This window comes from Nocardia aurea, from assembly GCF_003123685.1.
Lineage (GTDB): Bacteria > Actinomycetota > Actinomycetes > Mycobacteriales > Mycobacteriaceae > Nocardia > Nocardia aurea.
In genome coordinates this window covers 1-56628 of record NZ_QCYJ01000085.1, presented here as the reverse complement: position 1 = coordinate 56628, position 56628 = coordinate 1, and the positions used below count along the sequence as shown (strand labels likewise).

Here is a 56628-nt window from a genome sequence, read left to right as displayed (position 1 = left end):
GCTCGGCGCCCAAGCGCTGCAAACCCACCTCGACGAGCGCGTCGAGCAGCGCCGCCTTGTCCTCGAAATGCCGCCGCGGAGAGCCGTAGCTGACGCCGACCTCGCGGGCGAGCTCGCGTAGCGACAACCCGTCGACCCCCGAGGTTCGCAGTGTCGTCTCGGCCTGCGCGAGCAGAGCGGCGCGAAGGTTGCCGTGGTGGTAGCGACGCTCGGACATGCTTGGCGATCCTACAATGTTGTCATTGACAGCATTGCCCGGCGCTGCCTATATTTCCCCGTGTGATCCGAGTCATAGGGCATGGGAAGTCCCCCGCCGGGGGCTCCGAGCCGTCCGAAGCCACGCGCACGGTGCGCAGCTTCTGCCGGATCTGCACGTCGGTGTGCGGCATCCTCGTCGAGGTCGAGGGTGATGCGGTGACGCGGGTGCGCGGTGACCGCGAACATCCCCTGTCGAAGGGCTATACGTGTCCCAAGGGCCGCGCGCTGCCGCAGATGCATCACCATCCCGAGCGGATCGAGCGCCCGCAACTCCGCGTCGACGGCAGCCTGCGCGACGCGACCTGGGAAGCCTGTCTCGACGATCTCGGCACTCGCCTGAAGGACATCATCGACCGACACGGCCCCGAGTCGGTCGGCATCTTCTTCGGCACCGGCGTCGGCATGGACGCCACCGGAACCCGTGTGGCCGAGGCATTGCGGGCGGCGATAGGCACACCGGCCAAGTTCAGCCCGCTGACCATCGACGGCACGGCCAAGCCGTTCATCGCCGATCTGGTGGGCGGATTCGTCGGCCTGTCGGGTCGGCCCGACTACGACAACGTCGATTTCCTGCTTCTCATCGGCACCAACCCGATGATCTCCCACGGGCACGCGATCGCCGTGCCCAACCCCACCGGCACCATCCGCGATATCGCCGCGCGCGGCCAGGTGTGGGTCATCGACCCACGACGAACCGAAACGGCCCGATCGGCCACCGGCCACCTCGCTCCGCTCCCCGGCACCGACCACGCGCTGCTGGCCTATCTGGTGCGCGAAACTTTGTGCGACGGTATCGATCCCAGCGTGCCGGTACAGGGCCTCGACGAGCTCACCGCCGCCGTCGCACCGTTCACACTCGAACACACGGCGACCTCGACCGACCTCGCGCCCGAGGATTTGGCCCGTCTGCGTGACGCGGTCCGCGCCACGGGCCACCTCGCCGTCGAGACCGGCACCGGCGTGACCATGACGGCGGACAAGGGCAATGTGACCCAGTGGCTGGCCTGGGTCCTGATGATCCTGACCGGATCGATGAACCGTCGCGGCGGACTCTGGTTCCACCCGGGTTTCGCCTACCAACTCGAATCCTTCGAGTTGCCCATCTCGTCACCGGACGGGTCGTTCGGCCCCGGTCCGCGCAGTCGCCCCGAAACTCGCTCGTTCATGGGTGAATGGCCCTGCGCCACACTGGCAGACGAAATCGAAGCGGGCAATATCCGGGCGGTCCTCAACCTCGGCGGAAGCCTGCTGACCTCGTTCCCGGACACCGCGGCCATGCGGTCCGCGCTGGGCAGACTCGAGGTGCTCGCGACGACCGAGATCATCGCCAACGACACGACGGCGCTGTCCACGCACGTGCTGCCGACGAAGGATCAGCTCGAACGATCCGACGTCACCATCTGGGACGCCCTCAGCTCCCGGGTGTCGGCCCAGCACACACCGGCCGTGGTCGCCCCAGTCGGAGACCGGCGATCGATGTGGTGGTTCCTGGCCGAACTCGGTCGACGGCTCGGTCACGACGTGGCCGATCCCGATCAGTCCGACGACGCTGTGCTGGCGGGCGTGACGCTCGGCGGGCGATGCTCGTTCGACGAATTGACACGCACCGGCTGGGTCGACGCCGGTCACGAATTGCCCGCCCCCTGGGTGACGCGCCATATCGAAGGAATGGGCGGGTGGCGTTTGGCGCCGTCCCCGCTTGTCGACCAGTTGGCCGCGCTGCGCCGGACCGCGCCGATGGTGCTGATCCCACGACGCCAACCGCGACGGCTCAACGCCCAACTCGACTTCCTCGGCGATCGCCCGGACGTGCTGATCAATCCCGCCGACGCCGCCGAGGTCGGCGTCACCGACGGCGCCACGGTCACGGTTCGTGGCGCCCACGGCGCGCTCACCGGCGTCGCGAAACTCGATCCGGCGATCCGCCCCGGCGCGATATCGGTGCCGCACGGCTACCCCGAATGCAACGTCAACATGCTGACCAACAAGGAGGACATCGACGTGATGACAGGTATGGTGCGCTATTCCGGCGTTCCGGTGAGTGTGGAACCGGCATGACGAACACGAATCACCGGGTGGTGCAGTGGGCCACCGGCAATATCGGACTCAAAGCACTGCGCGGAATCATCGAACACCCTTCGATGACGTTGGCGGGAGTGCACGTCTACGACCCGAACAAGGTCGGACGCGACGCCGGTGAACTCTGCGGACTCGACACCGTCGGTGTCGCCGCCACCGGGAAACTGGAGGACGTGCTGACCACGGGCGCCGACTGCGTGCTCTACATGCCGCGGGTGTTCGATCTCGACGACGTGTGCCGACTGCTCGAGTCCGGCGCGAACGTCGTGGCGACCTGCGGTGTATTCCACCATCCGCCGAGCATGGACCCGGCGGTGCGCGACCGCGTCGAGGCTGCCTGCCGGGCCGGCGGCACATCGGTGCACAGCACCGGAAGCAGCCCCGGCTTCATCTCCGAAGCCGTGCCCTTGGTGCTGACCTCCATCCAGCGCCGGTTGGACAAGATCATCATCGACGAGTACGCGGATCTGTCTCGACGGAATTCGCCCGAGATGCTGTTCGACCTCATGGGTTTCGGTCGCGACCTCGCCCCGTTCGAGCAATTCCGGGCCGACTATCTCGGCGCCAGTTTCGGCCCCTCGCTCCGGCTGATCGCCGACGCCGTCGGCCTGCCGTTGGACGAGGTGGTCGCCAGCGGCGAACTCGCGACCACACCGCGCGAACTCACGATCGCCGCGGGAACCCAGAAGGCCGGATCCGTTGCCGGACAACGCATCACCATCACCGGCCTGCGCGGCGGCCGCGAGCTGATCACCTTCCGCGCCACCTGGTACACCACCACCGATCTCGATGCGACATGGGAACTCGGCGACACCGGCTGGCATATCGACGTCCAAGGCGACGCCCCCCTCGACGTCACGCTGCGGATGCCCATATCCCTGGAACAGATGGCCGAGACCACCCCCGCCTACACCGCCAACCGCGCGGTGAACCTCGTCGAAGCCGTCTGCGCCGCGCCCCCCGGCATCCGATCGGTGCTCGAACTGCCCCTGTCCACCCCGACATTCAGCTGACGGCGACAGTCGACGCGCTTCGCGCGCCCGGTGAATGCGGGGCCGTGCGACCACGGCTCCGCATGCTCCGAGGTCGACGCCGTCAGGTCAGCGCGAAGGTCAGCAGCAGCGTCGGCGGGGCGGTGTCGCGCCGCCAGGAATAGCCGAACCACAGCCCCGGCGTGATCTCCCTGATCTCGTCGTAGATCTGCGGGATCGGCGACGAGTCGTAGTCCAACACCCACGTCGGCCTGCCGTCTGTGATCGCGGGACCGGTGTACACATCCGCGCGGAATCCCTCTAAACCGGCCGACGTCACCTGGTTCATCAGATACCCGCCGTCACCTCCGGTGTAGAAGGTCTTGCCGGTCCAGAAGGCCGGAGCGATCGGGTGAATCGCGGCCGGGCTCACGACCCACCCGTTCGTTACTCCCCTCGGCACCGATCCGGCGCTGGCGTCGGAGAAGATGGCCGTCTGTTGTTCCAGCGAGCACCACGACCGCAGGGAATCGATGGTGACCGACCTGTCGGCCGGATCGATGACGCAGCCGTCGCCGTAGTCCGTCGCGGGAACGATTCCGGAATCTGCTGACGCCATCTGTGCTTCGATGGCGAAAGTCGTGGTGAAAGCCGCTGTGAGGGCGATCAGAAAGCGTGCTCGGTTCGTGCTCATATCTCGCATGTCGTGGTCGAGGTCGGTCATCGATGACATCTCCGGGTATGCCGGGGATCGACCGCCGCACGCAGGGATAGCCTGCGAAGTTGATCTTAAACCCGTACCACCACGGCCTACACGTGCACGCCGATAGGAAAAATTCCTACGAGCAGCAGCGTTTGAGATCGTTTTCGCAGGATAACCGGGCGTGAAACGGAAGTCGTTCCCGGCAAGCGTGCGGAGAAGATCTCGATGACCGAACACCCGAACACGACATCCTCATCGCCCCACGGCAGTGGCGATTCCTACGACAACATCGAGCCGTGGTTCGACGAACTCGGCGCCCTCGACGAATCGGACCCCCGGCGCCGGGTGATCCGCGAAGAGATCATGCGGCTGTGTCTGCCCTTGGCGCAGAATATCGCCCGCAAGTTCCGGGGCCGCGGAATCGATGACGACGATCTGCGCCAGGTCGCCTACCTCGGGCTGGTCGGGGCGGTCGACCGTTTCGACCCCTCGCACGGTTCGAGTTTCCTGTCGTTCGCGGTCCCGACGATCATGGGTGAGGTTCGTCGTCACTTCCGCGACCAGTCCTGGTCGGTGCGAGTGCCGCGCGGCACCAAGGAAGTCCACGCCAAGATCGGCCCCGCGACCGAGATGCTGGCACAGCGACTGGGCCGGATGCCGCGGCCGTCGGAGATCGCCGCCGAACTCGACCTCGACCGCGGCGAGGTCACCCACGCGCTGGTCGCGGCCAACGCCTACCGCGCCGATTCCCTCGACACGACCTTCCACGACGAGAACGGCGAAGGGTACAACCCCGTCGTGGCCCGTATGGGAGCCGAGGACACCTCCTATCGGCAACTCGAAGACGCGATGGCCGTCCGGCCACTGCTGGAAGCCCTTCCCGCCGAACAACGCCAACTGCTGGAATGGCGGTTCTCGGAGAATCTGTCCCAATCGGAGATCGCCGAACGTCTCGGTGTCTCCCAGATGCAGGTCTCGCGAAAGCTCACACGCCTGTTCACACAACTGCGCGAGCAAGCCCTCGCCGACCCCGACACCGAGCGGAAACCGGCCACAGTCACCCAAATCCGCCGCCGTGTGGCCTGACATCGCGGTCCCGGATCGTGTCGCGCGAGGAGTTCAGATGATCGACAGCACCGAGATCAACGAGATCGCCGCCAAGGCCGCCGTTCTCACCGAAGAAGAGGGCACGATATCGGGCGATCTCGATGTCACCGTCGACGACACCGGCAAAGGACTGGTCCGCTATCGCGCGACCGAATCCTGGTACACCATCGGCAATTTCGATGCGGAACCGCCACGCACCTGGAAGACCGTCGCCGAACTCGCCACCGCCGTCGAAGCCGAGGCGAACACGCGCGACGCCGCCGGAAACACCGTGCCCTTCCAGGCGTGAGCCGCACGTGTTTGCCGGACCGACCCGCGGGTAGCCACCTGAACAGGACCGCGTGCAGTCGGCGCGCCGGTTGCACGCGGCGGAAAAGAGGCTGTCCATGAGGTTTATCGGCGCGATTCTCTGCTCGACCGCCGCGGTGGGCGCTTCTCTGACCGTCCCCGCCGCGGTAGCCACCTCCGCGGTGCACTGCACCGCCGAATTCGGCGCCGACGACACCATCGTCGACGGTGACACCGGATGCCGCGCCGTCGGCGACGAAGCAGGACAGGCCCATTCGGCCGGATACGGCGGAGTCGGCTATGCCCGCGCCACGCTGGGCGCGTCGTCACTCGGGGTCGGCATAGCCGGTGGTGTCGGAGCCAGCGAGGGGGTCGGCGGCGTCCCGCTCGCGTTGGGCTTCGGTCCCGACGCGATGGCCTCGAGTTCGGTGACCGACGACGACCCGACCGACGGAGCGGCCAGAGCGGTGGCGATCGCGTTCTTCGGTTCCCGCGCCCACGTCGGCGCGGTCGACGGCTCGGTGCAGTGCTTGGGTGCGGGCGCGATCGCCTGGGACGAGGGCACCGGGGCCACCTGTGTGGGGACACCGTTCGGAACTTGGGCGTCACTGCCGCGATAACGTCACCGCGCGCTGCGGGAGCCTGGGTGAGCGCCGCCGCTCGTGGTCGGCCACGAAATCCGACGGCCGGGCGGCACGGACGTAGGTCTGGCCGCTGATCCGGGTGTGCCGCCACAGGCAGGCGTTTAGTGCGGCAAATCATCAGTGACATTCATCGCTACTGCGAGGAAGATCGACTGATAGCCACCTGTCCGCGATAAGTACCGGATCGGACGGCACAACAGCCACGAACCGCTGTTGCCCCGAAGTCTCCACAGGAGGTTGCGGTGACAAACGGTGCCGCGTCAGCCGAGACGCCCGTTCAAGTGGAGCATTGCGACCTCTGCATCGTCGGAGCCGGTATCACCGGGATCAATGCCCTGTTCGTCGCCAGTCGGTACATGTCTCGCTCGCAGAAGGTCATCCTGCTCGATCGCCGCGATCGGTCCGGCGGTATGTGGGTCGACACCTACGACTATGTGCGGCTCCACCAACCGCACGGCCTGTTCACCGCGGGCAACATCAGATGGACTCTCGGCCGAGATCGCTCGTACCTGGCAACGAAGGACGAGGTGCTCGCCCACTTCGACCATTGCCTCGAGGTCGCGAAGCAGCGAGTGCGGGTGGATCCGTACTTCGGCTGGGCGCTGGAGTCACATCACGAGACCGACGGGATCGTGCGGCTGCACTGCACGTCGTCCGACGGCCGACTCATGGTCGTTGAAGCGAAGCGACTGATCAAAGCCGGCGGATTCGGGGTCGTGCCCAACGACCCGCTCCAGATCGCCAGCTCACGTGTCGTGTCGGTCTCACCCGACTGCTGCGACATGCGTGGGGACCGGATGCGGTCGAGCGACACTCCCGTATGGATCGTCGGCGGCGGAAAGACCGCGATGGATACCGCCCACGCGCTGATCACCGAGTACCCCGGTCGGGAAGTGAACCTCGTCGCAGGTTCGGGCACGTTCTTTTCGAGCCGCGACCGCCTGTTCCCCGCCGGCGGCCGACGATGGTGGAGCGGCAGGCTGACTTCCGGAATCTTCACGGAACTGGGTCGGCGCTTCGACGGGACCAACGAGACCGAGGTCGCGACCTGGCTGCGCACCGCCTACGGCACCTGGCTGACCCCCACCACGGGCAACTTCTTGCTGGGCATACTGTCCGAATCGGAGAACGAGACCATCGCCGCGGGCCTCAACGACGTGATCATGGATCACGTCGTCGACGCCGTCGACCGCAACGGCGATACCGACCTGGTATTCCGTAGCGGATCGACGAAGACGATTCAGCCAGGCAGCTGGATAGTGAACTGCACCGGATACATCCTGCGTCACGATCTCCCCTACGAACCCTACGTTTCCGACAGCGGCGCGGTCGTCTCGGTGCAGCCGCGCTCCGCCACACACCACCTGACGTCGTACATGGGCTACTTCCTGACCCACCTGCTGTTCCTGGACAAACTCGGGGAGATCCCCCTGTACGAACTCGACGCGGCGGCCCTGAAGAAGAAATCGAACGCGGCATTGCCGTACACGCTCGGATCACTGACCATGCACAACCTCAGCCTGATCGCCGACAGCGTCCCGAACAAAGTATTGCTCGACTGCGGACTCGACCTCGATCACTGGTACCCGTTGCCGCGCCGCATGATCGGCACAACGCGGTTCCTGCTCACTCACCGTCGCGAACGCGCGCACCTCCGTCAGACCCTGGACACCGTGCGCGAACGATTCGATATTCGCTGCGGCCCCCTTCCTCGTGGGGCAACCGTCGGCTCCTGAATCCGGGTCGCCGCGCCGGGTTCCAGCCCGTAGTGCAGGATTGCTCGCGAGCCGGTGACATTGTCCGGCAGCCGATCCGGGGAGTGGAATGCGCATGCCCACAGTCGAGAGCCTGCATCAGCGGCTGTCCGAGGCCTTGGCCGAATATCTGGCAGAGACTCGTGAGGATTCGTCGGAAACCATGCTCGTCTTTCACGGCGGCGGTGAGATCCGTCTGTGGTCCGAGGACGACACCGTCCGGGCGGAGATCGACACGTCTCAGGGCGGCCCGGAGATCTGGGACTTCGGACCGGGCCGTGACGAAGTGGAGGACTTCGTCGAAACCGCCCTGTGGGTAGTAGCCCCGGAGGAATGATCTCGCGGACCCGCCCTCAGGTCCGGGCTCCTCACAGGGTGAGCCAATCGAGAGTTCGGCCGTGCGGTCCGGTGAATGCCACTGGTATTCGGTCGACCGCCAGGACGAAGCGGTCGGCGGGACCATCGGCGTCGGAAGGCTTTTGCGAAGCGGTCACACCATCGCCGGTGCATACTTCGTTGGATGGCTGCTCTCACCCTCTTCGACACACCGCTGCTGCATCGCCTGAGAAACTGCGAGCGAGTGTTGATCGTCGGCGCCGGTGGCGGGTTCGACCTGCTCAGTGGCCTGCCGTTGGCGTTCGCACTGCACGAACGTCACAAAACGATCTTCCTGGCGAACCTTACCTTCACGGCTGTCACCCGCATCGGTGCGCAACCGGTGGCTGCGGGGGTCTTCGACATCGATGCCGAAACCAGCGGTCCGATGTCCTACTTCCCGGAAAAGCATCTCGCGGTCTGACTACGAGACCACGCCTACCCCGACCGGATCTTCCTGATCCGCAAGGGCGGGCCCGCCGACATTCGCGCCGCCTACGCGTGGCTGGCCCGCGAGCTGCGCGTGGACGCCATAGTTCTGGTCGACGGCGGCACCGACCTGCTCATGACTGGTGACGAGGCCGGACTCGGAACACCGGTCGAGGACATCACCAGTCTTCTGGCGGCCCAGGCGCTCGATCTACCGGTCAAACTCGCGGTCTGTGTCGGATTCGGTGTGGACGCCTTCCACGGCGTGTGCCACGCACACTTTCTCGAAAACGTCGCTGCCCTCGCCAAACTCGGGTCATATCACGGCGTGTTCGCCCTACTACCCGGCCTCTCTTGCACCGATGCATGGCTCGAGGCCGTCGACTGGGTCCAGCAACACACCCCCGGTCGCGAGAGCATCGTCTGCGCCTCGATTACCGACGCTGCCCGCGGTGAATACGGCGACCACCATTCGCTGGCCCGCACCCGCGCGAAGGGTGCCGAACTGTTCATCTCTCCGCTGATGTCGATGGTCTGGGGGTTCGATCTCGATGCCGTCGCGAACAGAGTCCTCTACCGCGATGCCATCGCCGACGCGACAACACCCTTCGAAGTCGCCGCCGCGATAGAAGCGTTCCGCGACCACACGCCGCTGCGACCTCGTCGAACCATCCCGGCTTGAACGCGCGTCGACACACGCTTGCTGGAGAGTCGGATCCCACCGTTCACCGACAGCCGTGCCCGCACAGACACCCGCTCGGGTGTCAGCCCTTCGTCACCATGCCCTGCGCGACCATCCAGTCCCTGGCCACATCGGCCGGTTCCCGGCCTTCCACGTCGACCTGACGGTTCAACTCGGTGATCGTCTCGTTGGTCAGCAGCCGCGAGATCGGCGTCATGATCTCGGCGACGGCCGGGTGCGCCTCGGCGAAATCCGCGCTCATCACCAGGGCGGCATTGTATTTCGGGAAGAACGCGCGGTCGTCGCGCAGTAGTACCAGGTCCAGACCGGGGATGCGGCCGTCGGTCGCGGCGACCGAGCCGAAACGGCACTGTGTGGCGTCGGCGGTGGCCTGGTAGACGACCGCGTCCTGCACGATCTGCTTGCGCACCTTGCCGGTGTCGATGCCGTATTTGCGCGCCATTCCGGGATATCCGTCCTGGCGCACGTTGAATTCGGTGCCGACGCAGGTGGTCGCGGCCGCCGGATCGGTGTCGACCAGGCGCGCGTAGTCGGACAGGGTGCGCACACCGGTTTCGTCGGAGACTCGGCGGCTGACCGCGACAGCGTAGGTGTTGTTCATCGGGGCCATCGCCGTCCAGACCATGTGGTGGGCGGCGAGGTCGGCCGCGCGCAGGGCTTCGAACTGTTCGTGTTCGTCCGCGATCGGGGTCTCGTTGCCGAGGTAGTTGATCCAGCCGGTGCCGGTGTAGTCGTAGGCGAGGTCGATCTGGCCGTGCAGTTGGGCGTCGCGCAGGCTGTTCGAGCCTTGGATATTGGTCAGATCGCGGACGTCGGCACCTGCTGCCACCAGGGCGAATTCGATGAGGTAGCCCAGGATGTTCTGTTCGGTGAAATCCTTGGAGCCCACCGTGATCGCGACGCCGCCGAGTTCGGGGACCGGGCCGATTCCCGCCGGTCCGACCCGCAGCGGGACCGCGCCGCCCGATTGCAGCCCGCATGCCGCGAGCAGCACTGTTCCCAGCAGCGCGGCCAGCGCATGCGCCGCCCTCACCGCAGTCCCTTCGGTCCGAGGAACTGTTCGGCCAGCGCGCCGAGCCAGTCGACGAGCAGAGCCAGCGCGACGGCGAGTACCGCTCCGACGACCAGGGTCACGTTGTCGCGCAACTTGTATCCGGTGTCGATGAGTATGCCGAGTCCGCCCGCGCTCACCAGGAACGACAGGGTCGCGGTGCCGACGGCGAGCACCAGCGAGGTGCGCAGACCCGCGAGGATGTAGGGCACGGCGAGCGGGAACTCGATGCGGCGCAGGATCGTCGGCGCCGACATGCCCTGTCCGCGGCCCGCGTCGATGAGCACCGGATCGACCTGCTGGTAGCCGAGAATCGTGTTCCGCAGGACCGGGAGTAGCGAGTAGAAGGCGATCGGTGCGACGCCGATCCAGAATCCGGTGGTGCGGGTCGCGAGGTAGCACAGCACGATCAGGCCGATGGCGGGCGCGGCGGCCCCCACATTCGCGACTCCGACGAAAATCGGTGTCAGACGGCGGTATCCGGGCCGGGTCAGCAGGGTGCCCAGGGGGACGGCGATCACCACCACGATGACCACGACCGTCGCGGTGATCAGGATGTGCTGCCAGGTGACGGTCACGATATTGCTCGTGTTGAGGCTGGCCTGCTGGGTGACGGTGAGGTCGCGGCGCAATGCCCAGGTCAGCACTGCGACGGTCAGCAGCAGCACCAGCACCGGCTGGACGAGCAACCGCAGGTATTCCGCCCTGCCCTCGGTGGCGGGCCGAGACCCGCGCGGGCGTGCGGTGGACTCGACGGCCGCGGTCACGTCGTCGGCTCCGAGGTCTCACCCGTCGCGGCACGCAGCGCCGACAGATGGCCGACGAGGGTGTCGATGGTGACCAGTCCCGCGTATTCGCCGCCGGGCGCGGTGACCACGGCACTCGCGGACTCCTCGGCCAGCAGCGCCGCGAGCGCGTCCTGGAGGGTCGAGCGTACCGAGACCGTCTCCCCCACCGATGTCCCCGCCTCGCGCAGCGAGGACGCGGTCGCGAGTTGGGCGGCGGTGACCCGTCGCAGCGGGCGGCGATTCTCGTCCAGGACGACCGCCAATGGACGGTCTCCGATGGCGGCGCGCAAGGTCTCGATCGGTTCGGATTCGACGGCGGACGGGCATTCGTCGAGGCGGACGTCTTCGATCCGGGTCAGGGTCAGTTGTTTAAGGGAGGCGTCCGCGCCGACGAATCCGGCGACGGTGTCGTCGGCGGGATCGGCGAGTACGGCGGCGGGGGTGTCGTATTGGAGGATGCGGGATCGCTCGCCCAGCACGGCGATCCGGTCGCCCAGTTTCACCGCCTCGGCGAAATCGTGGGTGACGAACACGATGGTCTTGCCCAATTCGGTTTGCAGCCGCAGCAATTCGTCCTGTAACGACGCCCGGGTGATCGGGTCGACCGCGCCGAAGGGCTCGTCCATCAACAGGACGGGCGGATCCGCGGCCAGCGCCCGCGCCACCCCCACCCGCTGTTGCTGCCCGCCGGACAGTTGCCGCGGATAGCGGTTGCGGTAGGTGCCGGGATCGAGGCCGACCAGATCGAGCATCTCGTCCACGCGCGCCGAGGTCCGGCGGCGGTCCCAGCCCAGCAGCCCGGGCACGGTCGCGATATTCTTGGCGACCGTCATATGCGGGAAGAGTCCGGCCTGCTGGATCGAATACCCTACCCCGCGCCGCAATTGATCGGGATCCATGCCGGTGACGTCGCGGCCGCCGATGGTGATGGTGCCCGAACTCGGTTCGATGAGCCGGTTGATCATCCGCATGGTGGTGGTCTTGCCGCACCCCGACGGGCCGACCAGCACGACGATCTTCCCGGCCGGAATCGTCATCGACACCCTGTCGACGGCGGGATCGGTTTGTCCCGGATAGTGTTTGGTGACGGCGTCGAGCACGATCTCGACCCCGGATACTCCGTCCACGGCGGGTCCGGACCCGCCGGTGCGGGTTTCAGTCTCGGTCACGGATACCCCTCGAGGTGGTGAGACGCCCGACGAGCAGCAGGATCCCGTCGAGCGCCAGTGCGAGCACGATGATGAGGACGGTGCCGGTCAACGCCTGCGGCACGGCATTCGGGCTGCCCAGCCGCGACAGCCCGGAGAAGATCAGATTGCCCAGTCCCGGTCCCTTGGCGTAGGCGGCGAGCGCCAGGATGCCCATGATCATCTGGGTGCTCACCCGCATACCCGCTAGGATCGACGGCCAGGCCAGCGGTAGTTCCACCACCGCGAGTACGCGCAGCCGGTTCATACCGACACCGCGGGCGGCGTCGGTCACCGCCGGATCGACCGACGCGAGCCCGATGATGGTGTTGCGCAGGATCGGCAAGAGCGCGTACACGACCAGGGCGACGATGGTCGGCCCGACACCGAGCCCGAACAACGGGATCAGCAGGCCGAGCAGCGCGAAGGACGGCACCGTGAGGACCGCGCTGGCCGTGGCGGTCGCCGCCGACGAACCCAGTGGACTGCGGTACACCACGATCCCGATCAGCACCGCGACGACGGTGGCGATGATCAGCGACTGCACCACCGCCGAGACATGCAGATACGAGTCGACGAGTAGTTGATGCCGCCGCGCGACGACGAAATCCCACAGCGTGTCCAGGACCGCACCTCCCCGTCGTCCGTTTCCCGGAGACTATCTCGCGGAGAATGCCCGCCGCACGGCAAACGGAAACAACGACTTTCCGCGCCGGGTAGGGCGGAGCCGTTGTGCGAGTGCCTCCTTCGAGACCGAACAGCTCCGCTACGACCGCGTTTGTCGCGGAGTTCGCAACACGACGCTGCTCTCATACGGTCTGACACCGCCCCGGTGGCGTCCTCTGCGCCATGTCCAAAAGCCGTCGGCCCTGCCGAAATTCGCTGGCTCCAGCATCACCGTCATGCCACCATGACACCGCCGAGTCGATGACGATCTGCGCCAGGAGGACATCGTTGACCGTCGATCTGCGCCTACGTTTCGCTGTCGACGACGCCGCTCTCTCGCGGCTGCACGCCGACGCATTCGGCGGTGATCGCACGCCGACCCCTGGAAAGCACGGCTGGAACAGCACAGCAGGTCATGGGTCGGCGCGTTCGTCCATGATCGGCTCGTCGGATTCGTACACGCGATATGGGACGGCGGAAGCGACCGTCGGGGCGGGCGCGAGCTGACACCACAGAGCGATCTCACTCGCCGAGTGATGCGACGACCACGCGGTAGCCGATGTCGAACTCGTCGCGGGCCAACAGATCCGCGTTGTGCCGGTGCCAGGCCCGAGAGTGCAGGTCGTGGCTCAGATTGCGAAGCCCGTCCTCGAGGAGCGGGTGTGGGGTCAGGGCCAGCATCGACATCCCGGCCCTGACTCGCGGATCGAGGTAGGCGTGGGGGCGACGCCAGAACGCGGCACCGAATCCGTCGGCGCAGTCGGCGGGCACCGCGACCGGATGCACCTCGACGGTGCCGGGCAGTAGGTCTACGAGCTGGTCGAGCGGCACGGCCAGCCGGGCGTCGGTGGCGGCGGCCACGGGGAGATAGTCGCGGAGCAGCCAGAATTCGCGCATCACCAGGTGGTCCCAGGTGAAGACGACGATCCGTCGGCGCGCGATCCGTGACATCTCACGCAGCCCCTGTTCGAGATCGCTCCAGTGATGCACCGTCAAAGCCGCCGAGGCGACATCGACGGCTTTATCGCGAATCGGGAGATGTTCGGCGACCGCGCGGACGGCCGGGCCCGCTTTCGCCGGGCGTTGGCCGATCATCACCGCGCTCGGTTCCACCGCCACCACGGTTCGGCCGAGTTGGTAGCCACCCGCACCTGCCCCGATATCGGCTACCGACCAGGTCTCGGGCACATGTCGGCGCATCTGTGCCTCGATCCTCGGATCGGGCCGGCGCGTGGAGGCGTAGGTCCGTCCGGTCCGGTCGTAGAGCATCATCGTCTCCCTCGAACCACCGCACCGTCCTCGGCCGGACCGATTAACGACTTCACATTCTAGATTCTCTATTCTAATATCGGTGTCATGGGTCGGTCAGCCAAATACGACAAGGACGCGATCCTCGACGCAGCGCTGGATCTCATCGCCCGCGAGGGGCCGACCGCTGCCACCGTGGCCGCCATCGCGGCGCGTCTGGGCGCACCGACCGGTTCGATCTATCACCGCTTCGCCTCGCGCGATCTGATCGTCGCCGAGCTCTGGATCCGCGGAATCCGCCGTTTCCAAACCGGTTTCGTACAGGCGCTGCGCGCAGGCGACATCGAATCGGCCGCCCTGCACGGCGTGCGCTGGTGCCGCGCTCACCCCATCGAGGCGGCGGTACTGCTGATGCACCGCCGCGAGGATCTCGCCCGTCGCTGGCCGACAGAACTCGGAGCGGCGCTGACCACCTTGAACGACGACGCGGCCGCCGCCTACCGCGCGCTACTGAAGCAGCACCCCGACCTCGATCCCCACCGGGTCGGCTTCGCGGTCTTCGACCTCCCCGCGGGAGCGGTACGTCGCCACATCGCCGAACTCCAACCCCCACCACCCTGGGTCGACGACCTCGTGCGCACGGCAGTCCGGGCCGTCCTGGAGACACCATTGCCGAGATGACCAGCTGATAGAACATCCGGGAGGAACCATGATCAGTTCGACAGGGCAACAACATCGGTTGTCCGTACCTCCGAACACCGCCTTGCGTTGGGTCACAGTCGTATTCGCGATCGCCCTCACCGTGCACGGCGCCGACCACCTCCGACGTGGCATGGACACCGTGTCGATGCTGGTCATGGCTCTCGGCACGATTCAAATGGTCCTCGCGATCGCGACGATCGTCCTGGTGTTCACCCGCCACCGCTGGGCACCGACCGCGGCCATCTCCATCGGGTTCGCGAGCGCGGCGGGCTTCACCGTCGTGCACCTGCTCCCGGACTGGTTCGGACCACTGAGCGACAGCTTCATCGCCGCGCCGCCGTCGGCGCGAGTGATCGGATTCTCCTGGTTCGCAGCCATATTCGAGATCGTGGCCGACCTCGCCATCGCCGTCGCGGGCCTACGCGCCCGCAAAACCTGGCCCTGAGCCGGGCACCGCCCGAAGACGGCGCCGAGTCGGCGGCATGCACGTCAGAGGGAACGCTTCGGGTCGACCACCAGCCGTACCCGCCGTGCGACTCCCCCACATTTCGCGTGCAGAACGTCGCGGCTGTTCATGTCATTCCTCGGGAAGGACCGAACCGGTGCCGAAGTACTTCTCCGAAATCGCGTGTAACGCGCAGTCGGCACGGATTTCGATCAACGCCCGGTCGACCTCGTCCATCACAGGGTCGTTCTTGCGAGTGACGAAGGTCTGCGGCAGCGAGAACGGGGGCGTGATCCCTGTGGCCACGAGGTTGTCGTCGGCGGTGCGGGTGAGGTAGTCGGCGACCGCCATGCTGTCGGTGACGGTGGCATCGATGTGGCCGTCCTTCGTCAGTCGCACGGCATGGTCGAGGCTCTCGACCGTCACCTTCGCAGTTCCCTGCGACGCGTCGATTCCGTCGCTCCAGTTGCCGCAGTCCCAGTAAGCGGCGTTTCTTCCGCTCATCTCGGTCACCGAGGCATTCAGGTCCTCGCCCGGACGGGTCAGGATCACCGGGCGGGCTTCCGCGTAGTACCGCGACAGCTCGTATTGCTCACTGAGAGGCAGGGTCGGCGCGACATGGTTGCCGACCAGGTCCACTCGGCGCGACCGCAGCCCGCTGAACAGCGCGGGGCGGTTCAGGGCCGGCCGATACTCGACCCGCATGCCCAGCCTTTCACCGATCGCTTCGATCACTTCGATGTCGTAGCCGGTGACCTCACCGTCGGCCCCGCGGAAACTGAAGGGTGCACAGGTTCCCTCGGTACCGACCCGCAACGTATTCGGGTCCGCACCGTCAGCGTCGCATCCGACGAGTGCGGCAGCGACCGTGAGAGTCGACACCGCGATGGCGGCGTTCCTACCACGCACTCTCTGCCCCTTCTGGCACGACCTCCCAGGCTACCGCCCGTAGACCGGCGAACAAGTCTCGGCTATCGGGGGACGGCGCCTATGCGGACGCGTTCAGCGGCGAGGGGTTGCCGACCGAGGTGCAGGCAAGTGCGCGCATGGGGCGCTCGAAACGGACGTCGGGCCGCGTTGGTGAAACTCACACCGCGGCAAGCGATTGTTGTGAGTGGCCAAGAACCCTGGGTCGGATTCGGATTCCGGTACCGGATAGTCGATACCCTCGGCGACGTCGGTCCGATCGAGAGTGAGATCCGTGAAGTCGTCTCTGGCAGTTGTGATTACAGCGCTCATCGGCGCTGCGTTGCTCGGCGGGCAAACCTCTCGCGCCCTGGCGGATCAACCCGGCACCCAGGCGGAGCCGTCGGCACCGGCGACTGCCGGACCTTCCCCGCTACAGCAATGGATCGACAGCGTGATACCGGCGCCGCCACGGGCTTCTCCACCGGATTCCGCGTCCGAGCCTGCCGAATCGACGCTGTGGCGGCAGGTGTTGTCCCCGCCGACCGGCGACCCGATCTTCGACGTCCGGCCCGCCGACCTCGAATCCCTGATGCCAGGGCAGGTCATCGAAACACGGGACGTGACGGCCACGACGGCCCTGCGGATGGCGACGCCGATCTCCCGGGCGACGTTGGTGAAGTTCCGATCCACGTCGGCGACCGGCGCCCCGTCCTTCGGCACGGCGACACTGATCGTTCCCGCGACGCCGTGGTCCGGAACCGGGTCACGACCGGTCGAGGTGAACGCGATGCCGATCAATTCGCTCGGGGCGCACTGCACGCCGGGTTTCCAGCTCTCCCACGGCCTCCTCGTTCGGCCCAACACCGATCTCCCGATCTTCGTGCCCGCCCTCTGGTCGGCCCTCGCCAAAGGACACGCGGTCCTGGTGCCGGATCACGAAGGTCCGCTGATGGCCTACGCCGAACCGAATATCGCCGCGCACGTGATGCTCGATTCCATCCGCGCGCTGCGGTCCTATCTGCCGGGCGAATACGGTGACAGTCGATATGTGACCGTCGGCTACTCGGGTGGGGCGATCGCCGCGTACGCGGCGGCCATGCTGCTCGACGAGTACGCACCGGAACTGTCGGGCGTTCTCGTCGGCGCGGCGGCCGGCGGATTGGTCACCGACTACGCGAACGTGGCCCACCAGTTCAACGGCAACATCTCCTCCGGAATCCTGTTGACGGTATCGCTGGCCATCGCGCGCGAACATCCCGAGCTGCTGCGACACATGAATCATCTCGCGCAGTGGGTGGCGACCTCACCGCTGCGTGACATCTGTGGCGACTCCTCCGGACCGCTCGGCGTAGTCGGGCTCCCGATCGACGTCGCGGCCGATACCGCCGCCCCGCTCGACAGCCCGTTCGCCGCGAAGATGTTCGAGCGGTTGGACCTGACCGGACGCACATCCACCGTGCCGCTGTATATCTACCACGGCGCCCACGACCCCTGGATCCCCATCGACGACGCCCGGCGCATGTACCTGCAACAGTGCGGTCGCGGTGTGCCCGCGGTGTTCCGCAGCGTGCCGGGAGAGCATCTGATCGGCTACATCACCGGCTCGCCGGATCTGGACCGGTGGACCGATGCGCGGTTGCGCGGCGAACCCGCCCCCAGCGAATGCTGAGGTCCCGCATCCGGTTTGCCCCGTGTTCCACGGGTACAGAGAGGGCGAGGTGCCCACGGCTCGGAGGCCTTCGCGCTCAATGTGATTCGTCGTGACCGTAGTCAGCCCATCTGCCCCGCCGGGCGCAGCAGGATCTCGTTGATCAGGAACTGACCGACCGAGCCCGAGCCGAACACGGCTTGGCACCAATCCCTCTTCGGGAGAGGTGATGTCGGGGTTCAGCGTCTTGGATCGCGAACAAGGCATACACCGACCAGGTCTTCGGCGCTCGGGACGAAACCGTGCCGCTCCTACAGTCTTCGACGCTCCTCGCTAGTGGCCGAGTGGCCCGCACGGCCCGGGGCCGTCGTAATTGCTGCCGTACTCGAACAAACACAGGAGCGAGCGAAAGTGGCGGGCGAGGTCTTCGCTGCTGCCCGAGGACGAGCCCGTCGCCGCGCTCGCCCCGGGCGCCGACAGGATCAGCGTTGCCGCCGCTGCCACGCCGACGGCAGCCGCGGTCAATCTATCTCTCAACATGTATGCCCTCCGGGATCAGTGTGAATCGAGAGGAACGGTAGCTGCGTATTCAACGGCGTCACAGCCGACGTTTCCGCTGCCCCGATCTTCCAGGGCAGCGGGATTATTTGGGCAGCAACGCAATTCATGGCCTGCCCGCAGTGTCCTGGCTGGAAGGGCGGTTGCCTGGAGTTCGATGTGGCCGCTCAAACCTGCGTACACACCAGCTGAGGACATCGACGCCCGCACATGCCGCTGATCGCTCGTCCTGCGTCGGTCACTGGGAGTGCAGAGTCCGCATTACTCACCGGAGTGAGATATCGGATACACACTCCTCGAATGCCCGCGTACGTGCTGTCGACCTGGCGAGCTGGCCGGATCGAATTCAGCGTCTGCTACGTGATTGTCTGCGTGCGCACCCACACGAGGCCGAGCGCTGCGCCGAGCTGAAACGGCAGATCGTGGCGGCAGGTATCCCGTCGAACGACTACGCGCGAGAAAAGACCGGCTTCATACGGGAGCGGGCCGACCGAGCTGAGCCGAACACGGCTTGGCACCAGTCCCTGTTCGCCCACGATCGTTACGGTGGTGTCGTGACCTTGCTTGCGCGCATCGATCGGTTCAACGGCCGGCATCCGTGGAGTCACAACGACTTCTACGGCGGGTGGGTTGTCCAGAGTGTGAGGTCCAGCGAAGCCCGGGATGTGCTCGATGTCGGCTGTGGCACAGGGAATCTGATCGATCGGTTGCGGGCACATATCGATCGGGTGACTGGGATCGAGCCCGACTCTGCGACCGCGCGCGTTGCGGCTGCGCGTTTCGCCGGGAACGATTCTGTCGTGATCGAGCAGGTCCGATTCGATCAGTTCCGGTCGCCTCGCCAATGGGATGCCATCACGCTGGTCGCTACCCTGCACCACCTTCCGTTGGTCGATACTCTGCGTGAGTTGGACCGGCTTCTGTCCCCCGGCGGCCGACTGGTCGTTATCGGGTGCTTCCGTAATGCAGGCCTGATCGACTACGCGACCGGCTTCGTCGCCTCGGTAGCGAATCTGATTATGGGCAAGATCAAGCACCCTCAGCCGAGCGACCAACTCCCGATCGAGATGACAGCGCCGACCGCGGCGCCGCGCGAAACGATTGCCGAGATCCGCTGTGCGGCAGCTGAGTATCTGCCTGGAGCGCGCATCCGTCGACGCCTGTTCTGGCGGTATTCGCTGGTCTACGACAAAGCAGCGAGTGCCGCCGACCAGCGCGGGACCACCCCGGTCCCGTCCGACCAGCAGAAGCGTCACCGGTAGCATCAGGACCGACAGGGTCCGGTCGCATCCCGACCACAGCGCCTACCCGACCAGCCCGTCGCTCGTCGTTCGAACCTCGCACTCGATGAAGGATTGCCCGCTCGGTTGTCGGCTCGCGCACCGCTACCACCGTCACTGGAGGAACCGATGCAATCGTTGCTGTCGGTGAACGTCGGAATGCCGAAGGACCACTGCTGGCAGGGCAGGACTGTTCACACCGGCGTGTGGAAGTACCCACAGGACGGCCCGGTGATGGTCCGTCGCCTCAACATCGACGGCGACGGCCAGGGCGACACCGCGGGCCACGGTGGTGAGCAGCGGGCCGTGCTCGTCTACCAGATCCAGTCCTACCGGTACTGGCAGCGGCATTTCGGACGCGACGACTTCGAGTACGGCCAGTTCGGCGAGAACCTCACCGTCGACGGACTCGCCGACGACGAGGTCTGCATCGGCGACCGGTACCGCATCGGCGAGGCCGAATTCGAAGTCACCCAGCCGCGGGTCACCTGCTACCGCGTCGGCCTGCGCCTCGACGAACCCGAAATGCCCGCGCTGCTGGTCAGCCACCACCGGCCGGGCTTCTACATGCGCGTCATCCGAGAAGGACACATACGGGCGGGCGACCCGATAGTCCGCACCAGGATCGGCCCCGGCGCCATGAGCGTGGCCGATATCGACGCGTTGCTCTACCTGTCCGAACGCGACACCGCCACGCTGCGCCGGGCCACGAGTCTGACCGCCCTCAGTCCCGGATGGCAGGGCTCGTTCCGTGAACTGCTCGCGACCGCCGAGGCGTCGGGCACCACCGTCGGTCCGGCCTGGCCCGGCTTCCGCGCGCTGCGCGTGACGAAAGTGGTCCCGGAGAGCGCGACGGTCTCCTCCATCCACCTGACCACTCCGGATGGTGTACCGCTCCCGAATGTGCCTGCGGGCCAGTACCTTACGCTACGACTCCCCGGTGCGGGCACACCCGCCCCCGTGCGCAGCTACTCGCTGTCCACGGTGTCGGACAACGGTGGCTACCGGATCAGCGTCAAACACGAGCCGCACGGCAGCGTCAGCACCTACCTCACGACGAGGATTCGGCCGGGCGATACCGTCGACGCCGCGGCACCGCGCGGCGACTTCGTGCTCGACGACGACACCGGCCCCGTCCTGCTGGTCTCCGCCGGCATCGGCCTCACACCCGTGCTGGCCATGCTGCACGAACTCGCCGTCCGCGACAGCGACCGCGAGATCTGGTGGATTCACGGCGCACGCCGCCCGCGGGAACATCCGTTGGCCGCCGAAGCCCACGCCCTGCTCGCCTCGCTTCCGCACGGTCACGAGCACGTGTTCTACAGCGCCGAGACACCCGCAGAATCGGGCGACACCCCCACCGCCTCCGGACGCCTCACCGCGGACAAACTGATCGCGCTGTCGATTCCCGCCGCCGCGACGGCCTACGTCTGCGGCCCTACCTCGTTCATGTCCGACATGCGGCAGGCCCTCACCGCCTCCGGTCTCGACCCGGCTCGCATCCACAGCGAACTGTTCGGAACCCTCGCTCCCGTCAATCCCGGCATCGACGAACAGGCCGCGCTACCACCGCACCAGCCATCCGGGCCGCCGGGCACCGGCCCGCTGGTGACCTTCGCCCGCAGCGGCCTCTCGGTGCCCTACCCGGACGACGAGCACAGTGTGCTCGACCTCGCCGACGCCTGCGACGTCCCGTCGCGGTGGAGCTGCCGCACCGGCGTATGCCACACCTGCACCACCACCCTGCTTGCGGGCGCGATCACCTACCGTCCCGCCCCACTCGAAGCCCCACCCGACGGCGAAGTCCTGATCTGCTGCGCCCGTCCCGACACCGATATCGTCCTGGACATGTAGAAAGCCGGGGCAGCGGTCTGCGGTATTCCGGTTCCGTGATTGCGCAGCGGTCGGACGAACACCGAGATGACGAATTGCCCACGGCGAGCAAACAACCCGCGTAGGCTTTTCATCCGGGCAGCCACATCGGAATATTGGGGGATCTTCAGATAGCGAGAACATGGTGACCACAGCCCGTCGACAGCAGTCCTTTTCCCAGCCGCAGGCGACCGAAGTTGCCGGGCATCCCCGATTGCCGACATTGCCGGAATGGCCGCGTGACACGATCGGGGTACTCGCGACAGCCGACGACAGCCTGCACGCCATCCCGGTCTCCTGGCCCGTCCGCGCCGGCGATCGTCGAATCCTGTTGAGTCTCATGAACCATCGCGGATCACTGACACGCCTGCGCGCACGTCCCGAGGTGGTGCTGATGATCCTCGCCGGTGGCAATGTGGCCGTGAGCGCCGGTGGGTTCGCGCGGGTGGTCGCCGACCCGATGCCCGACGCACCCGACTACGTGGCCGTCGCCCTCGAGATCGATACGATCGAGGACCACCGCCAGGGCGCGTTCCTGGTCGAAACCGGCATCCAGCGAACCGTCGTCGACAGCACAGAACTCGCCTACCTCGAAGCACGTTTCGCGACATTGCACGAGATCGCCGGGCGAATCGCGTAATTCACAGGGACTGTCACGAATCTTCACGTGCCCGGATATCGGTCAGACCCCACACATCGGACAGTGTGATTCGGCGATCAACGAAACAGTAGATCGCTCAACGCGCGCGTCAGCCACTGCTCGTAACGTCGGGTGCTCCAACCGAGTCGACGGGTCAGCTTGTCGTAATTCTCGATGGAAACCAGCAGCCACAGGCTCACGGCGAGTTCGTCGGGTTCGATATCGGATCGCAGCCAGCCGCGAGCAGACAGCATGTCGACCGCACTGCCGACATTCGCCCTGACCGATGCCTGAACCTGCGACAGTTCGGCATCCACCTGCGGGTCGTCGGCGGCCGCCGACACGAAAGCCCGCCACACCCCCACCGTGCGCGAGGCAAGTCCGGTCAGTAATCGGGCCGCCTCCACCGCGAACTCGTCGGGGGTCGAGGCTTTCCGGAGGTCGTCGGCTTCGGGAGCCGCGAGCACGGGCTCGTCGACGTCACGGCCGAAACTGAGAACTCGCACCGACGACGCCAGCAGACTGCGCTTTCGACCCTGGGCCCGCACGGTCTCGAGCGAAACCCCCGCCGTTTGCGCGATCTGGCGCAACGACGTAGGCCCGTAGCCCTGGGTGGCGAACAGTCGCGCGGCCGTATCGATGACCATCCGGCGCGTGGCCGCCGCCTGTCGCGCACGCAGCGGTGAAACGTAAAGCGGCTCGGACACCATATTCCTTCGACAACATTCACCGGTACGTCGTACAGGTGAATGTTATCGCATACCAGCCGACCGCCACCGAAGGACGATCATGGCCCACTACCTCATCGCCAGCGTGCCGATACACGGGCACGTCACTCCCCTGCTCGGAATCGCCACCGAACTCACCCGGCGCGGGGACCAGGTCGAATTCCTGACCGGCGCGCGGTTCGCCGACGCGGTCACGCGGACCGGGAGCCGATTCATCGGGCTACCGGCCGAGGCCGACTACGATGACCGACTCCTCGGCACGGGCCCCGACAGTGACCGTCCCACCGGGATCGCCGGGTTGCGCCACGACGTCGCCCAGAATTTCCTGCGGCCTGCCCGCGCCCAGTACGACGCGCTCCTGGCGCACACACTGGCCGCCGAAACCCCACCCGACGCGGTGGTGGTCGACCCGACCTTCGTCGGCGCCATGCTGCTCAGCGGTCATCCGCGAGACCGGCGACCACCGGTGATCGTCGCGGGCATGCTTCCCCTACCCCTCAGCTCCGCGGTGGTGCCGCCGTTCGGACTCGGGCTCCAGCCGTGGCGCGGCCCCCTCAACCGCCCGCGCAACGCCATCCTGCGCACCCTGGTCGAGAAGTGGATCTTCGCCCCGGTGCAAGCCGACGTCGACGCGCTGTACCGTTCCGTCCACGGTCGCGATGCCGGAGCTTTCGTCATCGACTGGATGAGCGAGGCGGACGCGATAGTCCAATTGTCTGTGCCGGGTTTCGAATATCCGCGCCCCGATCTCGCGGTGCCCGTGCGCTTCGCCGGTCCGGTCATCGCTTCCACCGACGGACCCCTTCCGTCCTGGTGGGACGAACTCGACACCTCCCGACCGGTCGTACTGGTCACCCAGGGAACCATCGCCAACCAGAACTTCGACGAACTCGTGCGTCCCACCCTCGACGCACTCGCGACCGAGGATGTCCTCGTCGTGGTCACCACGGGTGGCCGACCGATCGAGCAACTCGGAATACTGCCGGCCAATGTCCTGGCCGCGCGGTTCCTCCCCTACGACCGACTCTTCCCCCGGCTGAACCTGCTGGTGACCAACGGCGGATACGGCGGCGTCCAATACGCGCTCGCGCACGGCGTGCCGATCGTCATCGCCGGAGACACCGAGGACAAACCCGAGGTCGCCGCCCGAGTCGCCTGGTCGGGCAGCGGAATCGATCTGCGCACCGGGCGCCCGAGCGCCACCGCGGTGCGCCGAGCCGCGCGCACAGCGCTCGCCTCGCCCCGATATCGGGAGGCAGCCGCCGTGCTGGCCGAGCAGATCGCCGCCGCGCGGGGTATCGACGAACTCGTCGACACCGTGGCCGCCGTCTCGGTCGCGTCGATCCGGTAGGCGGATCGAATCACCAGGGCGCACAACCTGATGACGTCGAAGGACACCGTCGCGAGCCGAGATATTTCGAGTCTCAGTTGCGGCGGGCGGCCCACACGGTGCGTTCGGTGCGGAGCGCGAGGTCGGTGCGGTGCAGGAGGCTGTGCGGGCTGTCGGTGTCGAGCAGTCGGTCGAGTGCGGCGAGGTCTTCGGGTGCGAGCGTGTCGGCGACGGCGTGGCGGAGGCGTCGTAGCGTGCCGAGTGCGTAGCGGCCGATGGCGGCATTGCTCGCGCCGTCGACGTCGACTGCGAGGGTGCGGACTCCTTCGACGGTGAATCCGGCGGCGGTCAGCATCGGACCCCAGTCGGCGCCGCGATGGGGCATGTGTTGCGCGTGGAGATCATCGGCCGCGGCGTGACACCGGTTCTCCAGGCCGGGCCGGTCGTCCGGGGCGGTCTCGGGCAGGAACCTGGGCATTCCCGCCAGCTCCACGACCGCGAACAGTCCACCGGGCGCGAGCACGTCGCGCACCTTCCGCAACACGCGGTCGGGGTGGGCCATGTGATGCATCGAGGCCGAGGCCCAGACCAGGTCCGGCGTGCCGGGGTCGGGCCATTCGGTCGCGTCGAGGTCTGCTCGAATCGTGCGCACGCGCTCCTGCACTCCGTCGGCGCACGCCTTGCGATGAAGGCGGTGGAGGTGTTCGACCGAGGAGTCGACGGCGGTGACCCGCGACGTCGGAAAGCGCGCGAGGAGGGCGAAGGTGCCCGCGCCGGTGCCGCAGCCCAGGTCGAGGATCTCGCGCGGAGCCGCCGCGATCGGCAGCCACGAGATGACAGCGACAGTGTGGTCGGCGAGGATCTCCGCGTCCAGGTCCAGGATCTCGGCGTGGACGGCGGAGTCTGCGACGTGCGCGGCGGAGTGGTGCGGGTGTGCGGAGGTCATGACCACCACGCTAGAGCGTCATGCGCGCATCGCATAAGCAGTTGCCGAATAGGCAAGAATGGAGCCACTGAGGCTGCCGTATCCGCAAGCACGGCGACAGTTCAATCCTCCAGGCCCCGATCCACGAAGTCGAGGTACATGTCCACGGAGAAGCCCTCGACCGCCAGCGGTTCACCGGAAACCACGATGTCCAACATGTCGTCGGCCATTCCGAGGTGGTGCAGGACAACTACGGTGGCGGTGGCGGCCACTCGGGCCTGTCCGGGTGCCGTCGACCACCGACGCAGCATGTAGCCGTCGGCGTTGTCGACGAACCCGCGCGCGCTCAGGTAGTCCTCGGCGAGTTCGGTTCGTCCCACCCGCAACCGGATCTCCTCGCTGTCCAACTCGAGAACCGGACGTGGCTGCAATCCGCCGGCGAAGGCGAGGCGAAGAGCCTCGGTCCCAACGCCGACCGCGCGCATCGCCAGATGTACGCCGTCGAGCAATTCGGTGAGCACCCCGCGGAGCTGTTTGGGTGTCTCGATCCGCCATTTCTGATATCCGGGACTGCCGCCGGCGGACCACAGGTGCGAGAACTCGTATCCGTCCGCTACCGAGGGGGCCACATCGTTCTCGTCGGTGAGATCCATGTCGTCCTCGCCGATGGATTCGAGATACTCGTGAGGGTTCTCGTACCAGTGCATCCGCCGGTGATTGTCGCCTTCGACAGAACAGACGGTCAGATCCGATGTTCCGTAGTCGGACAGGGCGAATGTGCGCAGCACTCCAGCGTCGACCCACGCCACTTCGAGATCACTCAGGCCGCAGTACCACGACGGCGGACCCCACGTCGAGGTCATCAGAGCGTGGAGGTGGCGAAACCGTTCGGGCGTGATCTTGCCGAGCGGGACGGTGAACTGCGCGGTCCACGGGCTGTGCATCGGCCCCGGCGCGGGCTCGATGCGGCCGCGGAAATCGGTGCCCGGGACCAGCACCGACGAGGAATCGCCTCGCTGCCACCCCAAACGTTCCCATTCCCCTTCGATCTCGCGTGCCGCGTAACCGCTGACCCGCACAGGCCGCACTTCGGTGAGCAGACGGGTGAACTGGGCATCGGTGATCGCATCCATGCCCGTCGACGGTAGTGGCAGGCACCGACAGCGAACGCGTCCACTCCCGGAACATCTTGTCGCACTTCCTCGCACGTCACATTTCGGTCGCCGTCGCCTCGCGGTCGCCACCCTCGGGCCGATGGCCGCGTTGGGCGTCGCGGTCGAAGATGCCGAGGATCTCGCAGGGGCCCGCCTCGGCTCCGATGGCGTGCGGCAGCATGGTGGGGAACTCGGCGGCCTGGTTCGTCTCGACGCGGAAACGCTTGTGGCCCAGCATGAGGATCGCGGTACCCGAGAGCACGACGAGCCACTCCCGACCCGGGTGCGCGCGCATGCGGGCGGGATTGTCCGGCGGCGGTTCGGTCACTCGCTTGCGCACGACGCTCATGCCCGGTTCGCCCTTCATCGACCAGCGCATCACCCCGTGCGCCGCGTCGATCATCGGACCGATGACGACATTGTCGTCGGCGGTGGTCTCGACCAGTTGATCCAGGGACGTATCCAAGGCGCGGGCAAGGGTGACCAACTGATCCAGGGCGAGTCGGCGCTGACCGTTCTCGATGCGCGAGAGCGTGGACTGACTCAGGTGGGCGCGAGTGGCGAGTTCCTCCAGCGACCAGCCCTGCGCGACCCGCAGCGCCCGGATACGTTTGCGCACCAGGCCGTCCAAGTCGCCGTCTGTTTGCGTCATACGCAAGATCATATGCCATATACGCAAGATTGCTATGGTCGCCTCCAGTAGCCCCGCGGCTCTGTCGGGGTTCGCCGGATTCTCCGGCACTTCGCCGAGTCGTTCACGAAATCGACGAGTTTCTCGTTAGAGCCCGCAGCTACCGGGTAGCGCCCACCCATGGAACTTCTCGTGATTCTCGTCCTCGTCCTCTTGGTCGCGGCAGTGGTGGGTTACCGCAAGATCAAGGGAACCGACAAAGATCTCGACATGTCGACGGGCAATCCTCCAGCGAACGATGACAAAGACTGAGACGACGTGTCGACCGTCGCCGACGACATCGCCGCGCTCGCGACGCACACCGGCCTGACGATCGCCGTGGCGGAATCGCTGACCGCCGGACACCTCGCCGCGGCACTCGGCGCGGCTCCCGACGCGGCCGGCTGGTTCCGTGGTGGTGTCGTCGCCTACTCACGTCACGTCAAGCACCGCGTACTCGGCGTTCCGGAGGGACCCGTCGTCTGCGAGACGTCCGCCGCGGCGATGGCGGTCGGCGTCGCGGCACTGATGGAGGCCGACCTCGCCGTGGCGGTCACCGGTGCGGGCGGGCCCGATCCTCAGGACGGGCACCCGCCGGGGTCGGTGTGGTTCGCCGTCGCCGCGCGCGGCACCCGCTCGGCGGTCCATCACCGGTTCGACGGCGGTCCCGAACAGGTCATCGACCGAACAGTGGAGTACGCACTCCGACTCCTGCTCACCGCCGCCGAGAAGATCGCCGCGGTCGACCGTACGGCGGGCACGGACTGACCCGCTCACTACGCGCGAACCGGCGACCCGGTCCACCTGCGTTGATTGCCGGACGGTGGCCCGGGTATCCGCGCAGCGAGGAGGTAGCGTATGTCGAAGGAATGCCACGCGAGCGGATCGACGGCGCACACGTCGATCACGAAACGCCGGTCTCGGCACGATCCGAATCGGCCGGGGTGAGCTGACCGTGGACTCGCGGATTCCGACCGTCGGTGTCGAAGAGGAATTCCTGCTGACCGACCCCGAAACCGGCGCGCCGACACCCAGGAACATCGATGTCGCCGCCACAGCGAAAGCCGCGGGGATCGACCTGCAACTGGAACTGACCAGCTGCCAGGTCGAAACCAGCACCGGCGTGCACACCGACATCGCCGAACTGCGCGGGGAACTGCGCACTCTGCGCGGCACCGTCGCCGAATGCGCGGCCGAGAACGACACCCGATTGCTGGCGGTGGGGGTGCCGCCCACGGTGCCCGACCGGTTCCCCGTCACCGACACCCCCCGCTACCAGAAGATCGCGCACACCTACGGGATGATCGCCCATGAACAGGGGCTGTGCGGCTGCCACGTCCATGTCGCCGTGCCCGATCGCGAGACCGCGATCATGGTCAGCAATCATCTGCGGCCGTGGCTGCCGGTTTTCCTGGCGTTGTCGGCCAACTCCGCGATCTACCGCGGCAGTGAGACCGGTTACGCGAGCTGGCGCAGCATCCTGTGGCGGCGCTGGCCCAGCGCGGGACCGCCGCCGTATTTCACCTCCGTGGAGGACTACGACTCGATCGTGGCGATGATGCGCGCGAGCGGCAGCATCCTCGACAACAAGATGGTGTATTGGGATGTCCGGCCCTCGGAATCGTTTCCCACCATCGAGACCCGGGTCACCGACGTTCCCGCCACCATCGAAGAGGCCGCACTGCTGGCCGCTCTCGTCCGGGGCACCGTCGCGACCGGTCTGCGGGCGATCGAACGCGGAACGCCCGCTCCGCACGTGCCCGCGGAGGTGCTGGGGGCCGCCTACTGGAACGCCGCGCACTCCGGTCTCGACGGCGACGGGCTCGATCCTGTCCGGGGCGACGTCGTCCCCCACCGCCGAATGGTGGCCCGGCTCGTCGACCACGTCGAACCGGTTCTTCGCGACTTCGGCGACCACGCCTTCGTCACCGAGGCCCTCGCCGCCGTGGACGACCGCGGCAACGGCGCGCGACGCCAGCTCCGCGCGCTGCGCGCCAACCGCGATATCGGCGACGTCGTGACCGAGGTCGCGCACGCGACCCTGCAGTGATCCGGCGACCGGCCGCCCGGCACGGTCGGGCGGCCGGTTGTTTGCCGCGAGCGCTACCGGGCACACGGCCTGTGCCCATGACACGAGACCGAGAGGACCGGCCATGAATTCCGGACCACGCACCGACGCCGCCCAGAACTCCGACACCGACCGTGACGACGTCGATCATCTGCCGGACTCGGACGAACAGACCCCGACCGACGAGCAAGACCAAGCCGCCGAAATGGACTACGAGGGCGACACCCCCAATTGACCTGCGGCCGTGCCGATTCGACTCAGCCCTGCCGAGCCGATCGCACGGCTTCGGCGGCCTTCTTGCCCGCCGGGTCGAGTTTGCGGGTGTCGCGCGGTTCGGCGAACGGCTGCGCGTCCTCGGGCAATCCCGCCGCGATCGCCTTGCCGTGGTCGAGTTCGGCGTTGATCTCGGCGCCCAGCAGTAGCGCGATATTGGTCAGCCACAACCACACCAGGAAGATCACCACGCCCGCGAGCGATCCGTAGGTCCTGTCGTAGGAGGAGAAGTTGGCGACGTAGACGGCGAACAGCACCGAGATGACCAGCCAGATCAACACCGCCACGACCCCGCCCGGACTGATCCATTTCACGCCGCCCTGCTTGGCGTTCGGGCTGGCCCAGAACAAGATCGCCAGTAGCACCGACACGAGTACGAACAGCACCGGCCATTTGACGATGTTCCACATCAGCACGGTGGTGTCGCCGAGGCCGAGGAAGTCGCCGATCTGCTGGGCGACGGGACCGCTTGCCACCACGATGACCGTGCTGATCACCAGCAGGATCACCGCGATGATGGTGACGCCCAACCGGATCGGCGCGGTCTTCCATATCGGGCGGCCCTCCCCGATGCCGTAGATGACGTTCGACGCACGCATGAACGCCGCCACATACCCCGACGCCGACCACAACGCCAGGCCCAAGCCGATCAACGCGCCGATGCCCGCACCGCGTTTGTTGGACTGCGCCTGGGTGATGAGCGTGTGCGCGAAATCGGCGCTCGAGCCCGGCGCGAGCTGCTCCACCTGGTTCATGAGCTCGTCGGCCGCGTCGGGGCCCAACAGGCCGAGCAGCGAGACCAGCACGATCAGCCCCGGCACGATCGCCAGAATCGCGTAGTAGGTGAGCGCGGCGGCCAGATCCGTCAAATTGTCGCGCTGGAACTCCTTGGCCGCGCGTTTGACCACCGCGACCAATGACGGCCTCGATAATTCGGTCGGACTGCTCGGCTCGTTCGGGTCGAGGTCCGGTCTGGCCCCGGAATCCGTCGCCGGGTCGCCGGCCTCGGCACCGTCATCGGTGCCCACGGATTTCCCGGCCTCATCACCGTGCCGGGCCGCGCCGCCGCGATGTGTCACCATATCGGTCCGCCTCGTTCGAGTGCATTTCCTCGGTCAGGTGTGCGATGAGAAGCAAATTCGCACTGATCGAGCTGTGCCCGCGGCGGCGGTGCTCAAACACTCGGGCCGTGTCGCACAGGTCGAGAGCCGGGCTATCTCGAACCGGGCCGAACCGTGAGGCAGAAGGGATGGCCGGAGGGATCGATGAGCACCCGCCAACGATCGGGCGCGGGCTGGAATTCGGCCTTGACCGCGCCGCACTCGATCGCGGCGGCCTCCGCGGTGTCGAGATCGGTGACGAACAGATCCAGATGTATCTGCTTGGGCACCCGGTTTCCGGGCCAGTCCGGGGGGATGTGATCCGCTACTCGCTCGATCGTCAGCATCACCCCATCACCTTGCAGCACAACCAGATCGTCGGATTCGTACCGGACGTCGAAGTCCAGCAGCACCGCGTAGAACCGGCCGAGATGGTGCGGATTCCCGCTGTCGAGCGAGATCGCACCGAGTGTGGCTATCGCTGTCATCGTGCCCCCAACCGAGTCCCCGGTGATTCGCGAGTAACGCCGTCACGGCGACCACCACCGAAGTTGCCTCTTCGGTCCGGAATCGGAACAGCCACCCGGAGACCGTGGGCCTCTCACTCGCTATTCGGCTACGGATGCGGGCAAGTCCGTGGTGCGCGGCATCCGGAGACGGTAATGGACGTCTGCCACAGTCCGACGATCGCATCGGTGAGTTCATCGGCGGCATCCGTCCAGGTCCACTCCGATCGGGGCCCCCACTGCGCGAGTTCACCCTCGAGTTCGGCACAACTGTGTATCAACAGGTTTCGTGCCATCATCATGCGGCGCGAACGCACCGCCTCGGGCAGATCCGGCAGGCAGCGGGCGATTCCCGCCAATGTCAGAACCAGCGGAGGCGAAACCAACGCGTCGGCCGACACCACGTCGCGGTATGCCGGATCGGCGATCGCCTGCGCGGCGAAACGCGCGTACCAGCTCGGGACGCCCAGATCGTCGAGGTGCTCGGTGAACGGGCGCACGAAGGCATCGACCCAATCGCGCAGGTCGGCCGAATCGGCGATCCGGGTGAGCATGCGTCGGCGCAGTGCTTCGATGGGCTCTCGATGCTTGCTCTCGATCGCGCGCAGCAGATCCGCTCGCGTGCCGAAGTGATAGCACACCGCCGCGTTGTTCCGTTGCCCCGCAGCGTCACTGATCTGCCGGTTCGACACCGCGTACATTCCGGATTCGGCCAACAGACGCTCCGCGGCCCGCAGCAGCGCATCGCGGGTCGCACCGGCCCGATCGTTGCGCAACTCCGCCGAGGCTGTCACTCCATCAGTGAAACATCGACTCTTGATTAAATCAACCAGTTTATTTAATCTCGACGCCGGGCCACGTGTCGCCCACGGGCCCCGTTCGGCCTGCTGAGAACGTATTTCTTCACCGAGCGACACGCGGACGCATCGACATGGCGTCACACGTCGCCCGTGCCGTTGACAACTCTCGGAAAGCGGGTGAGCCCCGCGGAGAACGGAGGCCGTCCGATGAGCGACGGACAGGCGAGCGCGGACATCCATCCCGAACCGCCCCGGGTGGCCTACACCTTCTGCCGCTACTGCCCCGCCTCGTGCGGGGTGAAGGTGACCGTCGAGGGCAATCGAGTGCTGAGAATCGGGCCCGACAAACAGAACCCGCACAGCTGGCGCGATTTCTGCGCGAAAGGACGCACCGCGAATCGCCTCGTCGAACACCCACGCCGGATCACGACTCCCCTGCGGCGGGTGGGCGATCGGTATGTGGCAGCATCCTGGGAGGAGGCGATCGCCGATATCGCCGCACGGATGAACGCCGCGATCACGGCGGGCGGACCCGACGCGGTCGGAATCTACACCGGCAACCCGGCCGGATTCTCTTCCTCGAACCTGGTGTTCATGAACGGGTGGCTCGACGGTATCGGCACGCACAACCGCTACGCGGTCGGCTCGGTCGACCAGAACGCGGTCCACGTGGTGGCCGAGGCCATGTACGGGTCACCGCTGATGGTACTCACCTCCGACATCGACAACTGCGACCATTTTCTGATCATCGGCGCGAATCCCGCGGTGAGCGCCTGGAATTGGGTCGAATCAGCTCCCGACGGATGGGCCAGGGCACTCGAGCGTCAGCGCCACGGCGCGACCATCGTCGTCATCGACCCGGTGCGCACCGAAAGCGCCGACAAAGCCGATATCCACGTGGCCGTGCGACCGGGCCAGGACTGGGCTCTGCTGCTGGCGATGGTCAAGATCATCTTCGACGAGGACCTCCAGCACCGCGGTGACTGCGCGGATCTGGTGGATCAGCTGCCGCGGTTACGGCAACTGGCCGAACAGGCCGACCTCACCGACCTCGCGAGCCGATGCGACGTCGACATCGACCGGATCCGTTCGCTGGCACGCGGTTTCGCGACCGCACCCCGCGCGATGGCGATCACCCGCACCGGACTGTCCCTGCATGCCGCCGGAACCATCGCCGAATGGCTCGGACATGTGCTCAATCTGATCACCGGTCGCACCGACCGCCCCGGCGGCCGCCGCTTCCAGCCCGGCTACGTCGACACCCTGCGCCTGGCCGACCTGGCCGGGTCCGCGCCCCACACCAGCCGAGTCGCCGGTCGCGGACTCGTCGCGGGCGCCCACGCGCTGGCCGAACTCCCCGAAGAGATCACCACCCCCGGCCATGGCCGGATCCGGGCGATGGTCATCAACTGCGGCAACCCCGTCGTCTCCGGCCCCGACGGCACGAAACTCGACGCGGCACTGGCCGAGCTCGACCTGCTCGTCGCGATCGACTTCGTCCAACGCGAAAGCCACCGCCACGCGCACTGGCTGCTTCCGGCCGTGCACTGGCTCGAACGCGACGACCTGTTGGCCCTGACCAGTAGCTTGCACGACGAGCCCTACATCCAATACGGCGCGAAAGTGGTGGAACCGCCGGGGCGGGCCCGCGAGGAATGGCGCATATTCCTCGACCTCGCGCTGGCCATGAGAACTCCCCTGTTCGGCGCTCGCGGACTCAACGGCTTCGTTCGAGCCACCCGCGCGCTCGCACGGCTGTTCCACACCCCCGCGCTGGCCTTCGATCCGCGCTGGATCGACCGATTGATCATCGCGACCTCGCGCAAGTTCAACGGTCGTCGAACCACGTGGCGCACCCTGATGGCACACCCGCACGGGATAGTCCTCGGACCACGCGAGTACGGCCATTTCCGCGACGCGCTGCGCACGCCCGGTAAACGCGTTCTGCTCGCGCCGGACGAATTCCTCACCCGTGCACGCGAACTCCTCGCCGATCCGCCTCCGACCGCACCCGCGACCCACCCGTTCCTGCTCGGCAACCAACGCAGGCGCCACTCCATGAACTCCTGGCTCAACGAACTTCCCGGCCTGCACACCGCGGGCAAGAACAACGACATCGTGATACATCCCGCCGACGCCGGGAAACTCGGAATCCGGGCGGGAGATCTGGTCCGAGTGTCGTCTCCGACCGCGGCCATCGAACTTCGCGCGACCCTCAGCGATCGGCCCCGCCCCGGCGTCGTGACGATCGATCACGGTTGGGGCTCTCGCATTTTCGACCCCGAAGGCGGCGAACCACCCGAGTCCTACGGCACCAACCGCAACCTGCTGGTCGACACCGCGGCCATCGATCCCCTCTCCCAGACCTCGGCACTGAACGCGGTGTACGTCGCCGTCGAACGCATCGATCCTTCGCCGGAGGACGCGTGACCGACCGATCCGGCGATCACTGCTGTTCGAGGACCGGAATCGTTGTCCGCGCGTCGATGTCGGTCCGTCGTGCCACACTCACCACGTAGCTGTCCGGCCACGAGGGAGAACGATATGGCCGCCACCGAAGACCGTCCCGAGGTGAGACTGGTCGCGCACTGCCGCCGCTGCCACGGCTGGCTGCTCTCGCCACGATCGGTCGCCGAAGGCATCGGACCGACCTGCGCGATCCGCGAACGAGCCGAACTGCGCGCCGCGGGATCCCCGGCGCTGACCCTGTTCGATATCGCGGCCTGAACGGCCGGGGAGTCGGGGTGAGCCCGCGCTTCGAGCGCCGGGTGACCGTACGCCGCCCACCCTGAACACCCCCGACCCGTGGGTGAACGGACCTATGGCGTGGTCGAATCCATTCGCAGCCGGGTCAGTTTCGATCGTTCGATCAACCAGTGGTCGCCGACTTTGCGGTACGACTCGTGGTAGTGGCCGTATCCGCGCAGTTCGGTGCCGTTGGGCCAGCGCAGGTTGTCCTCCATGGCCCAGATGCCGCGGGCGGTGGTCTCCGAGGTCAGCTCGATCTCGGGAGTGTGACCGTGGTGTACCGTGACGACGCCGTCCAGCGCCGCGGTGAGGAAAGTCATGAACTCGTCGGCACCGGCCACGATCGAACCCCCGGATTCGGAGGAGTCGATGACGACGTCGTCGGTGAACAGCGCCCGCATCCCGTCCCAGTCCTTGGTGTCCATCGTGCGGCAGTATCGCGCCTTCAGCTGACGGATCGCCTCGTAGTCATCCATATTTCGTTCCCTTCCGGGGTGATCGCTGCGGGATCGCGCGCGATGAGCGCTGACCCGGCAGTCCGTGGCTAGTGCCGAGTCGACTCGGCGGCGGATGTCCTGGACAGGGCGCGCTGTGCGGCGTCCTGGAGTAGCGCTGATCGTTCCCGCACGGCGGCGCCGAGGTCGCCGTGGGTGATGATGTAGCGGGTCCCGGCAAGCACCTCGTCGACGATATCGGCCGCGGCCTGCTCGGGGGATACGGGTGCGCGCACCATCCCGGGGTTCGATGCCGCCATGGCCTCGAAATCGGCGGGCTCGCCGATGGGGCGCCGCAACTCGGCGGGCTGCACGGCCGCGCTCGATTCCAGGTGCCGCGACGCCATTCCGGACGGGAAGATGACCGAGATCGTGATCTGATCCGCCAGTTCCAGCCGCAGGGTCTCCGCCAAGCCCCACACGGCGAACTTACCGGCCTGGTAGAGGCCGAGGCGTCCGGCCGGATCCAGGACCGACGACGATGTCGTGAAGGTCAGACGACCGTTCGGCGCGCTGCGCAGCAGTGGCAGGAAGGCCCGCGCGGTGCGGGCGGATCCGATGACGTTGACGTCGAGCACCCACTGCCATTCCTGATCGGTGAGTCGTTCGACCGCGCCGAACAGTTGCACCCCGACGTTGGACACGACGAGGTCGGCGCGCCCGTACCGGTCGGCGACGGTCGCGGCTGCCGCGTCGACCGAAGCCGCGCTCGACGCGTCCATGTCGACAGCGGTCACGGCGATGCCGTGTCGCGCGGACAGTGTCTCGGCTTCGGCGCGCGCACGGTCGACATCGATGTCGAGCAGCGCGACCCGCATCCCCCGTCGCGCGCACTGATCAGCCAGTGCGAGACCAAAACCCGAAGCACCACCGGTGATTACCGCGACCTCGGTGTCCGGCTCGTCCGCGGGCGGACAACTCTGTGACGTCATGGCGATCTACTCCTGTCGACCGAACGGCCCCGTGAGGTATCGCGACGGACCACGTGCGTCGCGCGAGGATGGGCGGGGTAGGTCCGGCCCCGCCGGGTCCGCGTTGCCCATGCCGCTCCTTCACGCCGATTCACCCAGATCGACTATTCAACTCTTGAAGTTGTATAGTCGAAGAATGTAGGGAAGTTCGCGGTCCGGGTCAATCCCCCGGCCGGTTGCTCGGGACTCACGTGTGCCCCGATATCCGGTCGCCACGGCGCATTGGACCGGGGGTGTCGCTGTAGTCTCGCGGAGTTCCCGTTCGCCGATGGTCAGGAGTTGCCAGTGCCCGCGTCGTCACCGCCGACCCGGCGCGTGGTCGAGGTCGTGGCGCTGCTCGCCGAACGGCACGACCGGCCGCCGAGGCTCAACGACGTGGTCAACACCCTCGGCCTCAATCAGGCCACCGCACACGCGATCCTGGCCGAACTCACTGCCGTCGGATGGGTCTCACGCGACCCGATCGACAAGACCTACGCGCTGGGCGCCGAACTACTGCGACTGATCGGGTCCGCCGACCGGACCCGCCACACGGTGCACGCCGCGCACGCCGCCGCACACGCCGCCGCCACGGAAACCGGCTATGCGGCGTCGGTATCCGAACGACTGAAGGACACCCTCGTCGTCCGCGCGTTCGTTCCCGCCGCCGCGCCCGGCTTGACCCTCGCCGCCGGGGACACGATTCCGTTCGAGGCCCCGTTCGGGCCTGCCTACGCCGCGTGGGAACCCGAAAAGGAACGTCGAGACTGGCTCGAGCGCAGCGGAATCACCACCGCCACCCACCGGGCGCGCATGGAACAGCAATTGGAAGCGACTCGCGATCGCGGGTACAGCATCGAACACCTCAGCCCCGATATGGCCACCGCCATCCCCGCGATGACCCGCATGCAGACCGGCGCGCTTTCCGAATCCGTGCGCACCCGCATCGACGAGGTCATCCTCGAACTCACCACGAGCCCCGGCCTCGGCAGCCCGAGCAACCCGGCCGAGAAGTACTACATCGGCGCGATCGCCGCCCCCCTCTTCGACGACCACGGCCGCACCGCGTTCAACCTCTGCCTGCACCCGTTCACCACGCTGCCCCTGCCCGAGGTCGAACTGCTGGGCTCGCTCCTCGTCCGCGCCGTCACCGCGATCGAGGCGACCACTCCTGACCCCGCGGATCCATAAGGGGAAGTAGATCGGCTGCGCCCCAGCGCCGAACCGGCCGGAGTGCGCACCGCTGTCACAGCACTGACCCAGCGATCACGACGCGTGCGAAGCCGCGCGAAAAGAATTCGACGCCGCCACATCGGCACGCCGATGACTTCGAGCCTACGCGCGACGAATTCGGCGTTGTCGGCGTGTAACCGGGCGCCCCGACCGCGGAGCATGACAGTGTGAGGTATGGCGATCAGGGACGTCACAGTCACCGTGACGATCGATGAAGACGATTGGCGGCTCCTGCAAGACGCCGCGGACTGTGCGGGAATGACCGTGCAGGCCTACATCGGTTGGAACACAAAGCTTTTGGCTCAGCAGGCAGGTCCCGCCGAGGCCGAGGTACGACACCAGAGACCCGCTTCACGTTCTCGACGCGTTCCCGTGGTGGTCGACGAATCCGAGGAGCAGGCGTGGGAATCCTCGTTCACTGAACGCCTGTCCCTCCGCGCCGACCTCTACCGAGAACATTGAACGCCATCGGCATACGCGGTGGCAGCCGCTTCCAGGATGGGCGGATGAGGATCGGGGCGGCCCAGGCCCGGCCGGCATGGCTGAATCCCACCGCCGGGACGAAGACAGTGGCACAGTGGTTGAGTCGGGCCGCCGATGCGGGAGTGGAGTTGGCGGCATTTCCCGAGGCATTCCTGTCCGGATACCCGATCTGGTTGACGGGATCGGTCCGCAACACCCGCGACATCACCCGATTCGTCGCGATGGAAGGCCGGGTCTACTCGCTGGCCGCCGGGTGCCGTCCTCGACTACGCCGACCTACCCGCCGATTTTCCTCTCTACAACGCGCTGACGTCGCTGGACAAACCCGCCGGTTACGACGGCGGCTCCGCGATCGCGGGTCCCGACGGTGACTGGATCGTGGAACCGGCGCCGCAGGTCCGCAACGGAATTCGTGGAGGAATAGGATCGCGACGCCGTGCCGACAGGTCGGCGCCTCTGTCGAACACGTCCGATCACTCACCTGTAGTGCTGTGGTGGCCACTGCCGCAACAGTTCTCGTTCGCGGGCCAGGAACTCCGCGAACGTCGTGGCCGACCGGCCGGTGAGATCGCCGACCACCGAAGTGATCTCGGCGGCAGATCCATTCGCGACGCCCTCGTACAGCGATGCCACGTCGGCGGCGAACGAGGCAGGCAGTCCCTGCGCTGTGAGGTTGTCCGCGAACTCCGCTGGAGGCCGGTCTATGTAGGAGATCGTGCGCCCGACCGCCTCTGACAGTGTGTCGGCGATCTCGGTGTGGGTCAGGGCCTCAGGGCCGGTCAGCACGAACCGTTGTCGGTTGCCGAGGTCGTCGCCGAGCAGGACCGCGGCGCAGGCGGCGATGTCGACGCAGTCGATATAGGACACACGTCCCTGTCCGTAGGCACCGATGAGATCACCGCCGCTGGTGAACGCACCCGCCCCGGTGAGGAAATTCTGCATGAATCCGCTCGGTTGCACGATCGTCCAGTCCAGCCCCGACGCCTCGAGTCGTGCTTCGATCTCGGCATGGGCGCCTTCGGCCAGCAGACCCCCGCGCCGGGCACCCAGTACCGAGATCTTCACGATGCGACGCACTCCCGCGCGCACCGCAGCGTCGATCACGGTGGTCTGCTGGGCGATCATCGGCTGCTGCCCCGGTGTGGGTTCCGCACCGGGCGAGCACAGGAAAACCTGTTCGATACCGGCCAGGGCGGTCTCGATCGAGGCCGGATCGTCGAAATCGCCGACCACTACCTCGCAGTCCAGATCGCGTCCGCGTTCCGGTGTGCGCACCAGTGCCCGAAACGGTTGATTCTGCTGCCGCAAGCGGCGCACGAGGGGACGGCCGATCGAACCGGTGGCACCCGTAACCAGGATCATCATGCTCTCCTACTAAAATCGAGGGACCCTCGGAATATATCTCGAGGGTCCCTCGATTTAGAAGGGATGCGATGAAGGAAGCCGGACCCGGGATCCGCCGCCCACGCGCGGACGCCGTACGGAATCGTCGGCTGCTGCTCGCCGCCGCCGACGAGGTCTTCCGCGCGGGCGGCGCCGACGCTCCGCTCGAGCACGTGGCGCGTCGGGCCGGGGTGGGCATCGGCACGCTGTACGGGCATTTCCCCACTCGCCGTGCGCTCATCGCCGCGTTGCTGGCCGAGCGCAACGGCGACCTGTTCGACTTCGGTGATCGGTTGATCGGCGCGACGGTCACCATCGACACCATCGGCGAGTGGGTGCGCGCCGTCGTGCGGCACGCCTCCACCTATCAAGGATTGACCGCGGTCCTGGCCGAGAGTCTCGACGACCACAGCAGCGAACTACAGGAAGCCTGCTTGCGAATGAACAGCATCGGCGCCGAACTCGTCGCACTCGCGGAAAGGACCGCGGAGCTGGCCCCCGGTGCGGCCGCAGCGGATGTGTTCACCCTCATCAATGCCGCAGCGTGGACATGCGAGTACGCGGGGCCCGACCGAGCGGAGCGCTTGATCGATCTCGTACTGGAGGGGTTGCGAGCATAGGTCGCTCGGTCGCAGAACCGCAGCCGGGCTGATTTCGTCGCACGCGAGGATTCGACCTGCGGACTCACCGAGCGCAACGAGCACCGTCGGTGTCGTGAATCCTGTTGGGCAACAGCAGTTCCGTCAGCTGTAGGCGGCTTGCTGGTCTTCGAACAGTTGCCGATAGCGGCCGTTGTGGTTCATGAGTTGCTCGTGCGTGCCGTACTCCGCGACGCGGCCGTTCTCGATCGACAGGACACGGTCGGCCAACCGCGCGCTGGAGAGGCGATGGGAGACCAGCAGTGTGATGGTGCCCTGTCGAGCCGCCACGTCGCGTGCCCGTTGGACGTAACGGGTGAACAGGTCGTGCTCGGCTTGCGGATCGAGCGCGGAGGTGGGCTCGTCCAGGGCGATGACCAGCGGGGCGTCGTTCATCGCGGATCGGGCGATGGCCAACTTCTGCCACTGGCCGTGGGACAGACTTGCTCCGTCCTGCAACGACAACGGGGTCCGCAGTCCTTCGGGCAGCGCGTCGAACACCGATCCGGCGTCGGCCCGATCTATCGCGCGCCACACGGCGGGCTCGTCGTGGAGATGTTCCAGGTCTCCGATCCCGACGCTTTCGCCCGCGAGGACGGGTGGCCGCAGGAAGTCCTGGAAGGCGCCGCTCAGTCTGCGCGGGCCGTGGTCGAGGTCCACGGTGGACAGGTCGGTGCCGTCGAGCAGGATGCGCCCGCCGGTGGGGCGCAGCGTGCCGGTGAGCAGGTCCACCAGCGTGGACTTGCCCGCTCCGTTGAGCCCGACGACCGCGACCACCGAACCCGCCGGGATCGTGAGGCTGACGTCGTGCAGGGCGTGGACGCCGTTGGCGTAGTCGAAGGAGACGTTGTCGACGATGATGCCGTCGCGCAGTTGTGCGGGCAGGCCGGGGCCGGTGTGGCCTGTCGGGACCGATGCGGCGCGAACTCGGCCCATGGCGTGCGCGGCGGAGATGCCTTCGGCGACGGCCTCGACCTCGAACAGACTGTGGGAGATCTGAAGTCGCACTCCGGTGATCAGCGTGATCACGAGGATGACATCACCGAGGGTGGCCGCCCCGGCTCTCAGCTGATCCGCGAGCACGGACAGGCCGAGAACGAGTCCAACACCGAAGACCACCCACCCCGCGACGGTGACCAACGCTGCCCACAACCGCACCCGGGCTCGGCGCACCGACACCTCTTCCCACACGCGGGATGCGTACGCATCCAGTCGGGGTAACGCTCCGTAGGTTCGTGGTTCGCCGACTCGCTCGGATTCTGTACAGGCGGCGTGGATTTCGCGTTCCTGGCGCAGTCGGGTGGTCAGATTCTCGTCGGCGGATCGGATCCGGTTCTGGGTCCACATCGCCAACCCGATCGGCAGCAGTACCAGCAGCGCCGTCAGCCCCAGCGCCGGATGCACGCTCACGAGCAGTGACAGCGAGACCACGATACTCACCGCCTGGCCGGCCAACAGGATTCCGGTCCACGCCAGATTGCCCAGGGTGAGTGCGTGCTTGCGCAAGATCTCGACGTCGTCGGCATAGGCGCTGTCGGAAAGGAGTTCGTGATCGCGGCGGCGGGCGACCAGCACGAACGCCTCTCGAGCCAATGCCCGCCCGGACTCGTGGGCCAGATGATTACGAAGGTTGGTCACCACGCGGGTCAGCGAACCGCTCACCCCGAGCGCGAGAGCTGCCAGCGCCGCCCCGAGTACCGCTTCCCACGCGATCGCGGCGTTCGCGCTGTTCACCAGCCAGCGCTGGCCCAGGGCGGCGAGGACGGTGTTGGCCATCGCGCAGGGCAACAGCAACGCCGCCAACACCGACATTCGAGGCTCGACGCGATACCCGAGTTTCAGCGCGTTCAGTATTTCTCGTGCGGCGCTCACGCGCGCACCTCCTCGCCGAAGCGTTCGGCTTGCAATCGGAACAGGCGAGCGTAGTCGCCATCGGTGGCCATGAGTGTCTCGTGATCGCCGTCCTCGGTGATGCGCCCTCCGGACAGCAGCACGATCCGATCGACGTGGCGAACCGTGGACAGGCGGTGGGTGATCAGCACGACGGTGACCTCGGCCAGGACCGACAACACCTGCTCGTGGAAGCCGAGTTCGGCCTCGACATCCAGTTGCGAGGTCGGTTCGTCCAGCACGACCACCGTGCTGCCCTTCGCCACCGCGAACAGCGCACGCGCCAACGCCACACGCTGCCACTGCCCACCCGACAATCCGACCCTGCCGTCACGCGCCGTCCACAGCGGATCGTCGAGTGTGATGTCCTTGGCGCGTAGGTGATCCGCGAGCCCGACCTTGGCCAGGCAGTCGAGCACCAGTTCGTCGTCACCGGGATCGTCGGTCAGAGCGAGGCGGATGTTCTCCCGCACCGAAAGCGGATACCGCAGGAAGTTCTGGTTCACCACCGCGACATCGGGGCGGTCCGGTGGCGGGTAGGGTCTGCCGTCTCGGACGATCCGGCCCGTGGTGGGTGCGTACAGACCGGTGAGCAGCGTGGTGAGTGTCGATTTACCCGCGCCGTTGATGCCGACCAAACCCAAGGTCTGACCCGCCCGGATCTCGAGGTCGACACCGTCGAGCACTCGGCGCGACGCACCCGGATAGCAGAACCCGACCTGTTCGAATCGGATCGCCGCCGCGGGATCCGGAGTCGGTTCGGCCGGGCGCCCGGATACCTGGACCTTCTCCGCCGTCGCCATGATCCGCTGGTAGGCGTGAAAGCCCGCCAGCCCGTAGTCGATGTCGAACGCCTCGAAACCCATTGCGGCGATCTCGAAAACCACGGTCACCGCGACGAGGCAGGCGGTGAGTCCCGCGAGACCGAGATCGCCTGTGGCCGCGGCGAATCCGGGGAAACCGAATCCCGCGAAGGCAAGGGTGAAGGCGAGAGCGGTGGTCACGTACTGGCGGCGGATCACCAGCAGGTGCGCCACCGAGAACCTGCGCCGGTGCCGGTTCGCGATCTCCGACCACCGGTCGATGAACCAGTCGTACAGCCGTAGCACGCGCAGCTCTCTGGCGGCGCGCTCATCGGTGAGCAGACGTCCCAGGGCCTCACGTTCATGCAATTCCGCTGTCGAATCGGACTGGAGTCTCGTCAGATAGATCCACTGCCGCCGAACCAGCGTACGGGCGGTCAAGGCCGCGATCAGCACGAACAACGCGAGCCACACATCGAATACGGCGAGCACCGCGGTGCCGACGCCGGCACCGAGGAACCGGAACACCAACAGCAACTGCCCGGTACAGGCCGCACCCGCGGTCCGGTTACGCGCCGTCACCCCGGGGTCGCAGGCGCGCCCCACATCGGCCTGAAACGCCACCGACGCGACCACCGCGAACGGCGTCGCTCCTCCGGCGGCGCGACGGACCGCCGAACGGATATTTCCGTCCACGATCTCGGTGATCCTCAGGTTCGACACCGAACGCAGCGCGATCGCCGCCTCGGCCGAGACGATCAGCACCCCTACCGCGACCACCGGCAGCGAAAGCGACGAGGAGCCCGACTTCAATGCTCGGATCAGCGCCGCGGTGGCCAGTGCCACCCCTGTCGGCGCCAACACCGAGATAGCCGCGACGAGGATGTATCCGAGCAGCACGGGCCACGGAACCGACCTCAGCAACCCCAGCAACGCCACCCGCTCACGCAACAGCTCGATCGCTGTCCGCGGTGACAGCGCTCCCCGCTGCCACCGTGGATCGAAACCGCCCTCGGCCATCCCCGAGTCCCCCTCCCGTGCCGCACCCGACCCGCGTCGCGAGAAGTCGGTGGGCACCGATCACGACAACCAATGCTCGGGTCGCGAGCCGACACAAACAACGGATTCGATCAATATGACGAAAACAGCTGCACCAAAAGATAATTCGCGGAGATGCAACTCGGAGTGAGACGCGACTGCACGGTGCCACGAAATGCCTGCGCGGATTTCACGTCGAGCGAAGGCGTTGACGTGGTCAGATCAGTTCCGGTGGAAGTGTCAACGATGGGACGAGCGTCGCCAGGTCGACGACAATCAACCCGGCCTATCGCTTCGAGAACCGAAGTCTCGATCGTCTCTTCCATTCCGGAGACACTTCACCACCACGCGCAGCTACGGCAACGCCAGCCGCGTGTCAGGATTCGCGCGCTGCGATCGCGGCTTGGATTCGTCGGAGCGTGCGCAGTCCCTTCTTCGCGGCCACGCTCACCATGCCGTCGAAGACCGTCGAGCCGCGGTCGTGGGCCATCAGTCTTTCCAGTGTCGGCACCGCACGATCGTCACCGGTCGAACCGAGCGCGACAGCCGCCCAATATCGCTGGTCGGGGTCGTCGCTCGCGGCGGCCGCGCACAGCCTCGGGATAACGTCCGGGGCGAATTGGGACAGCGCGCTGGCGATATAGCCGATCCGGAAGTATCGGCGGTTCTCGAATTCGTCCCATAGTGCGGCCAGGGCCGCCTCGCCGCCGATCATGCCGAGGGCCTCGGCGGCGCGTTCGCGCATTCCCGCGACCGAGTCGTGCAGCAGGGGCGCGAGTGCGGGGACGACCGATTCGTCGCCGAGGACGCCCAGCGCGATCACCGCTTGGTCGCGAGCCATCTGTTGCGAGTGGTCGAGCAGCGCGACCAAGCCGGGAACCGCCTCGCGGAAGCCGAGCGCCGCGCAGCCCATCGCCGCCCACGCCTGGCAGTTGTACCGAGTGTCGGTAAGGGAGGCGAGCAGTGGCGCCTTCAGTGTGTCGTCGCCGAAGACCTCCGCGCGGTTCAACGCCCGGCTGTAGACCGAACGGTGGTAGTCGGGATAGTCGCGCACGAGCGCGCGCAGCACTTCCTTGGCGGATGTGTCCCCGTCACCGGCCCGCACGAGTAGCAGCCGCAGATTTTCCTCGCGGGTCTCGAGATCGCCGTCTTTCAGGCGACGCGCATCAGCTGGGTTCACCGCCCAACGGTACCTGGCGGTGATCTCGTCCCCTGCCACGCTCGGGATGTCGGCGCAGCTCGAACGCGTATGTGCGTGTACACGGCTCCCAGCCGGATCGACGTCGAACGCCGCCACCGAGCGGCACACTCGCTCTCGGCCGCGTCGAATATTTCACGGCGCGTGCAGCGGCAGCGCCGGGAAGGTGCAATCCCGCCACAGCAGCCGCGAGGTCTCCTCGGGGTAGGCGGTGACCGTCGACGGCGTGTCGAAGATCTGAGTGAGGCGCTGACCGGCGTCGTACGCGGGCCAGCCCGGCTCGCCGTGCGCGGCGAACGCCGTCCACGACCCGCGTATGCGCGCCGAGAGTTCCGTCGCCTCCGGCGGGGGCGGGTCGCCGATCAGCATGGCGGTCCGCCCACTGTCCAGGTTGCCGAAGACCAGCGGAACATCCAGACCGTGGCAAGCCCCCAGCGCACCGCCCATACCGGGAGCGGTCCAGGTCAGCTCGTAGAGGTGGACCCGGCCGCCGCCCGCGATCCGGGCGTCGGCGAGCGCGACGCTGGGCATGCGGAACAGCCAGTCGGCGTTGACCAGTTCGTAGAGTTCCTCGTCGTCGGCGTCCGGGAACGCCTCGCGATACCGGCGCGCACCATCCGGATCCGCGGTGAGAACATGCAGCGCGATCTCTGTCTGTTCGCGGGTGACCTGTCCCAGCACACCGTCGATCAGGCTGAACAGCCGGTGCTCGTGACGCGTGTGACCGACGAGAAGCTCGACGTCGCGGGCGGCGCCGTCGGCCAGCCCCTGCCACGGGGTCGTGGGCAGCACGTCGCCGTCGATGACCGGCGCGTACGGAATCGGCCGGAGGGTGATCCGACCCCAGCGCTCCCGCCACCGGTCCATCTTGGCGAAAACCTCGTCGCCCGCGGCGGGCAGCAGATCCGGTGGCACTTCCGACAGCCCCGACACCGTGGGCGCCACCCCGAGTTCGGTGGCGAAGGCCGCGGTGAGGTCGGTAGCAAGCTCGGGAGAGAAGAACGTGCCCGGCACGCTTTGCGCGATCGCCCGACGGAAGAGCCCGGCCGCGCGCGGCATCACCAGCAGCGCGGCGACCGATCCGGCACCCGCGGACTGTCCGAAGACCGTCACCCGGTCGGGGTCGCCGCCGAACACCCGAATGTTGTCGCGCACCCACTCCAGGGCCGCGACCTGGTCGAGCAGTCCACGGTTGGCCGGGGCGCCCTCGATCTGGGCGAACCCCTCGATGCCGAGACGGTAATTGAGGGTCACGACCACGGTTCCGGTCGCGGCCAAGTTTCCGGCGTCGTAATCCAGCAGGCCGGAGTTGCCGATGGCGTAACCACCGCCGGGAATCCACACCATCACCGGCAGTCCGGAGCCCGAATCCGGTTCCGGCGTCCAGACATTGACCGTCAGCCAGTCGTCTCCGGCGGCGCTGTCGGCCACCGCGAGTATCGCGGACTGTGGAGGCGGCGGGCCGTAGGCGACGGCGGGTCGCACCCCCTCCCAGCCTCGAACCGGCCGGGGCGCGGCGAAACGCAGCTCGCCCACCGGCGGCTCGGCGAACGGGATGCCGCGGAAGACCGCCAGTCCCGCCTCCCGGCGACCGCGCAACACACCGGCCGCCGTGCGGACCTGCGGCTCGGACTCGGACGGCGTGCCGGCTGCGGCCATGTCACGTTCCTCTCGATGACTGTTCGGCCGAGCATCCCCGCACGAAAGATCGGGCGCAAACCATTTATCGCACTTCCCCTCTCGCCCCGCGTCCGCGGGCGGGTCGCTGCCGACACGCCGAGCCTGGTGAGCAACCTCCCTTTCCGCCGTTTCACCTGGTAATCGCCGGGTATCTGCCGGTGTGAGCGGGAGGTTGGTCGATGTCGGATATCGCGGCAGATCCGGTTGTTCGGCACCGGGGAATCAAAGGTCCTTGGGCGTTGCACCGCCCTATCTGGTGGGGAGTGTTGCGCCGCACCGTCTCCGAACTCTGGGGCGACAATCTCACCGATTGGGCCGCAGCGTTGACCTACTACAGCGTGATCTCACTGTTTCCCGGAGTCATCGTGCTGTCGGCGCTGATGGGCTTGGCGGGCCCAGAGGCCACCCAGTCCTTGATCGACACCATCACCCAGGTCGGCGACGGTGACAATTCGGCGATCGTGCAGGTCCTCGAAGAACTGCAGCGTTCACGCTCGCTGGCCGGTCCGATCGCGATCATCGGCATAGCGACGGCACTGTGGACCGCCTCCGGCTACATCGGCGCGTTCGTGCGCGCGGTCAACTCGATCTACGACACCGAGGAGGGTCGGCCCCTCTGGAAAACCGTTCCGTTGCAGATCGTTCTGACCGCCGTCATCGTGCTGCTGGTCGCGATTTGCACGGTCGGGGTCGTGGTCAGCGGCCAGATCGCGGAAACCGTCGGGCAATGGATGGGATTCGGATCGGTCGGCGTGACCGTCTGGGGGATCGTGAAGTGGCCGATCATGGCGATACTGGTCAATCTGGCCTTCGCCCTGCTGTATTGGGCCGCACCGAATGCTCGCCAACTCGGGTTCCACTGGCTGACACCGGGCAGCTCGCTCGCCGTCCTGCTGTGGATCGCCGCGTCGGCCGGATTCGCTTTCTACGCGACACATTTCGGCACATACAACAAGGTGTACGGTTCCCTGGCCGGTGCGGTCGTGTTCCTGATCTGGTTGTGGCTCACCAACATCGCCATCCTGCTCGGCGCCCAATTCGACGCAGAACTCGCGCGAGGGCGGCGGATTCAACAAGGTGGCTCCGCCGACGAGAAACCCATCCTGCCCCAACGCGATGAACCCTAGTGAGTGCGGACATTCGATTCCGCGACGATTACCGGCGCGGTCGGTGGTCCCCGGTCAGGACCGGACGATGACGTAGTGCCCGGGTTCTTCTTGGAACTCGACCGCGAGAGCGATCGCTGCGTCATCGAGGTCGAGTTCGTCGGTCGGGACGACGACCAGCTTGTCGTCATCGTCGTGTAGACGGTGGACGATCGCGACGCACGTTCCGGTCGCGGAGGTCATGGGCTCGGTAGGGCCGAGAAAGTAGGCATCGAGTTCCTCGCCGTCGGGCGCGAGCGTGCCGGGAACGAATCCGTAGTTCACTACGTAGAGGAATTCGCAGGTGGGGTGGCGACTTCCGTAGGGCCGGTCGATGGTGAGATCGACTGTGCGACCGAGGAATCGGCGTGCCAGAGTCAGTGATACGGATTCGGCGAGTGGGCGCGGGTCGGTCACCGTTCGAGGTTATCCGCCGGAGGTGCCGCTGCGGTCCGATCGTTCGGTCGGGCAGGTGTTTCGGTCTCGAGCACGGCATCGCGGCAACAGCGTACGGGTGCTCAGCGCCCATTCCGTCGGTGAGCGGCTCCCGAGAAAATGGCTCCTATTGGACGTCGACTTGACGCTCGAGCCGGTCCAACAGCGCCTCGAGGGCGTCCTCGAACTCCGCGGCACTGTGATCCTGGGACAGCAATGTTTGCAGCCGATTCAGGTTCGGATAGTCCGACAACTCCCGTGCCGAAGAGGCCGCTGACTCTGTCGATTCACCGGTCTCCTGCGACGTGCGTGCCGCGACCTCGAGCAGAAGTTGCCCCAGCAGGAATGTCGTATACGACCGATAGGCCGCGACGGCCGCCTCGTCGTCGAACCCGTAGGACAGCATCGTTTCCAGGAAAGTCTCCATCCACCGCAGACTCCGCAACGGGGGCCGCACCCACGGCGCTTCCGGGGGGCGAGTCGCCGCCAGCGGAAACAACTCGGGGTGGTCCAACGCGATCTGACGCACACCGTGCGCCAAACGCACCAGGAAGTCCTGCCAGCCGTCCTCTTGACGTCGGGCCGCGAGTTGATCGGCGTGTAGATCGTCGACAAGGAGGTCGACCATGCCGCTGAGCAGATCCTCGCGGCTGTGCACGTATCGATACAGGGCCATCGCTTCGACGCCGCACGCCGAGCCGAGTCTGCGCATGGTCAGTTTGCGCAGGCCTTCCTGGTCCACGAGGTCGATCGCCAATTCCAAGATCAGACGGCGACTCAACGGCGCACGCGATTCGTGGCGCTCACCCGACCGTGATTCGCGAGAGCCCGGCCGCGTCGCCGGATCCTCGACACGACCGTCGTGATGATCGTCCACCAGGACATCTCCTCACTGCGCGCGTTGAAGCAAGACCACGGTCAGAGTATTTCAACGATCACAGGTGACCCAACTGGCAACGCCGTCGTGCACGGGGCAAGCATCGTTCACCGGTGACGCCCGGCCCTCCGCGCGCACGGAAACGACCGACCGCGCCACGGCGGGCCGACGACACATCCGACCGATCGAAATCCGGAAATGTCATACCTGATCTGCTCAGTTTACAAGGTAAACGCCGCAAGCTACATTGTGTCGAATGTGCGGTCAGGGTTCCGTCGACAGGCGTGACGCCGAGCCCGATGACGCGATCGGCAGATGCCTCGTCGAAGCATCGCGTTCGGACAACTGGCAGGATTTCCTGGTGCGCCTGGCACACGGCGTGCGTCGGGTCGCCCTGAACCAGTCGGAACTGTTCCCGCAGGCACCCCACCCTCCGCAAGCTCCGCGGGTGCCGCCATCACTACGCAGTCTGCGATGGACGGAAACCTTCCTGAACACGATATTGTCCTATGGGTTCGATGACGAGGCCGCCGTCGCGGCATACCGGACCTACACGACATTCCTGTTCGGCCAACTCCTGCTCGAGGTCGCTGCCCGCGCACCCCACGACACCGCGGCCGTCCACGAGCCCGCAACCGTCCCAGCACGGGACCTGTCGGACTATCCGAACCTGCGTCGGCTTCAACCGATGCTGTCCCAGGATCACAGTGCCGCGGAATTCGAAGACGCCCTCGAAGCGTTGATCGACCGCCTCGAGGGCTGGCTCGCACACCGCCCTCGCCGTGCCCGGGTCTCGCCGACGGATACAATGTAAACTCGCCTGGTGACCTCTAATGAACCACAACAGCAGGATGTGGTGTCGTCGCATCAGTCCGGCACGCAGATGGAATCAGCGGTCGAAGCGATAGGTGCCGTGCGAGTGCTCCGGGTGAGCGGTGAGATCGACGTGCTGACCGCACCCCGACTGCACGCCGGAATCGAAGAGGCATTGCGCGCCGCCCCTGCCGAGGGAGCCGACGGCGTCGTCGTCGACCTGTCGAACGTGACCTTCCTCGCCTCGGCCGGACTCGCGGTCCTGGCCGAATACGTGCAGCCTGCCAACCAGCGCGACCGACTCGTCGTCGTCGCCAACAGTTCCGCCACCCTGCGCCCCATGAGCCTCACCGGCCTCACGGACCTGCTGCGCGTCTGCCAGACGCTCGAAGACGCCCACGCCGCGCTCGGAGACGATCTCTCGCGCCGCGGCTGATCGTCGTTGCCTCCGAGCCCTCGTAGGCATCGTCTCGGCCGGTCTCCTCACGCGGGCGGCGACTCCGGCTGTCGTACCCAGCCGCGTCCGATCGACCGCAGCAGAGCCGGGTAGACCAGGAGATAACGGAACGGGACGATCATGGTCATGTAGACCCTGCCGAACAAGCCGTCGGGTTTGACGAGTACCGCCATCTGGCCGTGGTACCCGATACCGGAATCGTCTGGTACCCAACCGATATGCATCGCGGCGTGCACGGTCCTGTTGGCCGTTTCGGCCACCCACTCGGTGTCGGTCTCATAGACCGAGGTGAACGGAACGGTGGTCGGGTCGGGGCCCCGAGTCCCGTCACGCAAATCATCGGGCAGACGATCCAGCAAGGTGCGGACCCGCGTGCCGATTCCGGTCCCCGGTTCGTCCCAGCCCAGCAGTGCGCCGAGTTTCCACCGGATCGCGAACAACACCCGGTACGCGGCGGACGACCTTTCGGTTCCCCCGGCCGAGGTGAACCACTCCACCGTGCGGTACAGGTCGTCGGGGCCGCCCGGCGTCGGCAACGCCCAGACGTCCTCGACGGTGAAATCCGACCGCGGCCCTTCGGGGACGAGATTGGCTCAGCGGCGAATGAACCGATCCGGCCACTCGCGCGTGGTTGAGGCGTGTGGAAGTCGAGAACAGGTGCGAGACCTGGAAACAGCATTGTCCCAACGGCATCCGCGCGGCGGGTACTGATAGTCGGTGCCGGGGTCGGCGGAATAGCCACCGCCCGAGGGCTGTTGCGCGACGGCCACGATGTCACCGTGTTCGAACAAGCCTCCGCGGTACGAGCCGCCGGTGGCGCGATCACCATCTGGCCCAACGGCGCCCGAGTGCTCACCCAGCTCGGCGTCGACATGACCGGTGCCGGCCAACTCCTCTCCGCTGTTCACGTGTCGACAGCCGCCGGACGTCGTGTCGCCACGGTCGACGTGACCGCTGTGAACGCCGAACTGGGAGCGCCCACCCGCATGGTTCCGCGCCGGGTTCTCCTCGAACGACTGTTGGACGACTTCCCGATCCATCGCATCCGCCTGGATGCTCGCGCGGTCGCCGTGACCGACGGCCCCGACGGCGTGCGGGTCGACTTCGCGGACGGCACAACGGCGGAAGGTGATCTGCTGATCGGCGCGGACGGACGACATTCGACGGTGCGCGCGGTATTGGACGTCGACAACGCGGAACCGACCGGCTGGTGCAGCTGGCAGGGGCTGATAGAACTGCCCGATATCGCCGACAGCGACGTCGCGGTGATCATCATCGGCGAGGGCGGAAACCTCGGCCTCTGGCCCGCGGGCAACGGTCACCTCCAATGGTGGTTCGACCTGCCCTGGTCCCCGGATTTCGTGCGACCGGATTCCCCGATCGACACGATCCGTTCGCATTTCGCGGGTTGGTCCCGACCGGTGGACCGGGTGCTGGCGGCATTGACCGACGACGACCTGAGCAGGTCGCCGTTTCCGCACTTCCGACATCCGATACCGCGTGACTGGGGGCGAGGCCGCGTCACTCTGCTCGGCGACGCCGCTCACACGATGCCGCCCACGCTGGCCCAGGGCACCAATCAGGCTCTGCTGGACACGATGGTGCTGCGCCGAGCCCTCGCATCCCCGCGCACCGTGCCCCGAGCGCTGCGCTGGTACGGCAGAACCCGTCGGCGCAGTGTCGCCGCCGTCTCCTGGGTGACCTCACGTCAGGTCTCCCACGGCGAGTCGACGATGAAACCGGCCGCGCTGCTGCCCTCGGAGTCGGTGACCAACGCGCTGACGTCCTTCATCCGGGCCACGAGCCACACCGCGATGTCGACCGACGCCACCGAGAGACAGTCAGCGACGGACAACGGCCGGACCTCGCCGAATTCGGCCGAGTTCGGCGAGCTGCTGCGACGACCCGGGTGCGGGTCATGAGGAACGCGAGGTTCGCTCTCCCCGACACTCCGGGGTCGACCACCCGGGTCGGACGACGTTGTCTTGACACCGAGGCTCGGGTATGAGGTAGTGGGCACAGCGGCGCCTGACCACGTGGCCCGTATTCCCAGGGGAGGGATGTTGTTACGGCCTGGGCAGATCTTCGCCGGCTATTCGATCGTACGGCCCCTCGGTTCCGGCGGAATGGGCACGGTGTATCTCGCCGAGGATCCGGTATTGCCGCGACGGGTCGCGCTGAAAGTGCTCGACGACAGGCTCGGCGCGAATCATCGCTATCGCAGCATCTTTCGACGTGAAGCCGAACTGGTGTGCCGCTTGAACCATCCCAATGTCGTCTCGGTCTACAACCGGGGTGAAGACGGCGATGCCTTGTGGATGGCGATGCAGTATGTCGACGGCACGGACGCGAGCGAACTCATGCGCGGGGAGCCAGGAGGATTGGCGGCGGACCGGGCGGCACGCATCATCTGCGACGCGGCGAAGGGGCTGCGTCACGCGCACGCGCAGAATTTGCTGCATCGGGATGTCAAACCGTCCAACATCCTGGTCACCGAGGGCGACGACGGTGAACGCGCGCTCATCGCGGACTTCGGACTGGCTCGTTCCGTCGAAGAGGCCGAGACGGTCACCGAAACGGGTTGGCGCGCTTGTACTCCCGCTTTCGCCGCGCCGGAGGTACTGCGGGGGCTCGCGGTAGATCGTCGGGCCGACATCTATTCGCTCGGTGCGACCTTGTCGGCGCTGATCACGGGGACGAATCCGAAGGGATCGCCCGGCGGTGCCCCGACCGTGCTGGAGTCGCCCGCGCCGGTGCGGGTGCGCCCCGATGTACCACCGGAACTGGAGGATGTGATCGCACGGTCGATGGCGCACGAACCGGAGCGGCGGTATCAGACCTGCGCGGAATTCGTACGGGCCGTCGAGCTCGCGGTCACGGATTCCGTAGGCGGGCAACGACGGAGCAGGTTCCCCGATCCGGTGCCTGTTCCGCGCCGCCGCATCGCGGCCATCGGAGCAGTCCTCGTCGCTGTCGCGGCGGCGATGACGATCGCGCTCTGGCCGACCGCTCACAGATCCGATGGCGCGGCCCCGACGACCCCGCTCCCGACGACCACCGGCCAGGCCGTGGCCAGCGGTGTCCGGACCGGACTGCTGCGGTGTTACTGGCGAACAAAGGTCCCGATAGACACCGAGTTCTTCCTCGAATTGCCCAGTGGGGCAGCCGATCGCGACGATCCGAGCTGCGCGCTCAACGAGGGCGATCGCGGCGATTCGGTCATGGCGTTGCGCCGGGCTCTGACCATGTGCCACGGCATCGAGATGGACGCGACAACGGTGTACGACACTCCGGTGAAGCGTGCCGTTCGACACCTACAGGTCGACCACGGCGCCACTGCCGACGGCATCTACGGACCGCAGACCAGGGCGCTTGCCATCCGGTGGCCGGTATTCCGCGGCCCCGACGGCACATTCGACGGCCGATGTCTACCGGCGCCATGACCTCGGATGCCACGGCGCCGCCCGAGGTGGACATACGCATCCTCGGTCCGGTGCGGTGCTACGTCTCGGGCCGACCGCTGACCATCGGCGGGCCGCTGACCAGGGCGATGCTCGCAGTTCTGGTCGTCAACCGGCGCAATGCCATCTCACCGGCGCGGTTGGCGAACACCATCTGGGATGGTGATCCCTCGCCCAGTTTTCGCGCGAACCTCCACAATCGCGTCGCCGAATTGCGATCCGCGTTCCAGACCGCCGAGGTGGCCGCGACCGTGGTGCTGCGCACCGACGCCGCAGGAAACTACTGCCTGGACATTCGAGAGGAACAATGTGATCTCGGTCGTTTCGAACAGGCCAGGACCGAAGCGATGGCCGCGCTCGACGGCGGCGATCACGACAGGGCAGCCGAGCACTTTCAGCGGGCTCTGGGGCAATGGAGTGGCGCGGCGCTCGAGGGGCTGCCGATGTCCACCTTCGTCGAGGCGTTCTGCGCGCATATGGACGAGGAGCGACAGCGCGTGCTGGAGGCGCGGCTGGATCTGGAAATCGCGGCGGGCCGTGCCGCGGAGGTCATCGGAGAGTTGCGGGCGTTGACCGCACGGTATCCGCTGCGTGAAACCCTGTGGACCCAGCTGATCACGGCGTTGTACGACTCGGGGCGCGAGGGTGACGCACTCGAGGCATGTCGGTCCGTGCGCAGGATATTTCGGGATCAGGGCATGGATCCGAGCCCGCGGTTGACCGGGCTGGAACAGCGGATCCTCCGCCACGAGCCGCTCTCACCGCATGAGCCGATCCGCGTGCGACGCACTACGGACAACGAGGAATCGACGCTGCTCGAGACATTCGGGCAGGTGTTCTTGTACGTCGAGGACGGTCGGCGCATCGAGGTGACGGCGGCGGGGACGACGATCGGTCGAAGCGCCGACAACGACATCCGGCTCGATGACGCGAAGACCAGTCGGCAGCACGCCCGAGTGGTGGCGGACGGTGACGCGGTCCGGATCGAGGATCGCGGGTCGGCCAACGGCGTGTACGTCAATGACCAGCGCGTGCGTGGTCGCGCGGCGCTGGCGCACGGGGACCGCATCCGGATCGGGTCGGTGACGCTCGAGGTTCGCCGGCCGCCGGCCTGAGCAGGCGTGAGCGTTTCATTGGCGAATCGTTGCGGGCGATTCCTACCTTTTCCTTGTCGGTATCGATCACCACCGCAAGGAGAAAACCATGAAGATCTCTTCGGCACAGCCGGTTTCACGCCGCTATCGTTTCCGTCGTCTGGTCGCCGCGAGCGTCATCGGACTCGCTTCGGTCGCCGGTGGCGCGGTGGTGGGAGCCCCCGCGCACGCGGCCACCTACGCCTCGTCGGTCAACGAATGCCTGGTGTTCCGTCCGTATCTGCACCGAGGTGTCACCAACCAGTCGCAGTGTGTCGCGGCGCTGCAATCGTTCCTGCGCTTCCAATACGGCAACGGCGATGTCGCCGTCGACGGCAGGTTCGGCCCGAACACCGAGACAGCGGTGAAGAAGTACCAGGGGTCGGTCAAGATCGACGTCGACGGCAAGGTCGGGTCGGACACCTGGCGTCACATCGCGATCAGCTGCTCGCAGCGCGGCGACTGCGACTACAAGTACCCGCACCCGCTCCCCTGAATTCTTCGACGGTCCGCCACGGAGAAAGCACGGAGTCCGACACCGAGCGGATCAGCCGGGTGACCGTGGCGGAGGCCGTCGGGGAAGGTTCGGTACCGTCGGCGTGTGGCGGCGGTACCGGTCCCGCTCATGTGGCCGTTCGGTCGTCGGACCGGTCTCAGTTGCCGGGGACGATCAGGTCGTGGACGAACTGCATCTTGTCGAGCACGCGCTGCGGCAGGACGAACGGATAGAGGTCCTGGTGGCCCATGGAGCGGTTGATTTGATTGAGTGCCCATGACAGCGGCAGCCACCATTCGATGATCCGCTCGAATCCGACCTTGCCGGGCAGCAGTGAGTCCAAGGTCGAAGCGGCCGGTGCCATGGCGAACGCCGCCGCCGTGTCGAGGGTGTCGCGGATGTGGAGGTAGTGCGCGAAGGTCTCGGCCCAGTCTTCGGCGGGATGCATCGTCGCATACGACGAGACGAATTCCGACTTCCACCCTTGCGGGGCACCTTGGTCGTAATGGCGTGACAGGGCCTCCTGGTAGTCGGTGTCGGGATCGCCGAAAAGCGCTTCGAAGCCGGACCGGTGTTCCCCGGTACCGACCAGCACGGTCTGGTAGTAGTGCCCGATCTCGTGCCGGAAGTGCCCGACCATGGTGCGGTAGGGCTCCTCCATCGACACCCGCAGTTGTTCGCGGTGCACGTCGTCACCCTCGGCGAGATCGATGGTGATCAGACCATCCTCGTGTCCGGTCGTGACTCGCTCCGCACTGCTCGAGAGCAGATCGAAACAGAGGCCGGTGTCGGGATCGTCCTCACGTCCGGTGATGGGCAGTGACAGTTCGGTCAATTCGAGTACGACTCGGCGTTTATCGGTTTCGGCGTCGGCGAATGCCCGTAGACCCTCGACATCGTTGTCGGCCGGTCGCGTCCGCGTCAGCCGACAGGACCGACACAATGCGTCGGCCTGCGCTGCCTCGACCAGCCAATTGCATCGCGCCAGTGAAAGATTGTCGCAGCTGCGCCAAATGGTGTCATCGACCTCGACGCTGCCGTGCTGATCGAGAGCCAGCATTGTTCGACTCGGCAAATGGAACCGCACTCGGCTCTTGCAGTGCAGACACACCGAATTCTCGAACGACAGCATCTGTCCGCATGTGCCGCACACAAAGTTACGCATTCCATCCGCTCCTGGATATTCATCGCACAGTCGGGCCGAACCTGTGCACCGGCCGAGTCCGGCGTTGCCTGTCGCGCAATACCCCCCGGTCATCGAGTGAAACGGGAGCCGGGTGCGGTGTGAGATGTTCGGCGACGACGAACTCGACCGCCTTAGAGGTCAGTTCAGAATGAGTTTTCGGAGGCAGATGACCGCGCAGGCGAGGGTGAGTAGCGCGTGGTGGATGTCGGCGCGGCGTTCGTAGCGGGT

The 56628-nt window shown here is 66.7% G+C and carries 59 protein-coding genes and 1 pseudogene (1 of these 60 only partly in view); 34 read left to right on the top strand and 26 right to left on the bottom strand.

The window, feature by feature from the left end; genetic code table 11:
• Nucleotides 1–217: the 5' portion of a TetR/AcrR family transcriptional regulator gene (locus tag DAT37_RS16970; RefSeq protein ID WP_109525745.1), read on the bottom strand. 383 nt of this gene lie to the left of the window's left edge; only the first 217 of its 600 coding nucleotides appear in the window; the start codon lies at nt 215–217; its stop codon lies off the left edge, out of view.
• Between the two features lie 62 nt (nt 218–279).
• Between DAT37_RS16970 and DAT37_RS16965 the strand changes: the two genes are divergently transcribed.
• Complete coding sequence (locus tag DAT37_RS16965; protein WP_232839806.1) at nt 280–2316, top strand: molybdopterin-containing oxidoreductase family protein; 2037 nt, start codon at nt 280–282, stop codon at nt 2314–2316.
• Nucleotides 2313–3350, top strand: coding sequence for an NAD(P)H-dependent amine dehydrogenase family protein (locus tag DAT37_RS16960; RefSeq protein ID WP_109525743.1), 1038 nt, complete (start codon nt 2313–2315; stop codon nt 3348–3350). Before DAT37_RS16965 ends, DAT37_RS16960 begins: the two co-directional genes overlap by 4 nt.
• Before the next feature lie 82 nt (nt 3351–3432).
• On the opposite strand, the gene DAT37_RS16955 is transcribed toward DAT37_RS16960, so the two are convergent.
• On the bottom strand, nt 3433–4032 hold the full coding sequence (locus DAT37_RS16955) for a hypothetical protein (RefSeq protein ID WP_232839805.1): 600 nt from the start codon (nt 4030–4032) through the stop codon (nt 3433–3435).
• 204 nt (nt 4033–4236) lie between these two features.
• On the opposite strand from DAT37_RS16955, the gene DAT37_RS16950 reads away from it, so the two are divergent.
• The 7 genes from DAT37_RS16950 (at nt 4237) to DAT37_RS16920 (ending at nt 9290) form a co-directional block, all read left to right on the top strand.
• Nucleotides 4237–5097 (top strand): SigB/SigF/SigG family RNA polymerase sigma factor, encoded by an 861-nt coding sequence (locus DAT37_RS16950; RefSeq protein ID WP_109525742.1) that lies wholly within the window; start codon nt 4237–4239, stop codon nt 5095–5097.
• A gap of 37 nt (nt 5098–5134) precedes the next feature.
• Nucleotides 5135–5407 (top strand): hypothetical protein, encoded by a 273-nt coding sequence (locus DAT37_RS16945; RefSeq protein WP_109526041.1) that lies wholly within the window; start codon nt 5135–5137, stop codon nt 5405–5407.
• A 97-nt stretch (nt 5408–5504) separates the two neighbouring features.
• Nucleotides 5505–6026, top strand: a complete 522-nt coding sequence (locus tag DAT37_RS16940; protein WP_109526040.1) for a DUF6764 family protein — start codon at nt 5505–5507, stop codon at nt 6024–6026.
• A gap of 266 nt (nt 6027–6292) precedes the next feature.
• Nucleotides 6293–7786 carry an NAD(P)/FAD-dependent oxidoreductase gene (locus DAT37_RS16935; protein WP_109525741.1) on the top strand — a complete coding sequence of 498 codons (1494 nt, stop codon included), beginning with the start codon at nt 6293–6295 and terminating at the stop codon, nt 7784–7786.
• Between the two features lie 94 nt (nt 7787–7880).
• On the top strand, nt 7881–8141 hold the full coding sequence (locus DAT37_RS16930; protein WP_157978516.1) for a hypothetical protein: 261 nt from the start codon (nt 7881–7883) through the stop codon (nt 8139–8141).
• 183 nt (nt 8142–8324) lie between these two features.
• Entirely contained in the window at nt 8325–8603 is a 279-nt protein-coding gene (locus DAT37_RS16925) for a hypothetical protein (RefSeq protein WP_109525739.1), read from the top strand.
• 27 nt (nt 8604–8630) lie between these two features.
• Nucleotides 8631–9290: a DUF1152 domain-containing protein gene (locus DAT37_RS16920; protein WP_109525738.1), complete on the top strand. Its 660-nt coding sequence runs from the start codon at nt 8631–8633 to the stop codon at nt 9288–9290.
• An 82-nt stretch (nt 9291–9372) separates the two neighbouring features.
• Here DAT37_RS16920 and DAT37_RS16915 read toward each other — a convergent pair whose 3' ends face one another.
• From DAT37_RS16915 to DAT37_RS16900, 4 genes are read right to left on the bottom strand one after another with little or no spacing between them, the layout of a single operon-like run.
• Nucleotides 9373–10344 carry a glycine betaine ABC transporter substrate-binding protein gene (locus DAT37_RS16915; protein ID WP_109525737.1) on the bottom strand — a complete coding sequence of 324 codons (972 nt, stop codon included), beginning with the start codon at nt 10342–10344 and terminating at the stop codon, nt 9373–9375.
• Nucleotides 10341–11129, bottom strand: a complete 789-nt coding sequence (locus DAT37_RS16910) for an ABC transporter permease (protein WP_109525736.1) — start codon at nt 11127–11129, stop codon at nt 10341–10343. Before DAT37_RS16910 ends, DAT37_RS16915 begins: the two co-directional genes overlap by 4 nt.
• Nucleotides 11126–12319, bottom strand: a complete 1194-nt coding sequence (locus DAT37_RS16905; RefSeq protein WP_232839803.1) for an ABC transporter ATP-binding protein — start codon at nt 12317–12319, stop codon at nt 11126–11128. The genes DAT37_RS16910 and DAT37_RS16905 overlap by 4 nt, the downstream gene beginning before the upstream one ends.
• Nucleotides 12306–12962, bottom strand: coding sequence for an ABC transporter permease (locus tag DAT37_RS16900; protein WP_109525735.1), 657 nt, complete (start codon nt 12960–12962; stop codon nt 12306–12308). Before DAT37_RS16900 ends, DAT37_RS16905 begins: the two co-directional genes overlap by 14 nt.
• 329 nt (nt 12963–13291) lie before the next feature.
• Between DAT37_RS16900 and DAT37_RS16895 the strand changes: the two genes are divergently transcribed.
• Nucleotides 13292–13510, top strand: coding sequence for a hypothetical protein (locus tag DAT37_RS16895; RefSeq protein WP_109525734.1), 219 nt, complete (start codon nt 13292–13294; stop codon nt 13508–13510).
• A gap of 15 nt (nt 13511–13525) precedes the next feature.
• Here DAT37_RS16895 and DAT37_RS16890 read toward each other — a convergent pair whose 3' ends face one another.
• Nucleotides 13526–14272 carry a class I SAM-dependent methyltransferase gene (locus tag DAT37_RS16890; protein ID WP_232839802.1) on the bottom strand — a complete coding sequence of 249 codons (747 nt, stop codon included), beginning with the start codon at nt 14270–14272 and terminating at the stop codon, nt 13526–13528.
• An 87-nt stretch (nt 14273–14359) separates the two neighbouring features.
• Between DAT37_RS16890 and DAT37_RS16885 the strand changes: the two genes are divergently transcribed.
• Together DAT37_RS16885 and DAT37_RS16880 are read left to right on the top strand one after the other, a co-directional pair.
• Nucleotides 14360–14932, top strand: a complete 573-nt coding sequence (locus DAT37_RS16885) for a TetR/AcrR family transcriptional regulator (RefSeq protein WP_109525732.1) — start codon at nt 14360–14362, stop codon at nt 14930–14932.
• Nucleotides 14933–14960: 28 nt separating this feature from the next.
• On the top strand, nt 14961–15398 hold the full coding sequence (locus tag DAT37_RS16880) for a hypothetical protein (RefSeq protein WP_232839801.1): 438 nt from the start codon (nt 14961–14963) through the stop codon (nt 15396–15398).
• Nucleotides 15399–15530: 132 nt separating this feature from the next.
• Here DAT37_RS16880 and DAT37_RS16875 read toward each other — a convergent pair whose 3' ends face one another.
• Nucleotides 15531–16280, bottom strand: a complete 750-nt coding sequence (locus DAT37_RS16875) for a transporter substrate-binding domain-containing protein (protein WP_232839836.1) — start codon at nt 16278–16280, stop codon at nt 15531–15533.
• 319 nt (nt 16281–16599) lie between these two features.
• Between DAT37_RS16875 and DAT37_RS16870 the strand changes: the two genes are divergently transcribed.
• From DAT37_RS16870 to DAT37_RS16850, 4 genes are all read left to right on the top strand, one after another.
• Complete coding sequence (locus tag DAT37_RS16870; RefSeq protein ID WP_232839800.1) at nt 16600–17976, top strand: lipase family protein; 1377 nt, start codon at nt 16600–16602, stop codon at nt 17974–17976.
• 659 nt (nt 17977–18635) lie between these two features.
• Nucleotides 18636–19775, top strand: a complete 1140-nt coding sequence (locus DAT37_RS44915; protein WP_198654304.1) for a methyltransferase — start codon at nt 18636–18638, stop codon at nt 19773–19775.
• A 147-nt stretch (nt 19776–19922) separates the two neighbouring features.
• Nucleotides 19923–21647: an MOSC and FAD-binding oxidoreductase domain-containing protein gene (locus tag DAT37_RS16855; protein ID WP_109525728.1), complete on the top strand. Its 1725-nt coding sequence runs from the start codon at nt 19923–19925 to the stop codon at nt 21645–21647.
• A gap of 160 nt (nt 21648–21807) precedes the next feature.
• Nucleotides 21808–22305 carry a hypothetical protein gene (locus tag DAT37_RS16850; RefSeq protein WP_109525727.1) on the top strand — a complete coding sequence of 166 codons (498 nt, stop codon included), beginning with the start codon at nt 21808–21810 and terminating at the stop codon, nt 22303–22305.
• Nucleotides 22306–22382: 77 nt separating this feature from the next.
• Here the strand turns inward: DAT37_RS16850 and DAT37_RS16845 are convergent, their stop codons facing one another.
• Complete coding sequence (locus tag DAT37_RS16845; protein WP_157978515.1) at nt 22383–23012, bottom strand: TetR/AcrR family transcriptional regulator; 630 nt, start codon at nt 23010–23012, stop codon at nt 22383–22385.
• 82 nt (nt 23013–23094) lie between these two features.
• Here DAT37_RS16845 and DAT37_RS16840 point away from each other — a divergent pair, with 82 nt between their 5' ends.
• Entirely contained in the window at nt 23095–24384 is a 1290-nt protein-coding gene (locus tag DAT37_RS16840) for a glycosyltransferase (protein WP_109525725.1), read from the top strand.
• 73 nt (nt 24385–24457) lie between these two features.
• Here DAT37_RS16840 and DAT37_RS16835 read toward each other — a convergent pair whose 3' ends face one another.
• The 3 genes from DAT37_RS16835 to DAT37_RS16825 form a co-directional block, all read right to left on the bottom strand.
• Nucleotides 24458–25309, bottom strand: a complete 852-nt coding sequence (locus DAT37_RS16835; protein WP_109526036.1) for a class I SAM-dependent methyltransferase — start codon at nt 25307–25309, stop codon at nt 24458–24460.
• A 101-nt stretch (nt 25310–25410) separates the two neighbouring features.
• On the bottom strand, nt 25411–26421 hold the full coding sequence (locus DAT37_RS16830; RefSeq protein WP_109525724.1) for a hypothetical protein: 1011 nt from the start codon (nt 26419–26421) through the stop codon (nt 25411–25413).
• Between the two features lie 76 nt (nt 26422–26497).
• The gene (locus tag DAT37_RS16825; protein ID WP_198654303.1) at nt 26498–27094 is read right to left on the bottom strand and encodes a helix-turn-helix domain-containing protein; all 597 of its coding nucleotides are present in this window, start codon (nt 27092–27094) and stop codon (nt 26498–26500) included.
• 159 nt (nt 27095–27253) lie between these two features.
• Here DAT37_RS16825 and DAT37_RS46050 point away from each other — a divergent pair, with 159 nt between their 5' ends.
• The 4 genes from DAT37_RS46050 to DAT37_RS44130 all read left to right on the top strand — a co-directional run bounded on the left by DAT37_RS46050 (nt 27254) and on the right by DAT37_RS44130 (nt 29415).
• Nucleotides 27254–27385, top strand: coding sequence for a hypothetical protein (locus tag DAT37_RS46050; protein ID WP_269814779.1), 132 nt, complete (start codon nt 27254–27256; stop codon nt 27383–27385).
• Between the two features lie 6 nt (nt 27386–27391).
• Complete coding sequence (locus DAT37_RS16820; RefSeq protein WP_109525723.1) at nt 27392–27880, top strand: CinA family protein; 489 nt, start codon at nt 27392–27394, stop codon at nt 27878–27880.
• Nucleotides 27881–28067: 187 nt separating this feature from the next.
• Nucleotides 28068–29162 carry a glutamate--cysteine ligase 2 gene (locus DAT37_RS16815; RefSeq protein ID WP_198654302.1) on the top strand — a complete coding sequence of 365 codons (1095 nt, stop codon included), beginning with the start codon at nt 28068–28070 and terminating at the stop codon, nt 29160–29162.
• Nucleotides 29163–29265: 103 nt separating this feature from the next.
• The gene (locus DAT37_RS44130; RefSeq protein WP_157978514.1) at nt 29266–29415 is read left to right on the top strand and encodes a hypothetical protein; all 150 of its coding nucleotides are present in this window, start codon (nt 29266–29268) and stop codon (nt 29413–29415) included.
• Nucleotides 29416–29437: 22 nt separating this feature from the next.
• On the opposite strand, the gene DAT37_RS16810 is transcribed toward DAT37_RS44130, so the two are convergent.
• From DAT37_RS16810 to DAT37_RS16800, 3 genes are all read right to left on the bottom strand, one after another.
• Nucleotides 29438–30535, bottom strand: a complete 1098-nt coding sequence (locus DAT37_RS16810; RefSeq protein ID WP_109525722.1) for a YihY/virulence factor BrkB family protein — start codon at nt 30533–30535, stop codon at nt 29438–29440.
• A 131-nt stretch (nt 30536–30666) separates the two neighbouring features.
• Nucleotides 30667–31041, bottom strand: coding sequence for a VOC family protein (locus DAT37_RS16805; RefSeq protein ID WP_109525721.1), 375 nt, complete (start codon nt 31039–31041; stop codon nt 30667–30669).
• 128 nt (nt 31042–31169) lie between these two features.
• Nucleotides 31170–31853 carry a TetR/AcrR family transcriptional regulator gene (locus DAT37_RS16800; protein WP_408637418.1) on the bottom strand — a complete coding sequence of 228 codons (684 nt, stop codon included), beginning with the start codon at nt 31851–31853 and terminating at the stop codon, nt 31170–31172.
• Nucleotides 31854–32066: 213 nt separating this feature from the next.
• Between DAT37_RS16800 and DAT37_RS16795 the strand changes: the two genes are divergently transcribed.
• Both DAT37_RS16795 and DAT37_RS16790 read left to right on the top strand, forming a co-directional pair.
• Nucleotides 32067–34289 carry a molybdopterin-containing oxidoreductase family protein gene (locus DAT37_RS16795; RefSeq protein WP_109525720.1) on the top strand — a complete coding sequence of 741 codons (2223 nt, stop codon included), beginning with the start codon at nt 32067–32069 and terminating at the stop codon, nt 34287–34289.
• Between the two features lie 114 nt (nt 34290–34403).
• Entirely contained in the window at nt 34404–34586 is a 183-nt protein-coding gene (locus tag DAT37_RS16790) for a DUF6011 domain-containing protein (protein ID WP_109525719.1), read from the top strand.
• Nucleotides 34587–34678: 92 nt separating this feature from the next.
• Here DAT37_RS16790 and DAT37_RS16785 read toward each other — a convergent pair whose 3' ends face one another.
• A complete protein-coding gene (locus DAT37_RS16785; protein ID WP_109525718.1) occupies nt 34679–35083 on the bottom strand; it encodes a nuclear transport factor 2 family protein in 405 nt (134 codons plus the stop codon).
• Between the two features lie 68 nt (nt 35084–35151).
• Nucleotides 35152–36033: an SDR family NAD(P)-dependent oxidoreductase gene (locus tag DAT37_RS16780; RefSeq protein WP_109525717.1), complete on the bottom strand. Its 882-nt coding sequence runs from the start codon at nt 36031–36033 to the stop codon at nt 35152–35154.
• 324 nt (nt 36034–36357) lie between these two features.
• Between DAT37_RS16780 and DAT37_RS16775 the strand changes: the two genes are divergently transcribed.
• The 3 genes from DAT37_RS16775 (at nt 36358) to DAT37_RS46425 (ending at nt 38138) form a co-directional block, all read left to right on the top strand.
• The gene (locus tag DAT37_RS16775) at nt 36358–37242 is read left to right on the top strand and encodes a helix-turn-helix domain-containing protein (RefSeq protein WP_157978513.1); all 885 of its coding nucleotides are present in this window, start codon (nt 36358–36360) and stop codon (nt 37240–37242) included.
• 216 nt (nt 37243–37458) lie between these two features.
• Nucleotides 37459–37746 (top strand): hypothetical protein, encoded by a 288-nt coding sequence (locus DAT37_RS16770; protein ID WP_109525715.1) that lies wholly within the window; start codon nt 37459–37461, stop codon nt 37744–37746.
• A 44-nt stretch (nt 37747–37790) separates the two neighbouring features.
• Nucleotides 37791–38138 (top strand): nitrilase-related carbon-nitrogen hydrolase, encoded by a 348-nt coding sequence (locus DAT37_RS46425; protein ID WP_198654301.1) that lies wholly within the window; start codon nt 37791–37793, stop codon nt 38136–38138.
• 106 nt (nt 38139–38244) lie between these two features.
• Here the strand turns inward: DAT37_RS46425 and DAT37_RS16760 are convergent, their stop codons facing one another.
• Nucleotides 38245–39129 (bottom strand): SDR family oxidoreductase, encoded by an 885-nt coding sequence (locus DAT37_RS16760; RefSeq protein WP_109526032.1) that lies wholly within the window; start codon nt 39127–39129, stop codon nt 38245–38247.
• 71 nt (nt 39130–39200) lie between these two features.
• On the opposite strand from DAT37_RS16760, the gene DAT37_RS16755 reads away from it, so the two are divergent.
• Entirely contained in the window at nt 39201–39770 is a 570-nt protein-coding gene (locus tag DAT37_RS16755; RefSeq protein WP_109525714.1) for a TetR/AcrR family transcriptional regulator, read from the top strand.
• A gap of 123 nt (nt 39771–39893) precedes the next feature.
• Here the strand turns inward: DAT37_RS16755 and DAT37_RS16750 are convergent, their stop codons facing one another.
• From DAT37_RS16750 to DAT37_RS16735, 4 genes are all read right to left on the bottom strand, one after another.
• Nucleotides 39894–41660 carry an ATP-binding cassette domain-containing protein gene (locus DAT37_RS16750; RefSeq protein WP_109525713.1) on the bottom strand — a complete coding sequence of 589 codons (1767 nt, stop codon included), beginning with the start codon at nt 41658–41660 and terminating at the stop codon, nt 39894–39896.
• Nucleotides 41657–43501, bottom strand: coding sequence for an ATP-binding cassette domain-containing protein (locus DAT37_RS16745; RefSeq protein ID WP_109525712.1), 1845 nt, complete (start codon nt 43499–43501; stop codon nt 41657–41659). The genes DAT37_RS16750 and DAT37_RS16745 overlap by 4 nt, the downstream gene beginning before the upstream one ends.
• A 394-nt stretch (nt 43502–43895) precedes the next feature.
• Nucleotides 43896–44699, bottom strand: a complete 804-nt coding sequence (locus DAT37_RS16740) for a HEAT repeat domain-containing protein (RefSeq protein ID WP_157978512.1) — start codon at nt 44697–44699, stop codon at nt 43896–43898.
• Between the two features lie 153 nt (nt 44700–44852).
• Nucleotides 44853–46376 (bottom strand): carboxylesterase/lipase family protein, encoded by a 1524-nt coding sequence (locus DAT37_RS16735; protein WP_109525710.1) that lies wholly within the window; start codon nt 46374–46376, stop codon nt 44853–44855.
• Nucleotides 46377–46636: 260 nt separating this feature from the next.
• On the opposite strand from DAT37_RS16735, the gene DAT37_RS16730 reads away from it, so the two are divergent.
• On the top strand, nt 46637–47524 hold the full coding sequence (locus DAT37_RS16730) for a YihY/virulence factor BrkB family protein (protein WP_232839798.1): 888 nt from the start codon (nt 46637–46639) through the stop codon (nt 47522–47524).
• A 54-nt stretch (nt 47525–47578) separates the two neighbouring features.
• Here the strand turns inward: DAT37_RS16730 and DAT37_RS16725 are convergent, their stop codons facing one another.
• Together DAT37_RS16725 and DAT37_RS16720 are read right to left on the bottom strand one after the other, a co-directional pair.
• Nucleotides 47579–47959 (bottom strand): inorganic diphosphatase, encoded by a 381-nt coding sequence (locus DAT37_RS16725; protein ID WP_109525708.1) that lies wholly within the window; start codon nt 47957–47959, stop codon nt 47579–47581.
• Between the two features lie 145 nt (nt 47960–48104).
• Nucleotides 48105–48758 carry a TetR/AcrR family transcriptional regulator gene (locus DAT37_RS16720; protein ID WP_232839834.1) on the bottom strand — a complete coding sequence of 218 codons (654 nt, stop codon included), beginning with the start codon at nt 48756–48758 and terminating at the stop codon, nt 48105–48107.
• A gap of 352 nt (nt 48759–49110) precedes the next feature.
• On the opposite strand from DAT37_RS16720, the gene DAT37_RS16715 reads away from it, so the two are divergent.
• Together DAT37_RS16715 and DAT37_RS16710 are read left to right on the top strand one after the other, a co-directional pair.
• Entirely contained in the window at nt 49111–49668 is a 558-nt protein-coding gene (locus DAT37_RS16715; protein WP_109525706.1) for a TetR/AcrR family transcriptional regulator C-terminal domain-containing protein, read from the top strand.
• Between the two features lie 9 nt (nt 49669–49677).
• Nucleotides 49678–50103 carry an STAS domain-containing protein gene (locus DAT37_RS16710; RefSeq protein WP_232839797.1) on the top strand — a complete coding sequence of 142 codons (426 nt, stop codon included), beginning with the start codon at nt 49678–49680 and terminating at the stop codon, nt 50101–50103.
• A gap of 47 nt (nt 50104–50150) precedes the next feature.
• On the opposite strand, the pseudogene DAT37_RS16705 reads toward DAT37_RS16710, so the two are convergent.
• A pseudogene (locus DAT37_RS16705) lies at nt 50151–50675 on the bottom strand (DUF2867 domain-containing protein); the annotation flags it as partial.
• Between the two features lie 126 nt (nt 50676–50801).
• On the opposite strand from DAT37_RS16705, the gene DAT37_RS16700 reads away from it, so the two are divergent.
• The 4 genes from DAT37_RS16700 (at nt 50802) to DAT37_RS16685 (ending at nt 55214) form a co-directional block, all read left to right on the top strand.
• Entirely contained in the window at nt 50802–52046 is a 1245-nt protein-coding gene (locus tag DAT37_RS16700; RefSeq protein ID WP_232839833.1) for an FAD-dependent oxidoreductase, read from the top strand.
• 138 nt (nt 52047–52184) lie between these two features.
• The gene (locus tag DAT37_RS16695) at nt 52185–53567 is read left to right on the top strand and encodes a serine/threonine-protein kinase (RefSeq protein WP_109525703.1); all 1383 of its coding nucleotides are present in this window, start codon (nt 52185–52187) and stop codon (nt 53565–53567) included.
• Nucleotides 53564–54700 (top strand): BTAD domain-containing putative transcriptional regulator, encoded by a 1137-nt coding sequence (locus DAT37_RS16690; RefSeq protein ID WP_198654300.1) that lies wholly within the window; start codon nt 53564–53566, stop codon nt 54698–54700. The genes DAT37_RS16695 and DAT37_RS16690 overlap by 4 nt, the downstream gene beginning before the upstream one ends.
• A gap of 88 nt (nt 54701–54788) precedes the next feature.
• Nucleotides 54789–55214, top strand: coding sequence for a peptidoglycan-binding domain-containing protein (locus DAT37_RS16685; protein ID WP_109525701.1), 426 nt, complete (start codon nt 54789–54791; stop codon nt 55212–55214).
• A gap of 157 nt (nt 55215–55371) precedes the next feature.
• On the opposite strand, the gene DAT37_RS16680 is transcribed toward DAT37_RS16685, so the two are convergent.
• Entirely contained in the window at nt 55372–56379 is a 1008-nt protein-coding gene (locus tag DAT37_RS16680) for a zinc-binding metallopeptidase family protein (RefSeq protein WP_109525700.1), read from the bottom strand.
• Nucleotides 56380–56628 lie beyond the last annotated feature (249 nt).

What these genes read in the sequence shown, in the direction of transcription:
- DAT37_RS16930 (WP_157978516.1), top strand. Translation starts at nt 7,881, where the DNA reads ATGCCCACAGTCGAGAGCCTGCATCAGCGGCTGTCCGAGGCCTTGGCC.
- DAT37_RS16770 (WP_109525715.1), top strand. Translation starts at nt 37,459, where the DNA reads ATGGCGATCAGGGACGTCACAGTCACCGTGACGATCGATGAAGACGAT.
- DAT37_RS16795 (WP_109525720.1), top strand. Translation starts at nt 32,067, where the DNA reads ATGAGCGACGGACAGGCGAGCGCGGACATCCATCCCGAACCGCCCCGG.
- DAT37_RS16805 (WP_109525721.1), bottom strand. Translation starts at nt 31,041, where the DNA reads ATGACAGCGATAGCCACACTCGGTGCGATCTCGCTCGACAGCGGGAAT.
- DAT37_RS16780 (WP_109525717.1), bottom strand. Translation starts at nt 36,033, where the DNA reads ATGACGTCACAGAGTTGTCCGCCCGCGGACGAGCCGGACACCGAGGTC.
- DAT37_RS46425 (WP_198654301.1), top strand. Translation starts at nt 37,791, where the DNA reads ATGAGGATCGGGGCGGCCCAGGCCCGGCCGGCATGGCTGAATCCCACC.
- DAT37_RS16890 (WP_232839802.1), bottom strand. Translation starts at nt 14,272, where the DNA reads ATGCTCTACGACCGGACCGGACGGACCTACGCCTCCACGCGCCGGCCC.
- DAT37_RS16945 (WP_109526041.1), top strand. Translation starts at nt 5,135, where the DNA reads ATGATCGACAGCACCGAGATCAACGAGATCGCCGCCAAGGCCGCCGTT.
- DAT37_RS16685 (WP_109525701.1), top strand. Translation starts at nt 54,789, where the DNA reads ATGAAGATCTCTTCGGCACAGCCGGTTTCACGCCGCTATCGTTTCCGT.
- DAT37_RS16680 (WP_109525700.1), bottom strand. Translation starts at nt 56,379, where the DNA reads ATGCGTAACTTTGTGTGCGGCACATGCGGACAGATGCTGTCGTTCGAG.
- DAT37_RS16835 (WP_109526036.1), bottom strand. Translation starts at nt 25,309, where the DNA reads ATGACCTCCGCACACCCGCACCACTCCGCCGCGCACGTCGCAGACTCC.
- DAT37_RS16885 (WP_109525732.1), top strand. Translation starts at nt 14,360, where the DNA reads ATGGGTCGGTCAGCCAAATACGACAAGGACGCGATCCTCGACGCAGCG.
- DAT37_RS16830 (WP_109525724.1), bottom strand. Translation starts at nt 26,421, where the DNA reads ATGGATGCGATCACCGATGCCCAGTTCACCCGTCTGCTCACCGAAGTG.
- DAT37_RS46050 (WP_269814779.1), top strand. Translation starts at nt 27,254, where the DNA reads ATGGAACTTCTCGTGATTCTCGTCCTCGTCCTCTTGGTCGCGGCAGTG.
- DAT37_RS44130 (WP_157978514.1), top strand. Translation starts at nt 29,266, where the DNA reads ATGAATTCCGGACCACGCACCGACGCCGCCCAGAACTCCGACACCGAC.
- DAT37_RS16735 (WP_109525710.1), bottom strand. Translation starts at nt 46,376, where the DNA reads ATGGCCGCAGCCGGCACGCCGTCCGAGTCCGAGCCGCAGGTCCGCACG.
- DAT37_RS16695 (WP_109525703.1), top strand. Translation starts at nt 52,185, where the DNA reads ATGTTGTTACGGCCTGGGCAGATCTTCGCCGGCTATTCGATCGTACGG.
- DAT37_RS16925 (WP_109525739.1), top strand. Translation starts at nt 8,325, where the DNA reads ATGGCTGCTCTCACCCTCTTCGACACACCGCTGCTGCATCGCCTGAGA.
- DAT37_RS16760 (WP_109526032.1), bottom strand. Translation starts at nt 39,129, where the DNA reads ATGATCCTGGTTACGGGTGCCACCGGTTCGATCGGCCGTCCCCTCGTG.
- DAT37_RS16840 (WP_109525725.1), top strand. Translation starts at nt 23,095, where the DNA reads ATGGCCCACTACCTCATCGCCAGCGTGCCGATACACGGGCACGTCACT.
- DAT37_RS16880 (WP_232839801.1), top strand. Translation starts at nt 14,961, where the DNA reads ATGATCAGTTCGACAGGGCAACAACATCGGTTGTCCGTACCTCCGAAC.
- DAT37_RS16850 (WP_109525727.1), top strand. Translation starts at nt 21,808, where the DNA reads ATGGTGACCACAGCCCGTCGACAGCAGTCCTTTTCCCAGCCGCAGGCG.
- DAT37_RS16790 (WP_109525719.1), top strand. Translation starts at nt 34,404, where the DNA reads ATGGCCGCCACCGAAGACCGTCCCGAGGTGAGACTGGTCGCGCACTGC.
- DAT37_RS16785 (WP_109525718.1), bottom strand. Translation starts at nt 35,083, where the DNA reads ATGGATGACTACGAGGCGATCCGTCAGCTGAAGGCGCGATACTGCCGC.
- DAT37_RS16690 (WP_198654300.1), top strand. Translation starts at nt 53,564, where the DNA reads ATGACCTCGGATGCCACGGCGCCGCCCGAGGTGGACATACGCATCCTC.
- DAT37_RS16950 (WP_109525742.1), top strand. Translation starts at nt 4,237, where the DNA reads ATGACCGAACACCCGAACACGACATCCTCATCGCCCCACGGCAGTGGC.
- DAT37_RS16810 (WP_109525722.1), bottom strand. Translation starts at nt 30,535, where the DNA reads ATGGTGACACATCGCGGCGGCGCGGCCCGGCACGGTGATGAGGCCGGG.
- DAT37_RS16755 (WP_109525714.1), top strand. Translation starts at nt 39,201, where the DNA reads ATGAAGGAAGCCGGACCCGGGATCCGCCGCCCACGCGCGGACGCCGTA.
- DAT37_RS16955 (WP_232839805.1), bottom strand. Translation starts at nt 4,032, where the DNA reads ATGACCGACCTCGACCACGACATGCGAGATATGAGCACGAACCGAGCA.
- DAT37_RS16745 (WP_109525712.1), bottom strand. Translation starts at nt 43,501, where the DNA reads ATGGCCGAGGGCGGTTTCGATCCACGGTGGCAGCGGGGAGCGCTGTCA.
- DAT37_RS16825 (WP_198654303.1), bottom strand. Translation starts at nt 27,094, where the DNA reads ATGACGCAAACAGACGGCGACTTGGACGGCCTGGTGCGCAAACGTATC.
- DAT37_RS16940 (WP_109526040.1), top strand. Translation starts at nt 5,505, where the DNA reads ATGAGGTTTATCGGCGCGATTCTCTGCTCGACCGCCGCGGTGGGCGCT.
- DAT37_RS16855 (WP_109525728.1), top strand. Translation starts at nt 19,923, where the DNA reads ATGCAATCGTTGCTGTCGGTGAACGTCGGAATGCCGAAGGACCACTGC.
- DAT37_RS16960 (WP_109525743.1), top strand. Translation starts at nt 2,313, where the DNA reads ATGACGAACACGAATCACCGGGTGGTGCAGTGGGCCACCGGCAATATC.
- DAT37_RS16715 (WP_109525706.1), top strand. Translation starts at nt 49,111, where the DNA reads ATGTGCGGTCAGGGTTCCGTCGACAGGCGTGACGCCGAGCCCGATGAC.